This is a genomic window from Emticicia aquatilis (assembly GCF_014644295.1).
Classification (GTDB): domain Bacteria; phylum Bacteroidota; class Bacteroidia; order Cytophagales; family Spirosomataceae; genus Emticicia; species Emticicia aquatilis.
In genome coordinates, this window is the sequence record NZ_BMKK01000003.1 from 115,343 (window position 1) to 173,013 (window position 57,671).

Annotated in this window: 38 protein-coding genes (2 of these 38 running past the window's edge); 12 read left to right on the forward strand and 26 right to left on the reverse strand. The window is 38.5% G+C overall.

Translation table 11 applies throughout. The annotated features are described in order from the left end of the window. The 4 genes from IEX65_RS07860 to IEX65_RS07875 all read left to right on the forward strand — a co-directional run. Positions 1-1,140: the 3' portion of a hypothetical protein gene (locus tag IEX65_RS07860; RefSeq protein ID WP_188765494.1), read on the forward strand. The gene continues 483 nt to the left of window position 1, outside the view; the window shows 1,140 of its 1,623 coding nt (coding positions 484-1,623); the start codon falls outside the window, past its left edge; the stop codon is at positions 1,138-1,140. Between the two features lie 129 nt (positions 1,141-1,269). Further along, entirely contained in the window at positions 1,270-1,779 is a 510-nt protein-coding gene (locus IEX65_RS07865; protein WP_188765495.1) for an HNH endonuclease, read from the forward strand. A 314-nt stretch (positions 1,780-2,093) separates the two neighbouring features. Then, positions 2,094-4,592, forward strand: coding sequence for a cation-translocating P-type ATPase (locus IEX65_RS07870; RefSeq protein WP_188765496.1), 2,499 nt, complete (start codon positions 2,094-2,096; stop codon positions 4,590-4,592). 50 nt (positions 4,593-4,642) lie between these two features. After that, positions 4,643-6,115 carry a TlpA family protein disulfide reductase gene (locus tag IEX65_RS07875; RefSeq protein WP_188765497.1) on the forward strand — a complete coding sequence of 491 codons (1,473 nt, stop codon included), beginning with the start codon at positions 4,643-4,645 and terminating at the stop codon, positions 6,113-6,115. 124 nt (positions 6,116-6,239) lie between these two features. On the opposite strand, the gene IEX65_RS07880 is transcribed toward IEX65_RS07875, so the two are convergent. The 6 genes from IEX65_RS07880 to IEX65_RS07905 form a co-directional block, all read right to left on the reverse strand. After that, positions 6,240-7,070: a fumarylacetoacetate hydrolase family protein gene (locus IEX65_RS07880; protein WP_188765498.1), complete on the reverse strand. Its 831-nt coding sequence runs from the start codon at positions 7,068-7,070 to the stop codon at positions 6,240-6,242. 81 nt (positions 7,071-7,151) lie between these two features. After that, positions 7,152-8,381, reverse strand: coding sequence for a mandelate racemase/muconate lactonizing enzyme family protein (locus IEX65_RS07885; protein WP_188765942.1), 1,230 nt, complete (start codon positions 8,379-8,381; stop codon positions 7,152-7,154). A 104-nt stretch (positions 8,382-8,485) separates the two neighbouring features. Further along, the gene (locus IEX65_RS07890; RefSeq protein ID WP_188765499.1) at positions 8,486-9,433 is read right to left on the reverse strand and encodes an RraA family protein; all 948 of its coding nucleotides are present in this window, start codon (positions 9,431-9,433) and stop codon (positions 8,486-8,488) included. A gap of 47 nt (positions 9,434-9,480) precedes the next feature. Beyond that, positions 9,481-10,416, reverse strand: coding sequence for a bile acid:sodium symporter family protein (locus IEX65_RS07895; RefSeq protein WP_188765500.1), 936 nt, complete (start codon positions 10,414-10,416; stop codon positions 9,481-9,483). A gap of 83 nt (positions 10,417-10,499) precedes the next feature. Next, entirely contained in the window at positions 10,500-12,050 is a 1,551-nt protein-coding gene (locus tag IEX65_RS07900) for a SusD/RagB family nutrient-binding outer membrane lipoprotein (protein ID WP_188765501.1), read from the reverse strand. A 12-nt stretch (positions 12,051-12,062) separates the two neighbouring features. Further along, the gene (locus IEX65_RS07905) at positions 12,063-15,185 is read right to left on the reverse strand and encodes a SusC/RagA family TonB-linked outer membrane protein (protein ID WP_188765502.1); all 3,123 of its coding nucleotides are present in this window, start codon (positions 15,183-15,185) and stop codon (positions 12,063-12,065) included. A 217-nt stretch (positions 15,186-15,402) separates the two neighbouring features. Between IEX65_RS07905 and IEX65_RS07910 the strand changes: the two genes are divergently transcribed. Both IEX65_RS07910 and IEX65_RS07915 read left to right on the forward strand, forming a co-directional pair. Further along, positions 15,403-16,293 carry a helix-turn-helix domain-containing protein gene (locus IEX65_RS07910; protein WP_188765503.1) on the forward strand — a complete coding sequence of 297 codons (891 nt, stop codon included), beginning with the start codon at positions 15,403-15,405 and terminating at the stop codon, positions 16,291-16,293. A 53-nt stretch (positions 16,294-16,346) separates the two neighbouring features. Continuing rightward, entirely contained in the window at positions 16,347-17,867 is a 1,521-nt protein-coding gene (locus tag IEX65_RS07915) for a gluconokinase (RefSeq protein WP_188765504.1), read from the forward strand. A gap of 162 nt (positions 17,868-18,029) precedes the next feature. Here IEX65_RS07915 and IEX65_RS07920 read toward each other — a convergent pair whose 3' ends face one another. Next, a complete protein-coding gene (locus tag IEX65_RS07920) occupies positions 18,030-19,841 on the reverse strand; it encodes a RagB/SusD family nutrient uptake outer membrane protein (protein WP_188765505.1) in 1,812 nt (603 codons plus the stop codon). A gap of 14 nt (positions 19,842-19,855) precedes the next feature. After that, entirely contained in the window at positions 19,856-22,990 is a 3,135-nt protein-coding gene (locus IEX65_RS07925; protein ID WP_188765506.1) for a SusC/RagA family TonB-linked outer membrane protein, read from the reverse strand. 323 nt (positions 22,991-23,313) lie between these two features. Here IEX65_RS07925 and IEX65_RS07930 point away from each other — a divergent pair, with 323 nt between their 5' ends. Further along, complete coding sequence (locus IEX65_RS07930; RefSeq protein WP_188765507.1) at positions 23,314-24,477, forward strand: substrate-binding domain-containing protein; 1,164 nt, start codon at positions 23,314-23,316, stop codon at positions 24,475-24,477. A gap of 106 nt (positions 24,478-24,583) precedes the next feature. Continuing rightward, complete coding sequence (locus IEX65_RS07935) at positions 24,584-24,925, forward strand: YrdB family protein (protein WP_188765508.1); 342 nt, start codon at positions 24,584-24,586, stop codon at positions 24,923-24,925. 8 nt (positions 24,926-24,933) lie between these two features. On the opposite strand, the gene IEX65_RS07940 is transcribed toward IEX65_RS07935, so the two are convergent. From IEX65_RS07940 to araA, 5 genes are all read right to left on the reverse strand, one after another. After that, entirely contained in the window at positions 24,934-26,286 is a 1,353-nt protein-coding gene (locus IEX65_RS07940; protein ID WP_188765509.1) for a CotH kinase family protein, read from the reverse strand. A gap of 123 nt (positions 26,287-26,409) precedes the next feature. Beyond that, a complete protein-coding gene (gene fsa, locus IEX65_RS07945) occupies positions 26,410-27,066 on the reverse strand; it encodes a fructose-6-phosphate aldolase (protein ID WP_188765510.1) in 657 nt (218 codons plus the stop codon). Between the two features lie 39 nt (positions 27,067-27,105). After that, positions 27,106-27,804, reverse strand: coding sequence for an L-ribulose-5-phosphate 4-epimerase (locus IEX65_RS07950; RefSeq protein ID WP_188765511.1), 699 nt, complete (start codon positions 27,802-27,804; stop codon positions 27,106-27,108). Positions 27,805-27,863: 59 nt separating this feature from the next. After that, positions 27,864-28,328 (reverse strand): methylglyoxal synthase, encoded by a 465-nt coding sequence (locus IEX65_RS07955; protein ID WP_188765512.1) that lies wholly within the window; start codon positions 28,326-28,328, stop codon positions 27,864-27,866. A 67-nt stretch (positions 28,329-28,395) separates the two neighbouring features. Next, positions 28,396-29,886, reverse strand: coding sequence for an L-arabinose isomerase (gene araA, locus IEX65_RS07960; RefSeq protein ID WP_188765513.1), 1,491 nt, complete (start codon positions 29,884-29,886; stop codon positions 28,396-28,398). A gap of 40 nt (positions 29,887-29,926) precedes the next feature. On the opposite strand from araA, the gene IEX65_RS07965 reads away from it, so the two are divergent. Together IEX65_RS07965 and IEX65_RS07970 are read left to right on the forward strand one after the other, a co-directional pair. Next, a complete protein-coding gene (locus IEX65_RS07965; protein WP_188765514.1) occupies positions 29,927-30,265 on the forward strand; it encodes a DUF6934 family protein in 339 nt (112 codons plus the stop codon). Positions 30,266-30,369: 104 nt separating this feature from the next. After that, positions 30,370-30,519: a hypothetical protein gene (locus tag IEX65_RS07970; protein WP_188765515.1), complete on the forward strand. Its 150-nt coding sequence runs from the start codon at positions 30,370-30,372 to the stop codon at positions 30,517-30,519. 18 nt (positions 30,520-30,537) lie between these two features. Here IEX65_RS07970 and IEX65_RS07975 read toward each other — a convergent pair whose 3' ends face one another. From IEX65_RS07975 to IEX65_RS08035, 13 genes are all read right to left on the reverse strand, one after another. Further along, a complete protein-coding gene (locus IEX65_RS07975; protein WP_188765516.1) occupies positions 30,538-32,172 on the reverse strand; it encodes a ribulokinase in 1,635 nt (544 codons plus the stop codon). A gap of 67 nt (positions 32,173-32,239) precedes the next feature. Next, positions 32,240-32,938 (reverse strand): NUDIX hydrolase, encoded by a 699-nt coding sequence (locus IEX65_RS07980; protein WP_188765517.1) that lies wholly within the window; start codon positions 32,936-32,938, stop codon positions 32,240-32,242. Between the two features lie 258 nt (positions 32,939-33,196). Next, the gene (locus IEX65_RS07985; protein ID WP_188765518.1) at positions 33,197-34,738 is read right to left on the reverse strand and encodes an alpha-N-arabinofuranosidase; all 1,542 of its coding nucleotides are present in this window, start codon (positions 34,736-34,738) and stop codon (positions 33,197-33,199) included. A gap of 15 nt (positions 34,739-34,753) precedes the next feature. Next, a complete protein-coding gene (locus tag IEX65_RS07990; protein WP_188765519.1) occupies positions 34,754-36,037 on the reverse strand; it encodes a glycoside hydrolase in 1,284 nt (427 codons plus the stop codon). A 17-nt stretch (positions 36,038-36,054) separates the two neighbouring features. Further along, on the reverse strand, positions 36,055-38,286 hold the full coding sequence (locus tag IEX65_RS07995; protein WP_188765520.1) for a glycoside hydrolase family 127 protein: 2,232 nt from the start codon (positions 38,284-38,286) through the stop codon (positions 36,055-36,057). 247 nt (positions 38,287-38,533) lie between these two features. Further along, entirely contained in the window at positions 38,534-39,964 is a 1,431-nt protein-coding gene (locus IEX65_RS08000; protein ID WP_188765521.1) for a family 43 glycosylhydrolase, read from the reverse strand. A gap of 24 nt (positions 39,965-39,988) precedes the next feature. Next, positions 39,989-40,744, reverse strand: a complete 756-nt coding sequence (locus tag IEX65_RS08005) for an acetylxylan esterase (RefSeq protein ID WP_188765522.1) — start codon at positions 40,742-40,744, stop codon at positions 39,989-39,991. Between the two features lie 332 nt (positions 40,745-41,076). Next, entirely contained in the window at positions 41,077-43,002 is a 1,926-nt protein-coding gene (locus tag IEX65_RS08010) for an alpha/beta hydrolase-fold protein (protein WP_188765523.1), read from the reverse strand. 30 nt (positions 43,003-43,032) lie between these two features. Next, complete coding sequence (locus tag IEX65_RS08015) at positions 43,033-44,262, reverse strand: family 8 glycosyl hydrolase (RefSeq protein ID WP_188765524.1); 1,230 nt, start codon at positions 44,260-44,262, stop codon at positions 43,033-43,035. Between the two features lie 31 nt (positions 44,263-44,293). After that, the gene (locus tag IEX65_RS08020; protein WP_188765525.1) at positions 44,294-45,847 is read right to left on the reverse strand and encodes a glycoside hydrolase family 43 protein; all 1,554 of its coding nucleotides are present in this window, start codon (positions 45,845-45,847) and stop codon (positions 44,294-44,296) included. Between the two features lie 74 nt (positions 45,848-45,921). Beyond that, positions 45,922-47,592 (reverse strand): glycoside hydrolase family 43 protein, encoded by a 1,671-nt coding sequence (locus IEX65_RS08025; protein WP_188765526.1) that lies wholly within the window; start codon positions 47,590-47,592, stop codon positions 45,922-45,924. A gap of 25 nt (positions 47,593-47,617) precedes the next feature. Continuing rightward, entirely contained in the window at positions 47,618-50,074 is a 2,457-nt protein-coding gene (locus tag IEX65_RS08030) for a glycoside hydrolase family 95 protein (RefSeq protein WP_188765527.1), read from the reverse strand. 298 nt (positions 50,075-50,372) lie between these two features. Then, a complete protein-coding gene (locus IEX65_RS08035; RefSeq protein WP_188765528.1) occupies positions 50,373-53,684 on the reverse strand; it encodes a VCBS repeat-containing protein in 3,312 nt (1,103 codons plus the stop codon). A gap of 225 nt (positions 53,685-53,909) precedes the next feature. On the opposite strand from IEX65_RS08035, the gene IEX65_RS08040 reads away from it, so the two are divergent. Further along, entirely contained in the window at positions 53,910-57,017 is a 3,108-nt protein-coding gene (locus IEX65_RS08040) for a SusC/RagA family TonB-linked outer membrane protein (RefSeq protein ID WP_188765529.1), read from the forward strand. A 21-nt stretch (positions 57,018-57,038) separates the two neighbouring features. Next, positions 57,039-57,671: the 5' portion of a RagB/SusD family nutrient uptake outer membrane protein gene (locus tag IEX65_RS08045; RefSeq protein WP_188765530.1), read on the forward strand. 915 nt of this gene lie beyond the right edge of the window; 633 of the gene's 1,548 nt are visible here — the first part of the coding sequence; it begins with the start codon at positions 57,039-57,041; the stop codon falls past the right edge of the window.

Here is a 57,671-nt window from a genome sequence, read left to right on the forward strand (position 1 = left end):
GGAGCATTGCAAACATGGCTCGAACAAAACATAAAAGAGGCTACCGCTGAAAAGCAAACTTTTAAGCAAAGCCTCAAGAAATCAAGTATTTATAAAGACCGAGCTTCTTTGACTTTAGAAGAAAACGACGGTAAGAAAACTACTGAAACGCAAGCTGATTTTAGTTGGGGAGACCTCAATGAAGGTAGTGCCGAACTAAAAATTAGTGGCAAAGAAATTTATGTAGTTGCTAAGTCAAAAAATGATTACATAAAAACTACGAAGGGCTACAACGATGAAATAAAGATTTATGCCCAAACGCCAAGCGAGGGAAGTATATTACAAATGGCTATTCAGAAAATCATTCCTTTGGCTAAAAAAGAATTACAGACACGTTTGCCCAAATTAGCAACCAAAGAAGATGGTTTCAAGATTTTAAAAGACCGAACCAAAGATTTTAAAGTAAATGAGTCGGCCTATACCCAAAAGATAGCCACTACCTGCCTTACAACCTACGATTTGAAATCTAATAATAAAGGAAAAACCGTAGATGAATCATTCAAATTTAATTTTGGCGATTTATCTGATTACAAACTTTCGGTTTCAAAAGAAATAATCAAAATCACAGCTAAGGTAGCAGACAACAAGAAGTTTATTCAATATACCAAAGATGGTGCTTTACAAAATTACGATAACAGTGTAGATTTCATCGTGGGAGACCTCGAAGATGCTCGTTATTTAGCCGAAGCTCTCCCTGCTATTTCAAAAGGCTGTAAGACAAACATAACCGCAGGTGATTTTAGTAGTTTAGTGGCTAAATTGAAACTCACCGAAAATCCAAAACAAGACCTAACGCTGCAAGATGGCGATAAATGCAAATGGAAGTTGACAGCTACACTTTCGGAGTCCAAAAAATCAGTAGAGTCGGTTTCGGAATGGAATTTATATGACATCGACCCTAAGAAAATTGATATTGATGTTTCGGGTAAAACGGTTGGTATAACTGCCTACACGCTCAATAAAGAGAAGTTCGTCAAGCTCACTAAAGACAGTAAACCTGGGTTTTCGAGCGAAATAAATTTCGTAGTCAAAGACATCGAAGATGCTCAGAAATCGCTCGCTACAATCAAGGCTTTGGTAGAAGGTTGTAAGAAACCGTAATCGCTTGATATATATACGTTTACGAATCAGATTCTTTACAAATATTTTATATTAAAATTTGTGAAGAATCTGATTTTTTTCAATTAAATTGCCCTACAAATATATAACCGCTAATCTTCAAATGTTTTTATGAGCAGGAAAGTGTTAGTTTTAAATGCCGATTATAGTGCATTGAGTATTTGTACAGTACCAAAGGCCTTTTTATTGGTTTATCTCGATAAGGCCGAGTTAGTCTCCGATTCCCCAAAAGGTATGCTTCGCACCGTTGATAAAAGCTATCCACTCCCCTCAGTCATTAGGCTCAATCATTACGTCAGTTTGCCATTCAAAGGCGTGATGCTCAGTAGGCAGAATGTATTTAGGCGTGACGGCAACAAATGTGTTTATTGCGGAAGCCACGAAGACCTCACACTCGACCACGTAGTACCTAAATCAAGAGGCGGAAAAACCAACTGGGATAACCTCGTAACCGCCTGCCGCCGCTGCAACTCTCGCAAAGGCGACCTCACCCCCGAAGAAGTCGGATTTACTCTCCCCCGAAAACCTTACAAACCATCTTTTATTATGTTTCTACGAGACTTCGCAGGCTCTATCGAAGAGAACTGGCTGCCTTTTCTCGGTACGAAAGAGCGGGCGTAGCGTTTTTATTTAATCATAAAATATTAAAAAATTAAACCTGCAAGGTCAGAAAAGACCTTACAGGTTTTTCTACATTACATACTATTGAGTATATTGATAGCAATCGTTAGAAAAGTATATGTTTCGGCTTAAAGTCGGAAAATATAAAAAGATATTCTGTTATTCTCTTAGGCAGCGTGGATGCGACCCTTCGCTTGATTAGCCGAATGGATATTTTCGTGAAAATTAAAGGTACGTATATACTGCTTTTCCTATAAAACTACTTACTTTTGGAAAAAGCAAGGCTATCTCATGCCCACATAATATTAAGTACTATGCCTAAAAATAACTTTGACATCAGCGGCCTTTCTCAACAACAAGTTTTAGCAGCCAGAGAAAAATTTGGTAGTAATAGCCTCGACTACAAAAAAGAAAATGGTTTTCTGGAAGCCGTAAAAAGTTTGGTCAAAGAGCCGATGGTTATTTTGCTACTCGTTGCTTCTACAATCTATTTCATCAGTGGCGATATTGGCGATGGTATTTTCTTGGCTTCGGCCATTGTTTTGGTGGCTACGATTTCACTTTATCAAGATTCTCGTAGCCGAGATGCCCTCGAAAAACTCAAAAACTTTACGCAACCCACCTGCAAGGTCATTCGAGATGGTGAAATCATAGAAATTTCGAGTGAAGAATTGGTACTTGGCGATAGCCTCGTGATTGAAGAAGGCACACTCGTGGCAGCCGACGGAACGATTGTGCGTTCAAATGATTTTTCGGTCAATGAATCAATTCTTACGGGCGAATCTTTGTCGGTCGAAAAAGATGCCAACAAAGAAGATAATCAGGTTTTTAGAGGAACAACCGTTGCCAGTGGTTTGGCGATAGCCACCGTAACGGCCATCGGCAATGAAACCAAATTGGGTAAAATAGGTAAAAGCCTCGAAAGTATTGAAGAAGAAGAGACCCCGTTGGAGCTTCAGATAAGCAATTTTGTCAAGAAAATGGTCATTGCGGGAGCAATCGTTTTTCTGATTGTCTGGGGAATCAATTTCTTCAAATCGCACGATGTTTTGGATAGTTTGCTCAAAGCTCTTACGCTGGCAATGAGTATTCTGCCCGAAGAAATTCCAGTGGCTTTCACGACCTTCATGGCATTGGGGGCGTGGCGTTTGATGAAAATGGGAATCGTGGTGAAACAAATGAAGACCGTAGAAACGCTGGGAAGTGCGACCGTTATTTGTACGGACAAAACAGGAACGATTACCGAAAATAAAATGTCGCTGGCAAAGGTTTTTGTATTAGGTTCGGATAAAATTTCTGAGCCAAAAGATACATTGACTGATGCCGAGAAAAACCTAATAGAAATAGCCATGTGGGCAAGCGAACCGATTCCATTCGACCCCATGGAAATTGCTTTGCACGATACTTACGCAAAAATAGTTTCGCAAGACGAACGCCCCAATTTTGAGTTGGTTCACGAATATCCGTTGGGTGGAAAGCCGCCAATGATGACGCACATTTTTGCAAATAAAGCAGGAAAACGCTTCATAGCAACCAAAGGTGCAGCCGAAGCCATTATGAACGTGAGCGTTTTGACCGAAACCGAAAAGCAAAAAATCAACGAAGTAATAGAAACATTGGCCAAAGATGGTTACAGGGTTTTGGCAGTAGGAGAGGCTCAACTCGATGGAAATAATTACCCCACAACTCAACAAGAATTTAAGTTTGGTTTCAAAGGTTTGGTAGCGTTTTACGACCCACCTAAGAAGAATATTCAAGCGGTTTTGAATAGTTTTTACCGAGCAGGAATCGACGTGAAAATCATCACAGGCGATAATGCCGCCACCACAACGGCCATTGCCAAACAAATTGGTTTTAAAGGTCACGAACGCAGCCTTACGGGTGACGAATTGATGCAATTATCGGAAACCGAACTACAACAACGAGTAAAAGATACCAATCTTTTTACCCGAATGTTTCCCGAAGCGAAACTACGGATTATCAATGCCCTAAAAGCCCAAAACGAGGTTGTGGCTATGACTGGCGATGGCGTAAATGATGGCCCAGCTCTCAAAGCAGCACACATTGGTATTGCGATGGGCAAAAAAGGCACAGAAATTGCCAAACAAGCCGCTTCATTGATTTTGGCAGAAGATGATTTATCGAAAATGGTCGATGCTGTGGCAATGGGACGAAAGATTTATACAAATCTCAAAAAAGCCATTCAGTATATTATTTCGATTCATATTCCAATCGTCTTGACGGTCTTTATTCCATTGGCTTTGGGTTGGTTGTTTCCTAATATTTTTTCGCCCGTTCATATCATCTTTTTGGAGTTGATAATGGGGCCAACCTGCTCAATTATCTACGAAAATGAGCCAATGGAAAAAAACACGATGAGTCAGCAACCACGTCCAGCCACCAATACTTTTTTTAGTTGGAAAGAACTGACTATCAGTATCATTCAAGGCTTGATGATTACGGTAGGAACGCTGGCAATTTATCAGTATAGTGTGCATGAAGGCTATAATGAATCGCTTACTCGTACGTTGGTTTTTGCTACGCTCATCATTGCCAATATTTTCTTGACTTTGGTCAATCGCTCGTTTTATTATTCCATATTCACGACTTTGATGTATAAAAATAATCTTGTATCCTTGATTATTTCTATCACCCTTATTTTGCTTTGGTTATTGATTTTCGTGAAGCCACTGGCCAATTTCTTTGCCTTCACACCACTGACTATCGAACAACTCGGTATTTGTCTTGGAGTTGGTTTTATTTCGGTGATTTGGTTTGAAGTGGTGAAATGGTGGAAGAGGAGGAAATCATAATTTCGTAAATTTTAAACAATATAAATTATACTTAAAAATTTCATACAACTATGAAACGTTCATTTGCTGTTTTACTATTCAGTCTAATTTTTAACATTGCTTTTGCTCAAACGACAATTATTTCAGGAAAAGTACCTTCTATGAAAAAAGGTAAAATTACTGTTTTTCGACCATCAAAATGGCTGATTGATAGTGATATAAATGGAGTTTCGTTGAAAAAGCAAATTGCACAAAATGGCTCGTTTACTCTCGATTTAAAAGCTATCGACAAAGAAATTATACTATTCACCGTTTGGGATAGTTTACAAACAAAAAAACTTTACGAACAGTATTTGTATATTTCTAAGGGCGATAAAATCACGTTAAATGAGAAATCTGATGGCAAAGTTGTGATTACAGATGCTGGAACAAATCACAGTAAATTAGTGGGAGTCAGTACATACTATGATGTTGGCGAGGCTTATGGCGACCCTCTACCCGATAGAGTATATGAAAGAATCAATAACTTTTATCAGGCAGATAAATTATTGATAGAGGCTTACTTGGCTAAATATAAGTCATCCAAAGAAGTTGCCGATGCTTGGAATTATCACCTAAAATATACTCGTTTAGCAGCTTTCTATTCGATTTACACAAATAGTCCAGTAAGAAGAAATAATCCAAAGTGGGCGGCAGTATTTAATCAATTACAAGATGAGGTTGCTATTTCTGAAGATAAAGCCCTTATTTCTCCTTCCTATCAAAATTATTTAGGACAGTTTTTATTTGCTAAACACGCAGGTTCGAGAGAAGATTTTGACAAAAAGCCAGCAAAATTTTACGATGAGTGGTTTGGTGGAGATAGCTTAAAAGCAAAAGCCGTCATGGAAATTGACTATACCAATCAGCTTAAACAAAAAATCATTGAGCGATATTTTACGGGGAAGGTAAAAGAGCAAATGTATGGGCGTGTGTTTTATAACCTGATTCATGAGCAGCATTTTTTTAATGCTAAATCTGTTTTCAACGACTTTGAACATCAATATCCCAATAGCCAATACATCAAATATTTCAAAAAGCCTATTCAAGAAGCTGCGGTTCGCTTGGAAAATACAATTCCTAAAAAGGCTATATTCTTAGAAGGTAATACCACCGCAAAATGGGATAATATTTTAGAGCATTTTAGAGGTAAAACTGTATTTTTGGATATGTGGGGAACATGGTGCAGCCCGTGCCGAGAAGAAATCGAAAAGAACGCTGCCACTCTCAAAAAGCATTTTGAGGGAAAAGGCGTAGAATTTTTGTACGTAACAAACTATGATAAAAGCGAAACCAAATGGAAGCAGCTTATTGCTTTTTATAATTTAGAAGGAAGTCACGTTTTTGCCAATGAAGCTCTGACTAACGAAATCATGGAGAAAATCAAAGGCTCAAGTTTTCCAAGCTATGCCATTATTGATAAAAATGGCAAAATTGCTAAAGTCGAATACCCAATTGACCGAGAAATATTAATTCAGCAAATTGAGAATACTTTAAAAAATTGATATACACAGAAGATAAATCGGTAGGATTGATAGATGGTGGTGCTGTAGCCGTCGATTTAAATCGACGGTTACAACATTGATGAGTTTATCGAAGGTTGCCTTGTGTATTTCCCAAATAGAAATTTCACTCAACAGTATTACTTAATTTTCCGATTCCTTCGATGCTTATATGCACTGTATCTGCTTTAACGAGAGAAAAACTATCGGGTGGGACGATTCCAGTTCCTGTCATTAGAAAACAACCAAATTTGAATGTACAATCAAAGGTTAGATACTTAACTAATTCAGGAAATTCCCTTTTCATTTGTGTAAGACGTGTTGATTGCGAAAAGATAATTTCTCCTGCACGCTCAATTTCGAGCAAGATTTCGGTTTCTCTTGAAATCGGTTCTTTCAAAACCAAAATTCCAGGCCCGATTGCGGCACTTTTATCATACGACTTTGCTTGTGGAAGATATAGCGGGTTTTCTCCTTCAATATCACGAGAACTTACATCATTTCCGATGGTATATCCCGCTATTTCGCCCGATGAATTTACAAAAAGAGTGAGTTCTGGTTCGGGAACATTCCATTTTGAATCTCTTCTAATTTTAATATTCTCTTTATGTCCAACAGTGCGTGCAGCGGTAGCTTTAAAGAAAATTTCCGGGCGTTCGGCCGAATAAACCCTGTCATAGAAGTCGCCGCCTCCAGCATCTTTTGATTCTTCCATACGAGCGGTTTTACTTCTAAGATAAGTCACTCCCGAAGCCCAAATTTCCTGCGAAACAATGGGAGGGAGGAGGTGGGCTTCTAATTCAAAGTTTTCGGCAGGTGTCAATTCCGAAATCATTGTTTCGAGGAAATCATAAAGACTGGGCTGATTGACTAAAGTATCAAAATCATAGTTTTTTACTGTAAAATAATTACCATTGTGTTCGATACAAGGACCGAGAGCAGTGTTGAAAATTTTCATTGGGTAAAATGTAATTATATAAATTGCTTGAAAGAAAAAAAGCTCGGCGATTCGTCGAGCCTTTTGAATTAAAAAATTGTATTATTCAAAAAATGGCACTCCTGGAGTAGCGTACTTTTTCATACCTTCTTCGTTTATTTCAACTCCTATACCAGGCACATCTCTTACTCTAATAAAACCGTTTTTCTCTACCATATCTCCTTGATAAGTAACGATTTCTTTAAACATTGGGTCCTTGTGGAAATAAATTTGCCATTCCATAATCATGAAATTTGGTACCGACGCACATACGTGAGCACAGGCCATTGCTCCCAAATACGAGGCGACCATGTGCGGAGCAAACGGAACGTAGTATAAGTTTGCCAAGTTAGCAATTCGCTGGCCTTCGCCCAAACCACCGCATTTTTGAAGGTCAGGCATGATAATATCTACTGCACCACTTTCGAGCAATGGTCTGAAACCATAAGCCAAGTAGTGGTTTTCGCCTGCACAAATGGGTGTAGAAGTAGAAGCTGTGATTTTCTTGTAGGCATCGGCATTTTCGGCTGGTATTGGTTCCTCCAACCACATTAGATTAAGTGGTTCTAAAATCTTTGCGGCTTTTTCGCCAGTTACAGCATCATAACGCCCGTGCATATCGGCACAAATATCAATGTTTGGTCCAACTTCTTTGCGAGCTGCGGCCATTTGGTCATACATCCGTTGTAATTCGGCTGGGCTGGCTGTCCAGTTGAAACGGTCATATTTATTGGGGTCATTGGCTTGGTCTAAATCAAACTTTACGGCATTGAAGCCCATATCAACTGCCTCACGGGCAGCTTTGGCAAAATCTTCTGGTTTAGGTAATTGATTTTGATAAAGAGCGGTGTCCATATACACTCTGATTGTATCACGGAACTTTCCTCCTAAGAGTTGATAAACAGGCACACCCAAGGCTTTTCCTGCAATATCCCAAAGGGCTGTTTCGATGGCAGTAAGTACAGAAACAAACATACCTGCTTGAGCTCCTTCAAAAAAACCAGATTTTCTGACTTGCTCAAATAAACGATTGACATTTAGTGGGTTTTGTCCTTTTATGCGGTTTCCTATATTTTTTACTAAATGATAAGTACCTGGGGTAGCATCGACTCCCTCACCATGCCCGACAATATCTTGATTGGTATAGATTTTTACGAATAAACTATGACCGCCACGAATGTATCCAGCCTTTATATCGGTAATTTTTAGATTTGATGGAGCCGAACTTTTTGGTGCTTTATAAATAGCTTTTTCGTATTCGCTACCAAAACTTGCTAATGGACTCACAGCCATGGCCGAACCGATTGCTGCTTTTTGGAAAAAATTTCTTCTATTCACTTTGATATTTTTTATTGAGGGTTTATGCTCATTTGAATGATTTCATTTATTACATAATCTTACCAAGTTCTTTCCTTCAAAATCTCTTGGATTTGCTCGGCTGCAACAGGTAATTCATTAATATGGTCTTTGAGCCACTGCGAAAAGTCTTTTTCGATATCTGCCGACCAACGGGTGTCTATCTGACCGGTGGTATATTTGCCTTCTTTGAGTCGTTGATGACTGAATTTATCTCTTAAACGCACTACTTCCGATGATTTTACCACATCTTCAGCTAAGTGAGGAGGAATAAAAATTACTCCACCATCACGCCCAAGTACCACATCTCCAGGCATACATGTAGCATTACCGATTTTGGTTGGTTGATTGATACCAACCAAAGTTGTGTTTAATCCACCTGGTTGAGTAGCCGTATTCAGATGGTGGCTTGGGTGATAACTTCTGAAAAATGAGGTGAAACCTCCAATTTCACGCAAACCACTTATATCTCTGACCGCACCTTCGTACACGATACCGTTGCCGGTTCGGTTATAAATGGCATTGCCGAGGTTATCGCCAATCGTCGGACCGTCTTCGTAGGCATTAAATTGGTCAACTACATATACATCTCTCTTGACGAGTGTTTCAATCACCCAAGTATTTTGGGCTTTCAAGCGGCCATCTTGTTTGGTGCCTTTATCATCAATGGCGGTTTGAATATCAGGTCGGCCTGGCATAAAAATGGCCGTTACGGCTCTGCCTACCAAAACACTATCTGGGTTGATAGTTTGCCAGTTACCTTCGTACTGATGGCGATAATTTTTGTTTCGTAGCACCGCCCAAGCTTCTTCATGCGTAACTTTTTTCATGCGATTCAGAATAGCATCGGGCACTTTTGGACGGCCGTCGGGGAATCGTTCGCCTTTCCATTCTCTGGTCAGTTGTAATAAATAATCCTTGGATATTTGTTGAGCGTACAAACTGGGCGATAGTAAAAGTATTACTGCCCAAAGCAAGATTTTCTTCATAGAATTGTTGTTTGATAGTCTAAATGTGAGGGTAATTTGTTTTATGGCTATATTTCTTTTGGGGCTTCTCGTTTACTCCAATAATTGGCTAATAATGAGCCTGTTACGTTCATAGTTGGGCCAAAAATTGCCGAAGCGACACCAACGGTGGCGAGTTTTCCCATTTCGTTGGCTAATGCCGAAGCCAAGCCTGCGTTTTGCATACCAACTTCTAATGCCACTGCTCTCGAATCGGCCTCATTGAGTTTCAATAATTTTGCGGAGAAATAACCCAACAAATAGCCCAATACGTTGTGAGCAACTACAACTAAGATTAAAACCGCCCCAACAGATTGCAGCGAAGCCGCACCGCTGGCAGTTACAATCAGAATAATGTAGGCAATGCCAAGCATCGAAAATACTGGGAGCAAAGCAATGATTTTTTTGATAAACGCTGGAGCGATTTTATTGATAACCAAGCCAACTACAATCGGAATAATGACTAATTGAGCCATGTCCCAAAGCATTTTCCAAAAATCAACTTCAATTAAACTTCCGCCCAGCATTTTCATTAAAAATGGAGTAAGTACTGGTGCAAGTAAAGTAGCCGTTGTGGTGATGGTTATCGAAAGAGCGACATTGGCTTTGGCCATAAGTGCCATTACATTTGATGCCAATCCACTCGGACTACTGCCAATAAGAATGATACCCGCTGCAACCTCGATTGGAAAATCGAATACTCGAGAAAGAAAAAAGCCTAAAAAAGGCATGATTGTAAATTGGCAAAGAAGCCCAATAACAACCTTACGTGGCGATTTGAAAATCTCAACAAAATCGTTGAGGGTCATGGTTGCACCCATGCCCAACATGATTACTTGTAAGACTGGTTTTATGAAGGTATTTAGCTTAACGCCCGCAATGCTATTGAACGTATCGGGGAAATTATACCCGAGAATTACCAGAAAAATTATACTTATTGTGTACCAATAGTCTTTGATTTTCATTCTAAGAAGGGTTTTTCGGATAGAAATAGAGGACTGCCACAAAGACAGCCTCTATTTTCTAAAAATTTGTAAGTGTAGTTAAATTACTTATCCCAAAATATGCGAGTACTGAGGTTATCGGCACCTCCTAAACTCGTTACAGCCTCCTGATAATTAGCATTATTTCTGGCCGACTCTTCGTTCGGATAGGCCATTCTGCGAGTAAAGCCGTTTTGTAGGTTGTTATTATATTTGTTTGGGTTTAAAGTCGGAAAACCACTTCGACGGAAATTAGCAAACGATTCTGCACCGTTTCCGAGTGATGCAATCCAATATTGTGTATTGATTAATTCGAGAGCTTTTGCCGCATTATAGGCAACATTTGTGCGTGAGATATAACTATTTTGTAATGTTGCCGAAATCACAGGGTTGGTTGGATAAAGGGCATATTCATCAAAAGATGCCTTGATGCCAGCTTCGTAATACTCCTTAGGAGTTAAAGCACCTGACACACCACTGAGCCATCCTCTGAAGGCTGCTTCGGCCAAAAGTAATTTGGTTTGAGCATTGGTGATGTAGAATATTGGAGCAACGGCACTTCCAAAAACCGTATAATTTAGTTGTGAATAATTCTGTCCAGTTCCTTTAGTTCCTTTATAATCAGGGTATTTCAAGACACTTGTTTGGTCATAACCAACAGGGAAACCAAATTGAATAGCAGCTGTTGTATCAGGTGTTAGAGCCAACACTTGGTTTGGGTCAGCGTACTTTCCACATACATACTTCATGCGTGGGTCAGCCGTTGTTTTTAACTGGTTCACAAACGGCTCTGCTAAATAATAGAAATATGGATTTGTGGCACGTGGGCCATTGTTTAGTGGGTTATTATAAATTGAATTATAGACCAAATAAACATTGTCGGCATTTGTTTGAATCAAACCTCCATTGTAAGCCTCTTGAACAATGTTTTTTGCTTTAGTTTCATCAATTTTTGAATAACGCATTCCTAAACGAAGCATCAACGAATATCCCAATTTCTTCCATTTTGCTACTTGCTCGGTGGTGTTTGCAGCTTTACCAAAGAACATATCTTCTTTCACAAAATCCTTTGAGGCATCTAAGGCAGCCGTTGCGGCTTTTATTTCGTTGTATAAGCTTTCATAGATAACTTCATCTTTATCATATTTTGGATAAAAAATTGCTTCAAGATAGGCTTTTCCTGCTTGGCTATATGGCACATCTCCGTAAGTATCTACAAGTGTCATGAAAATAAACGACTTCCAAATTCTTGCTTGATTATACAAATTGGCCTTAGTTGGGTCTGCTTTCGTAAGCTGAATTATTTGTTCAAGTAGTTTTACTGGGCCATTGTAAGAATCATTCCAACGAGGTACATTAAAGTTATTATTATCTTCATTGAAATTAAAACCCGCCGTAGCTCCAGTGTTATACGCATTTACAAATTGCTGCACGATTGTTTGCTCTCCTTCCCACGAACCTGCATGTGTGAGGCGTTGTGCATTTGAAAATAAAAGCCCTGCATTGACATTTGTCAGAGCATAAGGATTTGTGTTGACAACCGCAAAGTCTTTATCGCAACTCGACATCAAGGCAAATATCGAGCAAATGAATATATATTTATAGAATCTTTTCATATCTCTAAAATTTTAAAATTTAGCATTTAGGTTAAACCCATACGTACGAGTGGTAGGAAGCGAAGTTTGTTCGTAACCAACTCTGAAATCACCCGAAGAAGCATTGGCTTCTGGGTCGAGGTCTGGCAAATACTTTTTGATAATCAATACGTTTCTACAAGAAGCCGAAAGTGTCAAGCCTTTTACAAATTTTGCTTTTGAGCCAATTAAGCGAGTCATATCATACGAAAGCGTGATGTTTCTTAGCTTAATAAAGTCAGATTTGAAAAGAAAAGGATCGGCGATTTGTAGATTTCGGTAGTCAGTATAAAATAATTGAGGGTCAACAGCAACAGTGTTTTTTTGTCCATCGGCTAATACACCAGGAAAAACCACGCCACCTTCACGACCAACTAAAGAAGCTTCGGTGTGTCCTTGGCGTAATCCATTTAGAGCAGTAGAAGATAATACTTTTCCACCCGCTTTGTAATCAAAGTGTACCAACAAACTGAGTGTTTTGTAGCTAAAAGTATTATTCCAACCACCAGTAAACTTCGGTAAAGCACTACCCAACAGCACATCAGGGCCTGTGCTTGCCAAAAGGCGGCCATTATTCTGTAAAACAATGTCTCCATTGGCATTTCTTAAATATGTTTTTGCGGCAAGTTGATTCAATGGTTGCCCAACCTCATAAACCAACGACCCAAGAAACTCATTTCCACCAAACGAACTAACAATCAGACGGTTGGTATTTGGAGCTAATGATAATACTTTGGTAGTATTGATTGCAGTATTGAATGAGCTTCTCCAAGTGAAGTTTGAATTCTTAACAGGAACTACTTCCAACATAAATTCCATCCCTCTATTTTGTAACGAACCTAAATTGAGCGGTGTACCAGTGTAACCCGAAGCGTTCGAAATTTCAACCGTTAGGATTTGGTCTCTTGTTTGTTTGTCGTAGGCAGCAATATCTACATTTACTCGGCTATTAAACATTTTGAGTTCAACACCTATTTCTTTTTCGCTCACACTAAATGGTCTGAGTAAAGGGTTCGGACTTGTACCATTATTGATTGTTCCTAAAGAATATCCATTAAACGGATTTTGAAGAATTCCGTAGTTGAGCAATCCTGTAAAAGCCCCGATACCATTTACACTACCAACGTCAGCAAATGAGCCACGAAGTTTTCCATAATTTAGCCAAGATACATTTCTAAGTACTTCTGAGAAAATAAAACTACCACTTACTGATGGGTAAAACGAGCTGTTATTTTGTGGATTTAGTACCGAAAACCAGTCATTACGGCCCGTAAGGTTTAAGAAAAACATATCTTTATAACCCAATTCGGCAAAGCCATATAGCGAGTTTACTTTTTCTTTGTAGATACCAAAGGTTTGAGATTTTGTAATACCATTTTCGATAGAATAAAGGTCTTTAACAGTAAAATCCGTAACACTTTGGTCGAAGGTGCGATTCGCATTATCGAAGGCATTTCCGCCTAAGCTCACATCAACTGAGAAGTTCTTGAAATTATGGCTACCACCTAACAAGAAATCAATGTTCATTTGACGGCCTGTATTGGTGTTTACACCGTAAGTGCCATTAAAACCTGTTCCTGCACCATTGAGTAATGTAGAAGTTCCTACTCCTGTTGGAAGATTTTGCTCCAAAAACGACACCCCGTAGTCCATGTTTACACGTCCTTGCACATATAACCACTTCAAAATATCGTACCTAACGGTAGCAGTTCCCAGAAATCTATCTCTTTTATTTTTGATAAATTGCCTATCCATAATAAAGTATGGATTGATGAGTGTTGACTGAAAACCCGATGTTTGGCGTTCGGTGCCATTATCGGCAACAGCTTTTTCTCTTAAAGCATCAAGGCTAATAGAATTGGCTAATCTGTATAAGAAATTGGGAGAACCTACACCCTGAACACCTACTTGTGGAGGATTATTATTGATTTCGTTGGTGTAATTCACGTTTACTTGCACCGAAAGCTTATCATTGATTTTTTGATTAACCCCCAAATTGAATATCTTTTTATGATAGTTATTATTCGGAGATATACCCAAAGCGTCTTGGTTAGAGTATGATGCACGGAAACTACCCTTAGCATTGCCACCCGATAAAGCTATTGTATTAGTAAATGATTGACCATTTCGAAAGAAGTCTTTGATTCGATTAGGGTTTGGCGAGTACGGACGAAGCACGCCGTCAAATTGCACGGTTGGTACACCATCGTATTTTTCACCCCAACCAAACTGGCCAGTCGTGACAGCATTTCCTTGATTTTGAGGTCTTTTGCCCGCTTGTCCTTGGCCATATTCTTGCTGAAAGTGTGTAAAGTCTAACACTTCATCGGAAGCAAAATTCGACGTAAATTCAACACCAATACCTGAGTTTTTACTGCCATTTTTGGTTGTGATAATAATGGCTCCATTGGCTGCACGAGAACCATAAATTGCGGCGGCAGTAGCTCCTTTCAATACGGTCATACTTTCAACATCATCAGGATTAAACTGTTGCATATTATCTCCTAAGTCAATTGAGTTATTACCGTTGGCTCCACGAGCACCTTGGTCCATCGGAAGGCCATTAATTACAATCAACGGTGAGTTATTGGCCCCAGCAAAAGCCGATTGTCCACGTAAACGCACTTTAGTACTCGAACCTGCTCCCGAAGAGGGTGGACTAATATCAAGCCCCGCAACTTTGCCTTCCATCGAAGTCATGATGTTGGTAGTACGGTTCTTTTGAATCTCATCAACTTTCACTGTTTCGGCCGAATACCCTAATTTCTTGGCTTCTTTCTTGATACCTAAAGCCGTAACAATTACTTCGTTGAGGCTGGTAGCATCTTCTTCTAACGATACATTAATTGTCGTTTGATTTTCTGCATTTACCTCCAAACTACGGTATCCGATAAAACTAAATACCAAAACTGAACTTGGCGAAGCATTAATGGTGTAACTTCCAGTGGCATCAGTGATAGTTCCATTGGTGGTACCCTTTACTTGCACCGATACACCGAGGAGGTTAATTCCTTCGTTTTTTGAGGTTACTTTCCCCGTAATCTTTTGGGCCATTAAGGCACTTGATAGTAACCAAAAGCACAGGAAAATAAGTTTAAAACGTATTTTTGTTTTCATAATAAAACAGGTTTGGTTGTTAAAATTCGATATATTTAAATTAGTAGGGTTAATATTTTATTATTTAGTGTTAAATTGACACATTTTTAATGTTCACAAAGCTACAACGTGGCCAAAGCGAAAACTTCCAAATTTTAACGGCGGTGAGATTTAGAAGTTTTTCTATTTTAAATTGGATTATTTTTACATTAGACAAAGGTTATATCGTACAAAAAAATTGAGATTCTTCGCATTAAATAAAGATAAATCAGATGAATTGAGGGCTTTTCATCATGTTTTTGAGTTTTCAAGGAAGAAAGTTCAATCAGTACAAACCAATTGGGCAGATTGTAAAAAGAATCCTGGATTAAGGTTTATTTTTATTCAAGAAGGTAATTTTGAATGGGTAATTGATAATAAAACGATTACGGTTTTCCCGAACGATTTGGTGATTATCTACCCAAATCAAGTATTGCAAAGCAAAATGGAAGCTTTTGATAACGGCACCTATTATTCTATTACGATTTTGCCCAAACTATTTAATGAAGAAAAATTAGTGTTTGGCGATTGGAGTAGTATTCCTGCAACCGAACAACTTCTGATTGGAAAACTATTTTTACTGAATAGAAAATCGGTTTTTCAGAACTTCAAAATTGCTGGCGAGATTCTAAAAAAGATAGAACTCGAAATATTTGCCACAGAAATAGGCTTCAAAGCCATCGTCAATCACTTGATAGATGAGTTGGTGGTATATTCTACTCGCCAATTGAGCAGAGAAGAAAATCAGCGAAAGCATTTCCCCCAAACTTTTCATAAATTTGACCAAATTTTAAGAGAAAATCTTTCGCATCCGTGGACAGTCGAAGAAATGGCTGCGATTTTGGGTTTAGGCACAACTACATTAAACGAAAAAATAAGGGCATACTCAGGTTTTTCGCCTTTAAACTATCTAATAAATCTCCGCATTTCGGAGTCAATCCGACTTTTAAAAAACACCGACATCAGCATAACGGATATAGCCTTTGAGATGGGTTTTTATTCTTCTCAACATTTTTCGTCAACATTCAAGAAAATGACAGGGTATTCTCCGAGGTATTTTAGAAAAACTCCTGAGTCAAAAGAGGAGTGATATAACATAATGTAAATAAGGAAGGTAGGTTTTATATATTTTGAAGAAGCAAAATGGAATTATTAATCACAATTGATATAGGTACAACGGCCGTTAGAATTGTTGCATTCGATTTTAAAGGTGAAAAGAAAGCGTATAAGAAAGGCTCGTATCCGACCTTTCACCCGCAACCTGATTTTAGTGAGCAAGACCCCGAGCAGGTTTTTATTACGGTTTTGTTTATTCTGAAAAGTTTGCTCAATGAGCTATTTGAGGATAAAAAGAATAAAATAAAAGGCATTGTTTTTAGTTCTTCGATGCACAGCGTGTTGCCGATTGATAAAAATGGAACACCACTCGGAAATGCCCTGATTTGGGCAGATAACCGTGCAAAAAAAGAAGCTGAGAAAATAAAAAACTCGGCTTTAGGTAAAATTATTTATGAGGCCACGGGTACGCCAATTCATGCCATGTCGCCGTTGGCAAAAATTGCTTGGATTCGTGAAAACGATGCCGAACGATTCCAAAAAACTTACAAATTCATTTCTTTGAAAGAATATGTTGTTCACCAGTTCACGAACGAATATATAATTGATTACAGTTTGGCGTCGGCAACGGGTTTATTTAATATCCGAACTCTAAAATGGGAACAAAATTCTTTGGATATATCGGGTATTAACGAAAATTATCTATCCGAAACTTGTCCGATTTACAATTCAGAAGCTAAACTTAAACCTAATTTAGCTAAATCTTTGCGATTATCGGCCAATACAAAAATCATTCTTGGTAGTACTGATGGCTGTATGGCCACCATTGGAACAGGTGTTTTTGCCGAAGGCCAAGCCACAATTTCAATCAATTCGAGTGGTGCAGTACGAGTATTTGGGGAAGAAGTACTGAATGATTCAAATCAGCGGTTATTCAATTATGTGCTTGATAAAAATCAGTACATTTCTGGTGGGCCAACCAATAATGCAGGGGTTGTTTTGGATTGGTTTGTGAGTCAATTTGGAAGTTTTCAGCACGGTAAAGATTTTGAAGAAACCATGCTAAATTCGCTCAATGAAGCACTGCATGTTTCGCCAGGGGCAGAAGGATTGATTTTCTTGCCTTATCTTTTGGGAGAAAGAGCACCAATCTGGAACTCAAATGCCCGTGGTGCATATTTCGGTATTAATATTAAACATGAGCCACGCCATTTCGTTAGAGCCACTATCGAAGGAATAATTTTTGAACTTTTTAGTATCGGTAAAGTTATCGAAACCTATCGAAATATCAATGAAATATCGTTGACAGGAACGGTCGTGACTTTGCCGTTTTGGTCAAATTTAGTGGCTGATATTTTTGGCAAAAAGGTAAATATGAACCATTCGGTTAATAGTATCAATTTAGGCTCGGCGTTGGTTGGCCTAACCGAGATGGGAGTTTATGCTAATATCGAAGAGGCGGTGAAAAGCATAGTAAAACCCGATAGAATCATTGAACCCAAGGTTCATCACCATGAATTATATACCAAGTATTACCGTATTTTTAGTCAATTAACTCAAAAATTCAAGGAAGAATTCGATTTAATTGCCGAATTACAGGCTGGATAATGCGTAAAATAAAAAATCTAACGTCCGTAAAGTACAGACGTTAGATTAGCTTTGTATGAAACAAATTTACTTAAATAAATTTAAAGTATGTAAATATTCCTGTTGATGGTTTATTATCACTTTAAAAATATTTCCCATTTTTAACCTAATCATAATTCAATATCAATACCCAGGATTTTGAGTAAATGGCGGACCTTCAACCGTACGGTCAATTTCAGATTGTGGTATTGGTCTTAAAACATGAAAGTCTTTTACGTAAGGGCCAGCCTCATTATTCCAAAGTTTTACTCTTCTTACCAATGATTTAGTACGTACCAAATCTTGGTATCGCATCCACTCACCAAATAACTCACGACTTCTTTCATCTAAGATAAAATCAATCGTTACGTCTGTATCTTTGATTAGCATCGCCGTCGCTGCTGCTGCATTTTGTGCCGCCGTATTCGTTTTACGATAAGCTGCTCTTTGACGAATCACATTCAAAAGTTCAGCAGCTTTTGCCTTATTGCCTGATTGCAGATACGCCTCGGCTCCAACTAAATAAACCTCTGAAAAACGAGTAAGTACAACTGGACGAGTAGAAGGGTCATTAAAGTTGCTACCACGGCTTGGGTCCATGTGTTTCTTCACTGCTGGGTAAACATCTGATTTCCAAAGACTTGGCGGAACAATGATACCCTTAAATGGCTTGGTGCCGTTGAATTGTGGTGCTCCTACAACTTCATAATCTGGTAACCAAACAGCTGTATCGACTCCAACTTGTGTTGTGTATCCAATTCCGCGTTTGTTATTGGTAGCAGTTGCTGAATTTGTTATCGACTGGTTAGCGATGTAAACTGTGTAAAAAGTATTAGCAAAACGAGAATCAATATCTCTCTTTACAAATGCTTGGTCAAGGAAATAGTTCTTACCTGCAACCTCGCCCGAAGTTTGCTTGACACTATTTGGACGCAAACGTTGATACGGACGGCCATAGTATGAATCACGAACCATTAACGATGTACCTGAATTAGCTAAAACGCCACTTGCATTCACAAATGAGTTTACACCGCTGTTATTTGGATAATTCCAGTTAGTAAACCAAGGAGTTAAGTTTTGTCCTGCTCCACCACTTGCACCACCACCAACTGTATAGTATCCGAATTTAGCATCAGATGAATGGTCGCTAACAAACATTGTTTCCTTTCCATAATCATTGGCAGGTACAAACGCATCACCAAAGTCTTGCCATAAATCCAAGCCATAAGTTGCCTTATTGGTTATAATATCATTCGATATTTTTGCAGCTTCAGCAAAATCAGCTTGCGAATTTGTTAACCATCCACGCGTGAGATATGCTTTTGCTAAAAAGAAAAGAGCCACTGGTTTTGTAGCAGGTTTGCCTAAGAAAGGAGCCGTTGGCTTATCTGGTAATTCTGCTGAAGCTTCCGTCAAATCTTTAATGATTAGTTTATAAACTTCCGAAGCTGGGTCTCTTTTGGCTGCTTGCGACGGAACCGTGATAAATTCTGTGTGCAATGGCACATCACCCCAAGTCTGAACTAAATAGAAATACCAAAATGCTCTCAAAAACTTCGCCTGTGCTAAATATTGTTTTTTAGTTGCTTCTGGTAAATCAATGTTTTGCCCAAATTTTAAAACACCATTGAGGGTATTTATACAGGTAAAAGATGTTCCCCATGCCGAACCAAAGTTAGTACTATTTAGGCCATTAAAAGTGTGAACAGGACCACCACCACTACTTGCACCTTGAATAAACTCATCAGTACCTGCTTGCATTTCGGTTGAAAAACCCTCCGTACCCCATTGGTTACGAATTTCGTTATAAACCCCAGCAATACCACCAAATACCCCCGCAGGGCTATTAAAAAACGAAGGCACAATCTGAGATTGCGGATGCTCTTCAAGAATTTTTTCACACCCTAAACTCAAAAACAAAGAACAGGCGAGTATTGAAATTTTTATTTTTTTCATGTTATTTTCTACAATTAAAATTTAAGATTTACACCTAAAGTAAACTGACGCACAGGTGGGTTATTAAGGTTTACGCTGATAACACGGTTGAAGTTACCTCCTTGAATGGTGTTTCCGTATCCATTACCTTCTGGGTCTATGGCAAGTTTAGCTTTAACTAATGGTGAGTAAATAATAAAAGGATTGGTTGCGTTGAGATAAATACGAGCCGACGAAATACCTATTTTGCTAAGTCCTTTAGTTGGAACCGTATAACCTAAGTTGATACTTCTCATTTTAATGAATGACCCATCTTGGTATTGAGTAGTCGAAGTAAAATCTCTTACGCCGCCACCTGCATTCGGTTTAGGGAACGCATTAGTCGGATTAGTTTCTGTCCAGTAATCCATAACCAATTGGTTTGAACGACCTTGGTTCAAAAATCCAAATCCAGAGCCACCACCCGAAGTACCTGATAAATAAGGAACCAACACTTTCATACCCATACGAGCGTAGGTAACGATAGATAAATCAAAACCTTTGAAACTGAATCGATTAGTCAATCCACCTTCCCACTTAGGTTGGAAATTTCCGATAATTTTACGGTCAGCGGCATCAATTTTTCCGTTTCCATCAACATCTTCAACTCTGATTTCGCCTGGTACTTGTACAGGAGAAGTTTGTTTGCCCAACGTTCCATTTTCTTTATCTGATAATTGCCAGATACCGATTTTATTATAATCATAGATTACAGTAAGAGGCTGACCAACAAACCAGAAATTACCTTTGTTGTCTAATTCGCTTGGAGTTGTAAGTTGCGTAATTTTTTCACGATTGAAGAAATAGGTTACATCAGCACTCCAATTGAAGCCACCTTTGTTTCTAAGGATATCAAAAGTTAAAGTCGATTCAAAACCTTTACCCTGAGTTTTTCCTAAGTTTTTCAGAGTTGAACCAGCACCATTACTTTGAGGAAGATTTACCGAAAGCAAAATATCTTTTGTATTTTGTTTGTAAACATCAAATGAACCCGTGATTCGGTTATTGAATAAACCAATCTCCAAACCAAAATCTGATTGCGAAGTCGATTGCCACCCTAAATTACTGGCAGGTAAGCTTGTTACGGTATAGGCCAGTGCTTGTCCAGCAGCGGTTGGACCAAAGTTATAGTATCCAGACGAAAGTGCTCCTAAAGTAGCATAAGCACCTACGTTACGGTTTCCTGAAATACCCCAGCCACCTCTAAGTTTTAAGTTTGATAAAAAGCTTAGGTCTTTCATAAATGGTTCGTCGATGATATTCCAACTCAAACCAATTGCTGGGTAGTTAAAATACTGATTACCAGGCGATAAAGTTGAAGAACCATCTCTACGGAACGTTGCCGTAAGGGTATATCTACTGTTGAATGTATAATTTAGGCGTGCCATATATGACAATAAACCAGTTTCGCCAAAACTACCGCTACCTGTTGGTTGGCCTGATGCCAACGAAAAGTTGGCTGTTTGAATATAATCAGCAGGTACGCCTTTTACATTAAAGCTACTTCCCAAGTTATGGTTTTTAGTAACTTCATAGAGAGCTGTAAAACCTATTTTATGCTTTTCGGCAAATACTTTATCATAGTACAATAAATGCTGGAAATTGACATCCCAATATTCAGTATTTCTAACATCAGCATTTGATACGTTTTGTTCTGTTCCTGAATTTACAAAGGTATTTGGTGGGCCATAACCATTGAATGAAACCTGACTAAAGTTAAGACCTGCATTGAAACGATATTTTAGACCATCTAAAATGTTTACCTCCGCATACAAACTATTGAAAGTTCTAATCGAACGCTCATTTGAAAGAATGTCATCTCCACGTGAGATTAAAGTAAGTGGGCTTACTGCCTGAGCTTCGATTGTTCCTTTCTTAGGGTTTAAATTTACACTGCCATCTGCATTATATGCTGGTACTAATGGCGATAAACGCACTAATTCGGTTGGAATACCGCCACCCGCTGGGTCATTTCTACGGGTCATGGTGTTAATTGTATTTAAACCAACTTTTACACGTTTGCCAATCTTTTGGTCAAGCGTTGCACGGATGTTCATACGGTCAAAATTCTGATTCGGCATAATACCTGTTTCGTTGAAATAACCGATTCCCATACCATACTGAGTGTTTTCAACCCCACCCTGCAAACCAAGCTGGTGACTTGTATTGAACCCTTGCTTGTAGAGTAAATCTTGCCAATCAGTTGAAACCCCTGCGGCTAAATTTGCTCTTTCCTCTTCAGTTAATGGATAAGCAGTAGTTCCAGCTCCTTGTGTGTTATAAGCAGCCGAAAGCTCTTTGAATTTTGCATATTGTTCGCCATTCATCACGTTATATTTGCCCATGATGCTTGTTACGCCATGATACCCATCATAAGTAAGAACAGGCTTACCAACTTTTCCTCTTTTAGTTGTGATTAGAATCACACCACCCGCACCTCTTGAACCAAAAATGGCCGTTGCAGAAGCATCTTTCAAGATTTCGATGTTTGAAATATCATCTGGATTAATATCATTCAAACCGCCGTAAGGAATTCCATCAACAACCACAAGTGGGCCGTCAAGTCCATCTCCATTACCAGTTGTTAATGAGCGGTTTCCACGAATACGAATCGAAGCTTGGCTACCTGGAGTAGAACCATTACTAACGATTGAAACCCCTGCCGCTCTACCTTTTAAAGTATTTAAAATGTTTGGAGCTGGAACTTCTTTTAAGGTCGCTTCCGAAACCGAAACAACCGAACCAGTAATATCTCTTTTCTTCTGAGTACCATAACCCACAACTACTACCTCGTTTAACTCTTTTCCAGTACCGACATTTAAAGCGACATCAATATTGGTACGGCTACCCACCAAAACTTCTTGGGTTTCGTAACCAATAAAGCTAAACACTAAAGTTTCGCTTGCGGATGCTTCAATTTTATAATTACCCGAAGCATCTGCAATTGAGCCTCTACTTGAACCCTTCACAGTAACACTTACACTTGGCAGAAATTCATTGTTAGAAGCATCTCTAACTTTCCCGCTGATAAGTTTTGCTTGGGCAAGGAGTGATAGGGGGCTAAGTAATAGCAATAGGGCTGCTATACTCCACCTCATCGTTTTTTGTTTCGTTCTGTAGTTTTTTGTCATTTTACAGGAGATTTCGTTTATTTGAATAATACAATTTATTGTAGCTGAAATGATAGTTTTGCTTAATTGAGCCTTTAAACCCTTTCAAATACATTGAATCGAATGTATATGTAGGAATTTGGTTTTTCAAAAAAAGAGTGTCAAATTGACACTAAATAAAAAACGAAAACTATCGGAAACGATTTCGGAATCGTTTCCGATAGTTTCTTAAAATTCCTTAATTATAATTTACTCTAAATAAGTTTTATAAATTTGTATTCGACTTATGGTTAAAATAACCAAAAGGGTGTGACACATAATCTAAGAAAAATACAATTCATGCCATGCAAAAATGTATAAAATGTGGGAAAGTTGATGGAATTATTAGAGCTGGTTTCTTGAGAGGTCAACAGCGGTATCATTGCAAGCTGTGTAGTCATTTTTTCGTGCTAAAATCAAATCAACCACAGCCAACCAAAAGCAATAATCCAATAACCATAGTTGATGTAGCTAATTTTTTGGGAGTTTCTATATCTACGGTATCACGAGCCTTAAACAATAAATCTGATATAAATCAGAAAACCAAAGATGCCATCATTCAAGCAGCTATTGATTTAGACTACAAACCTAATTTCTTAGCACAAAGTCTTAACAAAGGAAGCACCCATACGATTGGTGTGATAGTTCCTGACGTAGGACACCCATTTTTTGCGTCGGTTTTGGCAGGAATTCAGCAAGTTGCCAATAATACTGGATATAGAATTATTGTTTGCCATTCAAACGAATCTTACCGAATAGAGGTGTTGAATACTGAAACGCTCATGGCATGTAGGGTTGATGGTATTCTGATTAGTCATTCTAAAGAAACGACCGAATTTGACCACATAAAAAAAATAACAGAAAAGGGCATTCCTGTAGTTCAGTATGATAGGGTCAACTCTGAGTTAAATACATCAAATATTATTCATCAGGATTTTAAAGGTGCTTTCAATTTAGTAGAACATTTAATTTCGCAGGGATGTAGGCGAATCGGAGTAATGTCTGGTCCAAAAGAAATGCAAATCTGCAAAACACGCATTGAAGGCTATAAGGCCGCTCTTCAAAAACATGGTATTGAAATTAACAACGATTATATCGTACATTCAAATATTTCATACGGTGAAGGAGAGCAGATATTGAATTATTTTATAGGATTAGAAAATCCACCTGATGGGATATTTGCGATAGTTAATAGAAATGCAATTGAAATGATGAAAGCTGCCAAAGAAAAGGGCATTAAAATTCCTGATGAACTGGCATTTGCGGGTTTTGGCGACGATATTCTTGCACAATATTTTGAGCCTCCACTTACTGTTTATAATCACTTTCCAACGAGAATAGGGGAGATAGCCATTAGAATGCTGATTGAAAATATTAATAATAAAAGCAATTTTAATCCTTATAGTAAAATCGTGGAAGGGGAGCTGATTATTAGAAAATCCTCTTTAAAAAAAGGTAGTTGTTTATAATGAGTTGAAACCAGTATTACTTAGGTATAGTCATAAAATCTTGTCTTATTTTTTCTGTATTTTGCATTATAAAATCAACGTTTATAACTATTAAAGTTCAACCAAAATGTCACAAATTATTTTAAGTGCAAATGCAGCACTGGCTTTTATTTTGGAATTGATAATGTTTTATTCAGTAGGAAGTTATGGTTTTTCTATCGGTAAAACTTCGATTACGAAATGGCTTTTTGCCATTGGTTTCGCTTTGATTGCTATTGCCCTTTGGGCTATTTGGGCTGCTCCAAAATCCGAACACCGCCTAAGTTCGCCAGCCCGATATATTTTTGAGTGGCTCATGTTTATGGCTGGTTCGTTTTGCTTTTTCAAGCTAAACCATATTAATTGGGCGGTCGGTACTGCCATTCTTGCCACGATAAGTGTGTTCATTGCCTATAGTTCGGAGCAATAAAAATAGATTTAATCTTTGGCAAATGCCGAAATAGCTACATAACGCTCATTAATATATTTTTCCAAGTCTGAAACGGCTTGGTCGAAACTTTGTGGGTTTTGCAGGTAACTGTACGGTGGTTTTTCAATTTCGGAAGCCGTGAAACTTGGTGCCAAAATGGCCTTATGCTTTTTAATGTATTCATTCATAGCCGTTGGCGTAAAATATTTAGTGATAAAATCCTTTACGGCAGATTTATAAAAAGCATAATACTCAGGGTCGTCGATGATGTATCTTATCAAAGGCCATTGCGAGCCAACTTCTTTCATATCCATCGTAAGAGCCGTACGATTTAGCCCACCTTTCATCTGAAACGAAAGATTCAAATCGTAAGGAATCCAACGTAAAACACCATTGGTATTGGCCAGAAAATAGTTGTGCATTACTTGTCCGTAGGTATCCCAATTACCTACTGTGTTATTTACTGCCAGATATTTCAGAAAGCCTTTTACATCAAATATTGCCTCCAGTTCTTTTTTCCAAAGTGGTCGGTCATTGACCCTTGTTGGGCTATTAATTGCTGTTATTAAAGCCTTTACATCGCTGTAATCGTTGAGGTCTTTGTTGTTTTGTTTTTCGATTTGAGCGGTAATAAACGTTTGAAGATTTGATTCGGGTTTATACACATTCCCTACCTTAATTCCACTTTGGTTTTCAACCATGTGTTCTTCAACCGTTTCGATAGCTTGATAAACTCCGCAATATTTTTGTCCTTGACCAAAATCAATATAAACCTTATAATAGCCAACTTTACAGGCCATAACTCCAGCTTTTCTGAATAAATCGGTCAGGAGTTTTTCTTTCATAAAAGTATTGTCACCGTAGCTTGGAGCAAATGACAGTTCTTTGAAACCATAAAATCTTTGATTTTTGGTTTCAGCATATTTATCTTCAAACTCATCAAATTGTATTTTGAAAGGTAATTTATAAACCCCACTTCGCCAAGTGGCATTCAGCGAAGCATTTCCTTTCAATCTAAATCCCACTTTTTGCCATTTATTACTGCCTTGCGAAACATCCGCTTCTACATAAATAGGGTCGCCTGGCACTGCATCAAGGCTACCATTTCCTGCTGGCGGAACAGCCCCCGGAATAGTAGTAGCACTACCGAATTTTCGGGTAGTACGATACTCCATATCTCGCTGAATTTTATCCCAGTTTGTTTGACCTAATTGAATAACCATACTTCTCATTTCGGCTTCGGGAAACACCCAATCATAATCGGGTATTTTGCCAAATGCTTTTGAAACACTTGGGTCGGTATTTTTTTCGCAAGCCAAAGCGAAAAGCAGAAAAACAACAAAAATGGTAGCAAGACGCATATAGATAAGAGTAGAGATACCTACATAAAATGGAACAAATGACACTAAACAATTTACCCCCCAAATATTGATAAAATAATTGGAGGGTAAAACTTTTTTGGAATAAACTAATGGGCTTTTATACTATCCATTTACTTTCTTATAATCAGCCAAGAATTTCTCTAAGCCACTATCAGTAAGCGGATGTTTGAGTAATGCTAAAATGGCACTTAAAGGACCTGTCATTACATCAGAACCGATTTCGGCACACTTAATGATATGAATTGGATGACGAACCGAAGCTGCTAATATTTGTGTTTCAAATCCATAATTATCAAAAATCAAGCGGATTTGCTCAATTAAATCTAATCCATCAAACGAAATATCGTCTAATCGACCGATAAATGGCGATACATAGGTAGCCCCAGCTTTGGCCGCCAAAAGAGCTTGACCCGCTGAAAACACCAAAGTACAATTTGTTTTGATACCTTTTTGTGTAAAATATTTAATTGCCTTGATACCGTCTTTAATCATCGGAACCTTTACAACGATGTTGGGGTGTAAATCGGCCAAGGCTTCGCCTTCTTTAATCATTCCTTCAAAATCTGTAGAAATTACCTCTGCTGAAATCGGGCCATCTACAATTTCGCAAATGGCTCTGTAGTGGTTTAGGATATTTTCTTGACCTGAAATGCCTTCTTTAGCCATTAACGATGGGTTGGTGGTTACACCGTCTAAAACACCCAAATCGTTTGCTTCTTTAATTTCAGCCAAATTGGCTGTGTCGATAAAAAATTTCATGTTTTAAATATTGTTTTGTAATAAATTTCAATGTTACACTTAACAACCTTGCCCATAATAAGCGTTTTTTCCGTGTTTACGCTCGTAATGTTTCATACGTAAGGTATCTTTTATTCTTGGCGTGTTGGGGTTAATTTGCAGCGTTAGCATCGCCATTTTGGCTACTTCTTCCAACACTGCGGCATTATATACCGATTTTTCGGCATTTTTTCCCCACGTAAAAGGCCCGTGATTTTGTAGTAAAACCATTTCGACTTCTTTATGCGAAAGTTTTTTTTCAGTAAAACAATCAAAGATTTGATTACCCGTTTCAAACTCGTAATCTCCTTCAATCATCTCATCGGTAAGGACTTTTGCACACGGAATATCTTGGTGAGTATGGTCGGCGTGAGTTGTACCAAAAATCGGAATATCCATACCTGCCTGAGCCCATGCTACCGCATACGTACTGTGCGTGTGCGTGATTCCACCAATATCTTCCCAATTTTTGTATAATTGAGCATGAGTTTTGGTATCGGAAGATGGTCGCATGTTTCCTTCAACAACTTTGGCATCATAGTCCATAATTACAATGTCAGTCGGTTTCAGAAACTCATAAGGCACACCGCTTGGCTTGATAGCAAAAACGCCTTTTTCTCGGTCAACTGCACTGACATTCCCGAAAGTAAATAAGACCAAACCCAACTTTGGAAGCATCATGTTAGCCTCAAAGCATTCTTCTTTTAATGATTGATACATATCATTTTCTATATTTTCATTGAGTAAAACAGCTTCTTAGAAGCAATTCGCCCAAAGTTTTATCCGATTCTTCTTTTTAAATAATTTTTATAGTCAGGCACAGCTGTTTCGTATTCTGTGTGCATAAGAGCCGACGTGACGATGTAGTCGGCAGTGGCACGGTCGCAAGCCATCGGGATATTCCAAACCACACACAAACGCAAAAGTGCTTTAATGTCGGGGTCGTGCGGTTGTGCTTCCATGGGGTCCCAAAAGAAAAACAGCATATCAATTTTGCCTTCAGCAATCAAAGCTCCAATTTGTTGGTCGCCACCCAAAGGCCCACTCAACAGTTTTACGACCGAAATGTCAAGGGCCTCTTCGAGTAGTTTTCCTGTTGTTCCAGTAGCAAATAATTGATGCTTCGATAAAACTGCTTTATTATAAATTGCCCAGTCAATCAAATCATCTTTTTTGTTGTCATGAGCCACTAAAGCGATTCGTTTGCGTGCCGAAACAGTTTTTGTCTTGAATAAATCTGTCATATTTTGAAAGGATTTTCTACCCGTAAGTGTTTATGTTAGTTCATACAAACTTACGTATTTTCCATTTCTATTTGTAGGCAACATCATTAAATCTAAGCTCATTTTTTAGTCCACGAATGGTGGTATCTTTATCAATAACCACCAGTTCAACATCGAGTATTTCGGCCAAATCTTCCATGTATTCGGTCGTAAGGTTCTGACTATAAACTGTGTGGTGAGCTCCTCCCGCTAAAAGCCATGCTTGTAGCCCGACTTCCATATTCGGCTGAGGTTTCCATAAAGCACGTGCCGTTGGCAGTTTTGGGAACGCTTCCGTTACTTCAATAGCTTCTACTTCATTGACTATCAGGCGGAAACGATTACCCAAGTCAACCAACGAAACATTTAAAGCAGGCCCAGCAGCAGCATTGAAAACCAAACGAACAGGGTCTTCTTTGCCACCAATTCCGAGTGGATGTATTTCACATTTTACTTCATTAGCTGCAATCGTAGGGCAAATTTCGAGCATGTGCGAACCCAAAACCATTGGATTTGCGGGGTCAAAATGGTACGTATAATCTTCCATAAATGAATTTCCACCTTTCATGCCGCTGGCCATTACTTTTAGGATATGCACCATAGCCGAAGTCTTCCAGTCTCCTTCGCCGCCATATCCATAACCTGCTGCCATCATTCGCTGCGAACCAATACCAGGAAGTTGACGCATTCCGTGTAGGTCTTCAAATGTATTTGTGTAGGCCGAAAAACCACCATCTTCTAAGAATGCTTTCAATCCCAGTTCTATACGAGCAGCTTCGTATAAAGAGCTTCTTTTTTCTCCGTTTTTAGTAAGAGAAGGCATCAAAGCATAAGTATCTTCGTATTCTTGAATCAATCTGCCAATTTCTGCATCTGAAATTTGATTGATTATTTGTACTAAATCTCCCACGGCAAACGTATTGACCGAAAACCCAAATTTCATTTCGGCCGCAACTTTATCACCATCAGTAACCGCTACTTGACGCATATTATCGCCAAAACGAGCAACTTTCATGGTTTGCATCTTATATTTTGCTACCGCAACACGAGTCCAAGTATTGATTTTTTCGTGAACCGATGCTGCTTGCCAATGCCCAACCACTACTTTGCGGTTCATTCGCATCTTCGATAGTATATGCCCAAATTCACGGTCGCCATGAGCCGACTGATTAAGGTTCATGAAATCCATGTCAATGTCAGCATACGGAATATCACGATTGAACTGGGTATGCAGATGCAAAAGCGGTATTTGTAGGGCATTTAGGCCTCTAATCCACATTTTTGCGGGCGAAAACGTGTGCATCCAAGTAATTATTCCCACGCAGTTTGGCGTAACGTTGGCTTCTTTGCAAATCGTCAGGATTTCTTCGGGAGTTTTTACTACGGGTTTAAAAACAACTCTTACAGGAATTGTCGAAGAATTATTAAATGAGTCGGTGATAATTTTGGAATGCTCATCAACCTGACGGAGCGTTTCTTCACCGTATAAATGTTGGCTTCCAGTTACGAACCAAACTTCATAAGATTTTAAATCAAGCATTGTTTTCTATAAATTTTGTATATTTTTAGTATTTTTGAAGATGGACAAACCTATCTATAACATTGAAACTTCACCCGATGGACTGTATCATATTTTTGAAAGCGTTGGCGTACAAAAAAATACCCGAAAAATGGTTGTTTATGTACCCGATGACAACAAAGCAGATTTGTTTCATTTAATTTTTGGTGACATTACTGATGATAATAATCTCGATGTGTTTGCAATTAGTAACAATCAAGATATGAAAATGATATTATCTTCGGTTATACAAACTTTGTATGCTTTTTTTGAAATCAATCCGACTAAAAAAGTTTTTTTTACCGGAAGTACGGATGCTCGAACTCGACTTTACAGAGCAACTATTTCAAAATTATTGTAAAAAACAGAACTTTTTTACAATATTTATGGTCTTTTGGACGATGATTCAACGGAACCATTCAATAAATCAACTTATTACAAAGGATATTTTATCGAAAAAAAGCAATGAAAAAAGAACTTAATATCTTAGGTATTGATGAATCAAAAGTTAAAATCAATCCTAATATTCCTAAGATTAACTTAGAAACCCCTGAAATAAAGAGTCATTTGAGTAAAGTGAGTAATCTTTTGAAAAATGTAAAAATTCCGTTTTGAGATTACTCGCTCTGCATTTTATTGTTTCTCAATAAAATGCCCCAAACTTTGATATTTAAGATATAGTTTCTGATAAATTTCTACGTACTCAGCTCGTGGTTCGTAATGAGCATCAAAGCCCGAACCCATTGCTTTTTGTGCTGCTTGGAGGGTCGGATAAACGCCCGCAGCTACTGAAGCATTCATGGCGGCACCTAATGCACAAGCTTGGTCTGAACTTGCTACCTTGATGGGCATATTTAGCACATCCGAAAGGGTTTGCATCACAAACGGCGACTTTTTGGCCACTCCGCCAATGGCAATCACTTGTTTGATTGGCACACCTTCGTTGATAAATCTATCTACAATCGCTTTCGAGCCGAAGGCCGTCGCTTCAACAATCATTTTAAAAAGTTTCACGGCATCTGTTCCTAAATTCAGACCCATCAGTGAGGCTTTTAGCTCATGATTGGCATCAGGCGTACGACGTCCGTTAATCCAATCGGTGGCAACTGGGTCATTTTCGGAAACGGGTAGGAGAGAAGCCTTTTCTGATAAATACGGAATCAGTTTTTGAGCTAATTCATCGGCCGCTTTTTCGCCCAAAAGTTCACGTACTGGCTCGGTAATAACTCGCTGAAACCAAGCATAATAATCGCCGTAGGCAGATTGCCCTGCTTCCATTCCGAGCATATTTGGAATGATAGAGCCATCGACTTGACCACAAATGCCTTTGATTAGTAAATGTCCGATTTCTTCGTTGGGTGCAATGAGCATATCGCAGGTAGAAGTTCCCATTACTCGCACGAAATCATAAGGCTCGATTTCGGCTCCAACTGCTCCCATGTGGCAGTCAAACGCCCCAACTCCGATGATTACGTTTGTAGAAAGCCCGAGTTTTGTTGCCCATTCTTCCGAAATCTGACCCATTGATTGGTCAGATGTAAAAGTATTTCGGAAAAGACGTCCTCGTAAACCAGTTAGAAGTGGGTCGAGTTTTGTGAGAAATTCTTCCGATGGCAAGCCTTCAAATTCTTCGTGCCACATGGCTTTGTGACCCGCTGCACAGCGAGAACGCTTCAGGGTCAGTGGGTTTGTATTTCCAGTCAAAACTGCCGAAATCCAATCGCAATGCTCTACCCACGAAAAGGCTTTTTCACGAATACTTTCATCAACTCTGAGTGTGCGGAGAATCTTTGCCCAAAACCACTCTGATGAATAAATTCCACCTACATATTTGGTAAAATCTACCTCCCAACCGTGAGCCAAATGATTGATTTCTTCGGCTTCGGCATTGGCGGTGTGGTCTTTCCAGAGAATAAACATTCCGTTTGGATTGTCCGCAAAATCGGGCAATAATGCCAAAGGCGTGCCATTTTCATCAACAGCTACTGGGGTTGAGCCAGTAGTATCGACCGAAATACCAACAATGTTTTTCTTGATTTCCTCCGAAACACCATCTAATGCTCCTTTGATAGCACCTTCGAGCCCTTCGAGATAGTCGAGCGGGTGTTGTCTGAACTGTGAAATGGAAGGATTGCAGAATAAACCCTGTTTCCATCGTTCATAATAATGTACGGCCGTACCGATATTTTCGCCAGTTTGGTTATTTACTACCAATGCTCGCACCGAATCAGTTCCGTAGTCGATTCCTATTGTGAATGTTGTTTTCATAATATTTGTGTCAAATTAACACATTATATTTTAATCCTTAATTATTTCAGCTAAATTTATTTTTATTTTATCTCATCGAGTCAGAAATAAAATAGTGGAAGGCATTAAATTTATTTTGGTATTTCTCTTTATCAAGACGATAAAGTATTGCTTTTTTTGTGGCTGATTGCTGATTTTTTTCACCAGTATCTATCAGTAGATTTGTTGAAAGAATTTTACGGCTAAAGTTTCTTCTATCAAGGGGTATCTGATAAATAGCTTCGTAAAGTTTTTGTAGTTGTGGAATCGTGAATTTTTCTGGCAAAAGTTCAAAACCAATTGGGTGTAAAGCCGCTTTGTATCTGAGTCTTTCGAGAGCTACATTTACCATTTCATTATGGTCAAAAATAAGATTTGGCTTATTTTCGATGTTTATCCAAAACGCATTTTGTGCTTTTACGGCATCTTGGTCATGAGCATGAATATTAATCAAAGCAAAGAAACAAACAGAAAGTGTGCGTTCAACTGGGTCACGATTTACTTTTCCAAAAGTCTGAATTTCTTCAAAATAAATATCTTTCAGGCCTGTTAAATCGTAAAGAATTCGATTTGTTGCCACTTCAAGGTCTTCATTTTCTTCTAAAAAGCCACCCATCAATGACCACTTTCCTTTTTCGGGTTCGAAGTTTCGTTTTACCAACAAAAGTTTTAGGGCTTCTCCATCAAAACCAAAAACGATACAATCAAGTGCAACAAGTATTCGGGTTGAATGGTGGTACTTTTCCATCAAGTCTCTGTAAATAATTAGGTTCTGATTTGTTAATTTTCAATTCGTAAAATAACAAATACCGTGCGATTTTAGACATTGACTTTGCATGAGTTACGAATTAATTTAGTATGCAAAGACTGACAATAACATGACTAAATTGTGTAAAAGTAGTATATATTTTGTTTTTGGACAATAATATTTGCTCAATATTTGAAAAACATACTTTCCGACTTGAAAAGTATGTTTTCCTCAAAATATTAAAAATATGGTTGTTGATTATTTTGTTACTTTCAAAACAATAACAGAATAGGCAGGAATTGAAAGTTTTAAAACCCCTTTTTCAAGCTTTGCACCAGCGAAATCTTTGACTGCTACTTTGTTGGGTTGCTCAAAAGTATTGTGGTCGCTGATGTTTGATGCTGACAAAATCTGACCCGATACTTTGCTGAAATCATCTCCTCTGAGGTTTATTGACACTTCGTGAGCTTTACTATAATCAATGTTTGTCAACGAAATATTCAATGCTCCCGCAGCGTCTTTTGAAGCAGATGCTGAAACTGCAGTAAGTTTTTTGCCATTGAATTCATACTTGGGCGACTCGATGCTCATCGGAACGAGGGTGGCATCTTGGTGAACGTTATACATTTTCATCACATGAAAAGTAGGCGTTAGCAACATTTTTTCTTCATTGGTCAGAATCACGGCCTGCAAGACATTTACGATTTGAGCCAAATTTGCTCCACGCACACGCTCAGCGTGATTATTGAAAATGTTGAGAGTCAATCCTGCAATCATGGCATCACGCATGGTGTTTTGTTGATATAAAGCACCTTTGCCTTCGGCATCGGTTTCGTACCAGCCACCCCATTCGTCAACGATTAAGTCGATTTTCTTTTCTGGGTCATATTTATCCATGATTGTGCTGTGTTTTGTCACAAACTCTTCCATCTTCCAAGCTTCTTCCATCGTTTTGAAGTAAGTTGCTTCGTTAAATCCAACCGATGGACCTTTTGTATCTCGCCAGCTTAACACCGAATAATGATGAAGAGCCAAGGCCGACATCATATTGTGTGGGATGTTTTTCATTAAAGTTTCTGTCCACGCAAAATCGTCGCTACTTGCACCAGATGCTACTTTATAAAGTTTTGACTCAGGTGTAATATCTTTCATGAAAGTAGCATACTGGCGATAAATATTGGCGTAATATTCGGCTGTCATATTTCCACCACAACCCCAAGCTTCGTTGCCAACTCCCCAAATTTTTACATTCCAAGGTTGTTTACGACCGTTTTGAATACGAAGGTCAGACATCGGGCTTCCTGTTGGTTGATTAACGTAGCTTACCCAGTCAGCTAAATCTTTTACCGAGCCACTTCCTACATTACCTGCCAAATACGGTTCGGCACCGATACGTTCGCACAAATCAAGGAAATCGTGTGTTCCAAAACTGTTGTCTTCGGTAACACCGCCCCACCAAACATTCACCATTTTAGGGCGACTGGCTTTCGGGCCGATGCCATCTTTCCATTGGTAAGCATCAGCGAAACATCCACCTGGCCAACGTAGGTTTGGTACTTTTAGGTCTTTGAGAGCTGCAATAACGTCGTTTCTCACGCCAGCGGTATTAGGGATTTTAGTGTTTCCTTCGCCAACGTACATTCCACCGTAGATACAGCGGCCGAGGTGTTCGGCAAAGTGCCCATAAATGTGTTTACTGATTTTTGTTTTGGCCAAATCAGTATTAAGGGTGATTTTGGTTTGAGCTGTAGCCGATAGCATAGCACAACCAGCAATAAAAGATAAAATTGTTTTTTTCATTAATCAGGTGTTTAATTATAGATTTATCACAATGGTCGAAACGCTCTTGGCTGGCATATCGAAAGTTACGTTTTTATCGATGATATTTAATGTTTTCTTCTCAACATTTACGGTCAAACTTGTGGTGTAAGAAGTTATGTTTTTGGCAGATAACGCCTGTAATTGAATATTTTTGACATCAAACGCATCAGGATTGATTATGACCATTACAATTTGATTGTCTTTTTTGTAGGCAGTTGTTTTTAAGAAAAAACTTGAACTTGATTTGGTGTCTATTCTTACAAATCCAGGCCTAACAAATTTTGAAAAATGTGAATAAGCGTATCCTCTTTTTAGAATTTCTCCAAAAGTCGTTCCTTCTTCTCCGTCGCCAATAAATGAGTAATATCTTTGTAAATACCACCAAATATAAGCATTCCAATTTACATTCATGGCATCATGAATTCCCGTAAGCATTTTTATGGTTTCGTCCCACTTAGCTGACTCAGAGTACGTATTCCATTTTGCTGCACCTGCATTTCCTGTGTTTAGATTTAGGAGGTATTCTGTCATCCAAATTTCCTTTTTCTTTTGCTCTGCTATAGGGAATTTCGCAGTACCCGCACCATAAGTATGACCTGCTACAATATCAATTTTTTTAGCAGCCTCTTCATCATTTAAAATGGCGTTGGTCATGGCTTGATTAAAATTAAGCGACTCAGGTGCAGCGAGTTTTGCTCCTTTAATTTCACCTGGGGCTTTCAAAAAATTTATCATTTCTTGTGCTGTCCAGTCGCATGACTCGTAGGTCGGTTTCCAATCTGGCTCATTTTGTATAGAAACTACGTCTATTTTGGCACCGTTTTTTTCTACAAAAACCAAAAACTCATTGATATAGTTTTTGAAAGCTGTATAGTTTTCAGGTAATAAAATACCTCGAATATCACTGTTATTATCTTTTAATGCAGGTGGTGGCGACCACGGACTTGCAAGCACTTGCACTCCTTTTTTATTGGCTTCTTTTACTGCCTCAACTATTATAGGCCATTCACTTTTATTTGAAGATAACCTGACTCTAAACATACTCATTCCTAACTCATTCTCACCGAGTCCGAAGGCTTTTTGGGCTTCGGCAGGTTTTAAAGACATGGTTCCCCACATTCTGTTGGCTCCTCCAAAACCAGTTATCGTTTGATAGGTAACTGTCGGTATTATTTCTAAACTCACTGTTGGGGTATTTGTGTTTACTGGAACGTCTTCAGATTTAGTACAAGAAATTAATATCCATAAAAAAACAAAATAAAGGTTAGTTTTTTTCATAAGTAATAAGGTGGTTCTTACTTTTCAATTTGTTGCTTTAATAGTCGAATTTGATGAAAACGTGGTGTTGGTGCTTTAGTTTTTGCAGATAATTTCAATAATAAATTATCAGATGTTGGCAATTTTATTCTAATGTTTTTATCATCTGTAGAGAAAATTTCTGCTGCATTTCCATTGATAGAAATCTCCAAATTCTCAGCTTTAAAATCATCTAAAATACTAATTTCGAGATATTTGCCTGCATTATTTTTGTTTTGTAATTGATAGGAAATATAGGAACGAGTATTTCTCCAAAACTTCTCGTCATCATAGCCTGAATTACTTTGCTCACCTTTGTATTGGTGGTCAACTTCCGGTTGTTGTTCACCGCAGTTTATTTTGTCGATAGTTTGAGCTTCTAAAGCGAGTAAGGCATCTTCTTGTTGCTTTTGAAGGGCTTTTTGATTTTCAAACTCTGATGTTTTCAAAGTCTGAAAATACATTTGATAGCGAGCATCATGCAATTCAAAAAATGGTTGAAGATGTAATGAATCTAATGTAAAGTTCAGATTATCAATCTGTTTTAATTTTGATAAATAATTTTTAGACTCATCTACCAAAGCAAAAGCCTTATTGATAGGAAAAAGCTTGCCCTTTGTTTCGTGACCCATGCGGCTATCATCAGCAAAAAGACCTTTTAGGTCTTCGGTTGAGGTTTTGGCGGCCAAGACAATCGGGCCATGCACAAATGCAGCCCAATTAGAGCCATCGGGCAAGTACTCGAGATGCGTTTTCATTTCAAATTCAATCGAAACCTTGTCTCCATTTTTCCAATTTCTACTAAGGCTCATGTATGCTGATGGTTTGGCGTTTATAGTTTGGTCTTTGCCATTCACCATTACTTTTACACTTTCAGCCCATTTCGGGTAGCGAATGTTGAGTGAAAATGTTTGAGGTTTTGCCAGTTTCAACACTAATTCTGAATTGTTTTTGTAAGGAAAATCTGTGTTTTGGCTTAATTGAATGCCTTTTTCTTGCCAATTCAAAGTTGAAGGAATAAACAAATTGACGAAAATGTCTGTATCAGAATGACTGTAAATCAACTCGCCGTATTTGGTATGGTTTTCTATTCCAGAACCCACGCAGCACCACATACTCGTATTAGGTTGAGAATAAACTCGATAATGATTGGGACGAATAGGGGTAAAATAAACAAAACCACCTTTTTCGGGGTGCTGGCTTGATAAAATGTGATTGTAGAGCGTTCGTTCATAGAAATCGAGATAGCTGACGTCATTTTTATCCAGAAACAAAGCCATACTCAACCGAAGCATATTGAAGCTATTGCAGGTTTCGGGGCCTTGATTGCTTTCCAGCATTTTCTTGAAGTCGTTGGTAGGATTGAAATGCTCACGCACACTATTACCACCAAATGCCACACTTCGGGTTTGAGAAACATTTTTCCAGAAATACTGAGCTGCATCTGACCACTCGGCGTTGTTGGTCAATTTAGCAATTTTCTCAAAGCCAATAACTTTTGGAATTTGGGTGTTAGCGTGTAGGCCAGTAAGTTTATCTTGTTTGGCAAGTAACGGGTTTAGTAGGTTTCGATGAGAGATTTTTTGAGCGATGTCTAAATATTTTTTATCTTTTGTGATGATAAATAAATCAGCAAAAACCTCATTCATTCCTCCATGTTCGGTGCGTAATACTTGCTGAATTTGCTCATCGCTCAGTGGTTTTATTAGTTCGGCGAACCAATCTCCCAAACCAATCAAAACTTGTTTTGCTTGTTGATTATCAGCAAATTGATAAGCGTCTCTCAAACCGGCAAAAAGTTTATGAATGTTATAAAGTGGAACCCAAGTGTTGTTCAAACCAAAACTACTTCCATCAATATCCCCATTGTGAATTCGCTCCCAGAATACCTTACCATTGGGTATTCCGCCCACATAACCATTGCCGTTTTTTGCTTGACAACTGGCCAGTTCACCGACCATATACTGCAAGCGAGTTTTCATTTCGGTATTGCCTGTGCTGGCATACATCATGGCCAAAGCAGATAAATAATGGCCACCAATGTGACCATCTAAACCCGAACTTTCCCAGTTTCCATAACGCTCGGCTTTTAATGGCAATCCTGCATCAATCAAATAGGGAGCCAGTAATTTATCAGGATTTAAAGACAAAATATACTTTAAATCCACTTCTTGAGCATTTTTGAAAATGCCTTTTGACAACTTTACCTCTTGCAAGGCAAAGGGTTGCATTTGTGCAAAGGAGTAATAAATGCAAAAAGATAACAGAATACTAAATGAGTATTTCAAAACTTCAATTATTTTAAATAAAACAATGGTAAAAATATTTATGATTTACTTCAAATATGCCGTTTGTTGTTTCACGGCTGCTTTTCCAGCTACAATCAATTGGATTTTGGGTAAATGCCACGACGCTGAAAATTTATAACAATAAAGAAAAAAGCTTTTCAATTTTGACTATTCGCTCTACAAATCACAATTAATGCACTTTGAAATTCCATTTAGAATTATCGCTATCAAAGTCAAATTCGGCAAGTGTTGGTGTGCTATCTCCTGCTGAAACCAATGCTAATTTTTTGCTTGAATTTGGTACTACCTTGGGCATTATTCTGTAAGTGCCGTCAGTCAATTGGTCGATTCGCCATAGTTGTTCTGGGCTACCTGTAAAGGCAGGAACAGTTATCACCTGAGCATCGGCGGTTGCGGCTAATGCTCGTTCGGTACCTGTTAATACAATTTTATAATACGGACCGCCTAAATAACCCGTAGAATCAGGGGCATCTGTAATAGTCCATTTTTGGTGCGGTCGATACATATAATCACCAATGCGTACATTAATATTACCTGTTGGCCAACTTTTGATTACATCGGCTAATTCCTGAGCAGGTACTGGTTTAATAGGCTCGTTATTTGTTTGGCCAAAGCCACGTTGAGCACCAGCCATTCTACTAAAATCTACTGCGAGTTCTAAACCATATCCTCTTCTAACCGATTCTATTTCATAAGTTCCTTCTTTAAATTTTTCACCAGCTACTGGCCAGCCATCTTTCCAAATTATAGGAAGGATACCCAATACACTGCGGCCACTTTGGTCTAAATCTGCCTCATAATGAATTGACATTTTTTCAATACCTTTTTCAAGAATTATTCGTCCAAAATGGCCAGGACCTATTTGTCTCCCACGTGTAGCCACCACCATTTTACCACCTCCTTCCATCATGCTTCTACCTACATTATCAATGTAAGGACCTGTTACTTTCCTCGAACGACCCACTACCACATTATAAGTTGAGTTTGCACCATCGCAACAACTACCGTGAGTAGCAAGCAAATAATACCAGCCATCTCGGTATATCAAATCGGCGGCCTCACACACTATTGCCACATCTACGGGTTTATTTCCAGCTTTAAGTTTACCTGACTTTGGGTCTAACTCTATAATGCGAGTGAATCCATAATAAGTGCCGTAGGCTAACCAGAGGCGACCGGTTGTAGGGTCTAACATTATACCTGGGTCTATGGCATCGTTTTCTTCATAGCCATCAGAAGTAGCCACGATAATTGGTTCAGAATATTTAAAGTCGGGCGATTTTGGGTCGAGCGTTTTATTCCACATAGTATATATGATACCTTTGTGCGAAGGACTCCCACCTGTTGCTCCATAAACCACTAAATAGCGGTCGCCAATTTTTATGGCATCAGGAGCGGCACCCCCACCTGGTCTTACACCGCCACCAAACCATGACCAACCATCTTCCGATATTAATCCTCCGCCACCTGTTCCGAAGGTGTAGAATTTTCCTTCACATTCTACAATGGTTGATGGGTCATGGATAAAAGGTTTGCCAATTTGGGCTATTACTTGATTGGTGAGTATTACTGATAAAAAAGCAATTAGTTTAAATTTCATCTTTGTAAAAATTAGGATTGGACTTTAATCTTTGCTGATATTGATATTTTTAACAGGCTTGCCCTTTTCATCAATAAAACGAAGGCAAAAATTGGCCATGCCAGGGCCATTAATTACAGCCCCACGGATAATATTTTTCCCCTTTTTTAAGGTTATTAATGGTGAGGCCACGTTGTCAACAATCATATCTCTATCACCAGAAAGCATGAGTGCTTCTTGACCATTGAGCCAAAACATCCCTCCCGAATTACATCCGGCAGTCATTCTTATATTCTGTATTTCTTCTGCACAGTCAATTACCGTAACCAACCAAAAAAGTAAACCATACTTTGGTTTGTTGATGTCATAAGAAAAATTGAACAGATTAAAATTAAAGGTTTTACTGTCGAGAGCATACCAGTTGAGGTCTTGATTACCCACCTTTACTGTTTCACCAGCCTTTGGTATCACTAAATAATCTTCCGAAAAATTATTGTTTTTGAACTCATTACGTAAATAATTGTCCGTGAAAATATTATTTCTTGCTATGTCCTTCTTGATTGGTTCTAATACTAACCACCTATGTATAAAACCATTGTCATAAGGAGGTATTTCAGTGTTGGTAGCGAATTTAAAGTGCCTCGTTAATGTATGTGAGGTATCACCTTTTATCGGGATAGAGGGAAGGGGTGCTCTTTGCTGACCAGGCGGCTGGGCAATGGCTTTGTTAATAAGAATTTGTACACTCAGAAACAAAATAAATGACAAAGTAGTAACCAATGATTTACGTATTTTTTTCATCGTTTGAGTTCTTTAAAAATAACTTTTCTTGAATTTTAGATACATTTTAAATTTTTGACATCAATACAAATTAGTTTGTTCATCATTTTTAATCATATCCTCTAATTTTTGAACAGAAATATCAAGTTTTCTGTGGTCAACCAATGCTTTTACCCATGATGAAACTGGGCGTGCTTTTAAATTATTTGAACTCCTCTACAAATCTTGCTGAGTCACTTAAAGGTGACACAGCAAGATTCCTTAATAAATATGATGTGGCAATGCTAATAAGTGGAGAATTTTTAATAAACTTTCGACAATGTTCGTCATCGCTATTGATAATACTTTGTCTTTTATTTGAATAATAACTGCGAAAATTCATAAATATCATGACGCCAAACTGGCCAAGTATGTCCGCCAGCATATTCGCTGTATTTGTATTTGATGCCCATTTCATCAAATTTCTTCATCATAATTTGGCAATTAGCGTGGGCTATATCTTCTTTGCCGCCTTGCGAAATCCAAAACTCTTTGATATTGGCATTGATTTTATCTTTATTGGTCTTCATGAATTCGTATTGTGGGTCTGAAAGTTTGGTATTATTTGCCCACCAGCCCGAACTGAAAACGCCGAGATAATTGAATACATCGGAGTTGCGAACACCAGCATGTAAAGTTTGTAAACCACCCATCGAAAGGCCTGCTAAAGCACGATTTTTAGCCTCGCTCGAAACTTTAAAATTGGCTTCTACAAATGGAATTACTGCATTTTTGAGTTCGTTTTCAAACTGATTGAGTTGCTGAATACCAAATCCTGCAGGGCCACCGCCTCCTTGAAAATTACCATCCATCATAACAATTACCATTGGTTTGGCTTTCTTTTCGGCAATGAGGTTATCTAAAATCAAATCGGTTCTACCTTGAGTAGCCCAACCACGTTGGTCTTCGCCACCACCGTGAAGTAGGTAAACGGCTGGATATTTTTCGGTAGCATTATCGTAGCCTGGCGGCGTATAAACATACATTTCTCGCCAAGAGTTAGTGGCTTTTGAAAAATATTTTTTGATACGAATATCACCATGTGGAACATCTTTTAAGGCATAAAAACCACCATCTTTGTATGGTATTTCAATGCCACTGGCTTGGCGGCCCATGCCGTAGAAAGTTTCACTTGCTGGGTCAACCACAGCTACGCCATCAATAATTAAAGAATAGTAGTGAAAACCTCGGCTGATGACATCGGTTGTTACATTCCAAAATCCGCTGGTGTCTTTTACCATATCATATTTTTTGCCCAAATCAATTTGCACTTTTTGTGCTTCAGGTGCTTTTACTTTGAAAATCACTCTGTTATCAGGCAAAATTTGAGGGTATTTAGCATTACGTACATTGGTAGTGGCAGGTGTTCCCAAAACCGAATATTGCTCCAATGAAGAATTATCAACGGGTTTGAACAAGAACTGCGAGAACATATACAAACCATTTTTCCAAACTTTAAAATCATGACCACCCGCTTCTAAGTAATAGATGTGCGGAACGTCGTTTTGGTACAAATAATCATGCGTACGTTTGCTAAAGCCAATGAGTCCATCGGCATCTCCACACGAAATGAAAAGTAATTTTAATTTCTGTTTCGCAATTTCTGGATTTGGCACTAAGTCTTGTGGTAATTTAGTATTTGGTGCTGAAGAAAATCCTCCCACCCACGAAAATTTATCTAAATTTCCTAAGCCAAAATTTAATGACTGACCACCACCCATTGAAAGACCAGCGATAGCACGATTGTCTTTGTCGGTTAATGTTGGATACGTTTTTTCGATAAAAGGTATGAGGTCATCTAATAGGTCTTTTTCAAAAGTGGCAAACGCCTGTACTTTGTCAGGAGCCATGATATTACCTACTGAGCGGTCGTCTTTCATGGCACGTCCGTTTGGCATAACCACTATCATTGGTTGGATTTTTCCTTCGGCATAAAGATTATCCAAAATGTTTTGTGGACTCGCTCCCTTGAACCATTCCAAATGGTCGCCACCAATGCCATGAAGCAAATAGAAAACAGGATATTTCTTCTTTTTGTCGAACCCCGGTGGTGTATAAACCAAAGTCTTACGTTTATTTCCTACGGTTTTTGAATCGTATAAAACCGTGTCTATTTTTCCTTTAGCAATGCCCGTTTTTTCTTGCTCATAGCCTTTCGGCATTTCTTTTTCCATTTTTTGTGCGAAAACCGTACTTCCACACAAAAGAAGACCAGCTAATACTGATAGTAGTTTTTTCATAGTTTTTAGATAAAAGAGGTTAAATAAATTTTATTTGGCGGGTTCAATGATTTTATAATTACCACTTAGGTGCATCAGACTGAATAAATACATCAACCCATCGAAATAGGGGTCAAAGTAGCCATCTTCATAAGGTTCGAGTTTGGCATTCCAGATAGCTTTCACAAAATCATTACTTTCTTTTCCTTTATTAATGAGTGCGGTAGTGGCCGCCGTTGAAACCAAACCTATCGAATGACGAAGTTTTTTGACTGGCCCAGCTTGTAAAATGAATTCTGGCTTTGAACCATCGAGATTAAACTGGTCGTCGTAAGTATCTAAGCCTTTTGACCGCAAGAAATTTTGGAATCTTTTAGCGTAATCTAATTGCCACTTTTTGTCTTTGCCGTACCAAGTATAATCCATCGCAATGTTCATCGGAACACGCCACGAGTCATATCTGAAACCTGGGGGCATCCAACGAGTTGGGTGCGGGGCTCCACTAAATTCGGTATAATCAGAATTTAAAGCCGTAACTGGATGACAAGCTCGGTGTAAAAATGCCCTTGAAGTATCAGCACAAGCTTTGTAAAATTCTTCGTGACCATCTTTGGCGTATTTTGCCCAAACTTCCATAAAAGCAGGTAAGTGGTAAGATGGGTCAGTCCATTTATAATTGGCACCTTCTGGCACAAAACTTATTTGCTTGGCATCGGTGTTGATGACATTATAGATATTTCCTGTACCGTCTTTTTTCCACATGTTATCTAAAATTCGGCGGGCTTCTTGGTAGTAATTGATTCCAGTTTCGTTACCCCATCGGTTGGAAGCAAACAAAAGACTTGTTACAAAATAAAGTTCTCCGTCAGAAGCCGAACCCTGTGAGTTTTTTTTCTTAGTTTGAGGGTTGATGCTCCACGCAAAATATGCTTCTCTTGGCCCACTTTGGTGCTGAGAATACTTAACCGCCCAACGCCAGATTTTATCAAAAACTTCCTTTTTGTTTAATTGAACCGCCACCATCATGCCGTAAGACATTCCTTCTGAGCGGGCATCTTTGTTTTTTACGTCCGAAACGTAAGCCAAAGAATCTTCTTCCTCAAAATAAACTTTGTTTGGCCCCTCAAAAACATCATAATATGCTTTTTTGAGTTTGGCATCTATGTCTTTTTGGCTGTATCCCATTTCTTTAAACACATTACGATAGCGAACTTTTTGTGCTAAACTCACTTCGGAGATGAGTAGAAGAAGAAATAATAATACACAATTGAATATTTTCATTTTGTTTCATTAAAAGTTAAGGTGAAATATTTTATTTAATCCTAAACCAATCGAAGTCAGCAAAACCGCCAATATTCTTGGTGGCGTAATTGAAAAGCCCAAAACGATAACCCATAAAATGGGGGAGTGTATAAGGCATTTTCAGCGGTTCGCCAATTTTCACCCATGATTTTCCATCTAAACTGTAAAAGAAATGAGCAATATCGGCTCGGTCTTTAAAATTACATTCGGCTTTGAAGTAAACGGTGCTTTGTGAAACTGGGACTTTCTCAATTTCAACAGCTTTACCACCTTTGGTATTAACCATTAGGATAGATTTTGTGCCATTCTCTATTTTTACACCTACAACACCATAATTCTTTTGGAGTAAACCCAAGCCCGCAAAATCACCTTCTTTCATATTTGAGACATCTAATGAAATAGCCCCTGTGCTTTCGGGGCCAATCGTGCGTTGGGTAAGTGTGTTTTTTGCTGAAACAAAGGAAGTGTCAATTCTGCCCGTTTTGAGGCGAAGAAAACCTTTACGCTCGGTAAGCGACCAAAGTGAATTATCAGGATTGTGATTCCATTGCCAAACTAATGGCAAAGCTGGTTCACCTTTTTTTCGAGTAAATTCATCAGAATTTACCAAATTTGGAATCAGACTTTTATTGGCAGGAAGGTTTAGACTCATGGGTACTTTACCGTTTTCACCTAAAATTGGCCAGCCATCTTTCCATTCGACAGGCACATAATAGGGAATACGCCCCACACCACCATAATCACGGAAAAGGTAAGAAAACCAACGTCCATCAGGTGTATCAATTAAGCCACCTTGAGCTACGCCCAAATCTTGTAAACCAATTTTCCCTTCCCACGGCCCAGTGATTTTGTCGGCACGGTGAATAAGCACCGTTCGCATTCCGCCACGTGGCCAAACGATATTGAAAAGGTAATATTTGCCATTGTGTTTGAAAAGCTGCGAACCTTCGGCTTGTAACATAATTGGGGCATTGGCAGCAGCAGAGGCATTTTCAATCAAAACTTTTTCTTCTGTACCTTCCATTTTTCCACTCAAATCTGGCTTTAATTCTATGATTTTGAGTTTTCCTGCACCGTAAATGAGATAGGTTTTCCCATCATCATCAAAAAAGATGCTGTGGTCGTGGTAAGCAGGGGCAAAGGATTTTTCTTTCCAAGGACCTTTGATATTTTTTGAGGTATAAATATGTGTTTTGCCCGAAGTAGCCGCAAAAGTGCTGACCATAAATTCGCCATTATGATAACGAATACAACTTGCCCAAGAGCCTTTACCATAGGTATTTTGCCCATTGGTAAGGTTCATGGCATCGTTTTCTACCAATCTATCATAGCAATAGCTTTCGAGTTTCCAGTTTACTAAGTCTTTTGAACTCATAATTGGCAAACCTGGACTCATGTGCATCGTAGTGCTACTCATGTAATAAGTATCACCCACCTGAATCATCGAAAGGTCAGGAACATCGGCATGAATGATAGGGTTGTGAGCCACCTGTTCTTGGGCAAAATTTTCTTTACCCAAAAACAGACAGATTGATATGATGATACCCAAAAATTTCAATTTCATTTTTTTATTCTTTTCAGATATGGTCGAAATCACCATTAGTTATTTAAAAAGACTCTTAATTTGCCCTTAGCAGATTATTTCAAAACGGCATCATCACCGCTGTATTTCAAATACTTAAATGTGGCGTTATTATCTGATTTTTCGCCATTTGAAGTTGCATACAGAGCAAAAACATTCCCTATAAAGCCACCTGAAACTCTGGTTGATAGATGCTTTCCATCTTGGTTTTCAGCCAAAGTCTTAAAGTCTTTGCCGTTTTCAGAAATGGCAAAATGGCATTTATCTGCATTATTGGTGATGCGTAGCACTAATTTCCCATTGCCAACGGGTAGCGTATTAATTAACTCCACGTCTTTTTTGCGGTGAACACTCTTGTATAATTCTACCTGAGTTTTACCATCTTTGATTGATTTTGCCAAGAAATAATAATGACTTTCGTCTTGATAAATCACTAAGCCAGCTTTCTCTTTTTCAGATTTTGGCGAAAAAACAAGCTCTGTTTCGGCAGTGCTACTCATGTGCTGCTGGCGTTTGGCAACAAAAGATGGATTGCCGAGTTCTGAAATAGTCTCTGGTTTGAGTTTTAATGTCAATCCATTTTTAGAAGTTTTGAACGAACTACTATCTACTGTTCGCAAGTGCATCATCGAAAGGTCAAGGCCTTTATCGAACTTCATGGTATAAGAAAAATTGCCATTTTGTGGCAAAGCACCTTTTTGTTTTACTTCTTTGATATTGGTTTTGTATTTGTATTCAATGGCTTTTTCTCCGTGTTCAATCATTGGCCAGTCGTTTACCCAAGTAAGCGGAGCAATAAACATTTCTCGACCAGTATTGTAATAATCGCCTTCGTAAGGGCGAACGGCCAAGAAAATCGAGTACCAATTTCCATCTGGACCTTCAATAAACTGGGCGTGTCCTGCCGAAGTAATTGGATTTGGGCGGTCGGCTGGTAAACCTCTTTGTGTCAATACTGGGTTTCCTTCATAAGGTACGTATGGTCCCCAAATATCTTTACTACGCAATGCCACTTGTGAGTGATTAACCGATGTTCCACCCTCGGCACAGTATAAAATATACCAATCGTTACGTTTCAAAATGTGTGGCCCTTCTATCCAAACTGGCTTTTTAGTAATATCTACTCCACCGTTTATCAATTGCTTTTTCTCACCAATAGTTTTCAAGTTTTTGTAATCAAACTCATACATTTGCACAGTGCGGTGGCCGGGGTAAAGTGGCTTATTATCAGGAGCATCACTGTTGTAAACCACATAGGCTTTATCGGTTGCTTCGTCGAAATAAATAGATGGGTCGATGCCACGAACTTGGGGTATTTTTACGGGGTTGCTCCATGGGCCTGCTGGGTTTGTGGCCGTAACCACAAAGTTTCCATCGTGGTCAATATCAGTACACGTAACATAGTAAATGCCTTTGTAATAAGTAATTGCAGGAGCAAAAAGACCACGGCTCATACGCTCGCCCATGAAATCCATCTGTGATGGACGGCTGATTACATTGCCAATTTGTTTCCAGTTTTTCAAATCACGGCTGTGCATGATGGGTAAACCTGGGAAATACGAGAAAGTAGAGTGTACGGAATAATAATCTGCACCCACTTTTACGATACTTGGGTCGGGGTAGAAGCCCGTTAATATCGGGTTGGTAAGGGTTACTTGTGCTGACGCTATTTTTACACAACAAACCAGTACGATAATGCTACAAATTTTTGATACTGTTTTTAACATTGCAATCTTTGTTTATTCGTTAATTTTAAAGTGATAAGGTAATGATTTGTCCTTTTTGAGTGGCAATATCATACAATTTAGTTGCTGCCAAAGTTGGTGCTTTTATGCTGGCTTTTTCGGAAATGATTGGTTTGGCAGTTTCGTTAAGAAAATAAAACGGATTTGAATTCTCGCCTTTTGCCTCTTTTAAAGTTGCTCCATTGGCAAGTTTTAAATCATTAGGTAAACGAAGCCTTAAATTTCCACCAAGCGAAGACTTTACAACCAATTTTATGAGCTTTGAATCTTTCCAGACCATTTCCATTATCTCAAAACCACCTCTGGCTTTTAAGCCACTGATGCTTCCCGAAGGCCACACATCGGGTAGTGCGGGTAATAAATGAATCGCTCCGTCGTCGCTTTGCATGAGCATTTCGGTAATGCCCGAAGTACAACCAAAGTTGCCGTCAATCTGAAATGGTGGGTGAGCATCGAAAAGGTTATTGTAAGTTCCGCCCGCACCACGCTCATTGCCGATTGGTGTAAGCTGATTTTGAATCAATTTATAAGCGTGGTTTCCGTCTTGTAGCTTTGCCCACCAGTTTACTTTCCAGCCCATGCTCCAACCAGTCGAAACATCACCTCGATAAATCAAAGAGTTTTTAGAAGCTTCAAAAAGTTCGGGCGTACGATAAGCCGATATTTGATTAGAAGGATAAAGGCCATACAGATGCGAAATATGGCGGTGCTTGTCATTCGGGTCGTCAATATCGTCGAGCCATTCTTGTAATTGATTATGCTGCCCGATGTGCATGGGTGGAAGCTTGGCTTTCATGATTCTTAAAGTGTCAATAAAAGAAGCATCTTTTTTAAGAATCTGAGCCGCACGAATGGCCGTATTGAATACATCGAATACAATTTGATTATCCATCGTAACGCCCGCATCGAGCGAAGAACCATCATGGGCTGCAGGAGCATTTTCGGGCGAATTGCCAGGGTTTACTACCAACCAATTATTCTTATTTGGGTGAGGAATGAGGAAATCGACATAAAATTGTGCCGCACCTTTTAAGGCGGGATAGGCAGAAGCTAAAAATGCTTTGTCGCCTGTGTAAAGATAATGCTCCCAAAGGTGCTGACTCACCCAACCACCACCTGCCGTCCACATTCCCCAAAAAGCACCGTCAATAGCACCCGTAGCACGCCAAATATCGGTATTGTGGTGGGCCATCCAGCCTCTTGCACCGTACATATCTTTGGCAGTTTGTTGGCCAGTTATCGACAAATCTTTCACCATCTGCAAAAACGGCTCGTGCAATTCCGAAAGGTTTGTTTTTTCGGCTGGCCAGTAGTTCATTTCGGCGTTGATGTTGATGGTATATTTGCTATCCCAAGGTGGACTTAGACGATTGTTCCAGATACCTTGCAAATTGGCGGCTTGTCCACCTGGCTGAGAAGACGATATTAATAGATAACGCCCAAATTGGTAATATAAGGCTACCATTTGAGGGTCGTTGGTATTTCTAAAATTATTTAGACGTTCATCAGTTGGTAATTTAGTTGCATCTGTTGTGCCTAAATCTAATTTTACTCGGTTGAAATATTTTTGATATCCTTTGATGTGTTCGGCTTTCAGATTTGCAAAGGTTTTGCCAAATGCTTTATTCATATAATCTTCGGCACGTTTTTCTTCGTCTCCACTGATATCGTGGTAATTATTAAAGTTTGAAGCAATCGAAATAAAAATTGTAGCGGCAGTTGTTTCACTGATGCTCAATGAAGTATCGGTTTTAGCTATTTTTCCACCTTCTAATTTGATTCGAGTGATACCCTTAAACTCAACCATACCTTTTACCCCATCTTGGTCGCTGGTAGTACCATTGATTTGTAAGTCGAGATTTTTGACCGAAAACTTCTTTATTTTATGTGGAGAACTATAATTTGTTGTGAATGCGAGTGAACCTGCTTTGCTTGCTGTTAATCTCACAACAATTACTCTATCGGCAAACGAAGCGAAAGCTTCACGAGAATAGGTTATACCATTTACAACATAAGAAGTTGTCGAAATGGCTTTTTCAATATCTAATTCACGGTAATAATCGGTGTAGTTTTGGTGTCCTTCAAAACTGAGGTTCAGGTTACCAACTGGCTGAAACATTTGTCCGTGCGATTTTTTGGTGATAATCGCCTTATTGGCCAGTTTTTCGGCTTCTTTATGATTTCCCTCAAAAATCATTTTTCTGATTTCGGGCAGAGCAGCCAAGGCTTCGGGGTTATCATTTCGGTTTGGGCTTCCACTCCAAACTGTATGTTCGTTGAGCTGAATTATTTCTTTTTCAACATTCCCATAAATCATAGCCGCTTGGCGGCCATTACCAATGGGTAGGGCATTTTCCCATTTTGTACCCGATGGCTGTTTGTACCAAAGTTTGAGATTTTGGCTACTTTGGGAATAGCCAAATTGAGTTAATAGTAATAAACAAAAGCTAAATACATGCTTCATAAAAGTAATTGGGTAGGATTGGCGTAATTTTTTATAAATTTAATCAAGTTGAGTAGATGATTCTAAAATTGGTCATATTTTATATTTGAATGATATAATGTGTCAATTTAACACAAATATAAATGGATTTATTTATAAATTTTATACAAAAAAACATAAATTTTGTAGGGCAGATAAAATCTGGACCTTGTTACGAGAAAGTTTTTCAAGAATTTATCATGGTTTTGTCTTTGTAGTCAATTACATCTTTCCAAAAAGCATTGTGTAAGTATATCACAATGCTTTAGAAATAGATATTTTATTTCTTGAAAACTTCTGCACTTGAACTCAGTTTATAAATTTGGCTTTTCCCCGAATTGGCCAACACAAGCAAAGTTTTGGATTTATTTATAAAAATAGCATTCCTTACGTCACTAATCAGATTTAGGCCACTCGTTTCGTAGTTCACTACACTAAATCCTCCCTTGCCATCACCGAGCAAGATAGTGCCTCTTGAAGCATCTTGTCGGCCTTGGTGGGCTTCGTTCGCAAAAAAGTTTCCGCCTAACAACAAATCAATGTTGCCATCGTGGTTGAAATCTTCGGTAATTATCGAAAAGATGGGCGATTGTTGGGCTTGCCACGGAAGTTTAGCTAAATTAAAGTCTCCTTTACCGTTATTGATAGCTATTGATGAAGTTAATTCATAAGCTTCCTTTCTGATAACTCCATCTTTTTCAGTTTCGGAGAATAAATCATCAAAAATCACAGAAGAATAATCTTTATAAGTAGTATATTTTTTTCGGAATGAGTTGATTTGTAGGTTCAGATTCTCTCTTGGATGAATCGGATATAATTTCCCTTTAATGTATTGTCCCATGATTGGGTCAATTCTGCCATTGCTATCGAAATCTTTGGCCAGTAGCGTTACTGGTTCTTGTGCGTTTGCTTGATAAAATGAGTTTTTCCCTTCGTTTCCTAAAACCAAATCAAGTAGGCCATCATTATTTATATCGGCGGCTTGTACTTTATTCCACCATCCTTCGGTGTGTTCTTTTTGCTGAAGCGAAAATTTGCCTCGATTATTTTTTAAGATTGTCAATGGCATCCATTCACCCACAAGCACTAATTCTTTAAAGTTATCCTTGTCAATATCAATCACAACGGCATCGCAAACCATGCCAAGATTTTGCAAAAATGGAGCAACTTGTTGCGTAATATCGGTGAATTTTCCTTTATCGTTTCTAAGTATATAGCTCTTCGGATTTGTAGGATATTGATTGGGAATAATTCTTCCGCCGATAAAAATATCAAGGTCGGCATCATTATCAAAGTCGAAAGTTTCAACGACATGGCTGCTTACATTCAGCTTTGGTAAATCATTGGCGAGAGTAAATTTACCTTTACCGTCGTTTTTCCAAAGCTGGGGTTGAAATGCCTCTGCTGTCTCCATTGGGCGTTCGCATCCACCACCTGCCAAAATCAAATCTTTGTCGCCATCTTGGTCGGCATCAAAAAAGTGAATGGCACCAACTTCAATATACTTACTGGTCGGTATCTCCATTATTTTCTCAAATTTACCTTGCTTGGTTTGGGTATAAATTTGGGTTTCGTTGCCCATGTAAGCCCCACCAATGGCAATGTCTTCCAAACTATCGCCATTAACATCGGCTTTCGTTACGGCTGGACCAAATCTCGAAAGCATCTTGTGCAAAGTGGCCAACTCATTGAAATCATTGAAGTTTGATTCTTTGTGTTCGTAATCAAAAACATTCTCAACAAGCTGAAAAATAGGATTTGTCTTGAAATGCTGCTTTACACGTTCTTTAGCATCAGCATAATTCAAGGTTAGCGTTTTAATTGAATTATCAATATTTACTTTTTTCTGAACCTTGCCGTCGGGCCAAGTCACAATCAAAGAATCAATTCTTTTAGCATTTCCTTTACCAATCACTATGTTTTTTGACATCGAAGAAAGATAACCTCTGACTGGAAAATGCTCGAAATATAGTTGCTCACCATTTATCCAAGCCGAAACCTTCGCACCAATGCCATTGATATTGCTCTTTTGCCCAATGAATTGAATTTTTAGGCTTTGATTTTGGGTTTGTTTTTCAGTATTATTCCTAAAAATCGAAGCTTCACTATCAATATTATTTACAATCAAATCGAGGTCACCGTCGTTATCGAGGTCTGCAACGGCCGAGCCGTTGGCATACGAGAGCTCGTCTAAGCCCCAAGTGTCTGATACATTCTCAAAATCAAGGTTGTTTTTATTTCGATAAGCATAGTTTTTAAGCTGAATTTCGGGTACTTTTTCAAGTAATTTCAAGCGATTTTCCTCCCTTGCTTCATTAGAACCAAACATACCTTGGCTTCTGTAATAGCTGATAAAATCGAGGTCAGTCACATTTTTTCTGTAACCATTGGAAATAAAAATATCTTTTAATCTATCGTTATCGAGGTCACAGAGGAGGGTACTCCAACTCCAGTCAGTTTTGGCGACCCCTGCCAAAAGCCCATTTTCACTAAACTGTGGAATCCCGCCTCGATTTCCCAAATTAACTTGCAGCATATTACGCATATATTGTAGCTGAAAGTTATAAGGAGGCTTTATGCTCATTTCTTTTTTGTCATAATCATGCTTACCGAGCATCTGCTTTTGTCTTTCGTTTTCTTCGGGGAGCATATCAAGCTGAAAAATATCCACTTTCCCATCTTGATTAATATCGGCAGCATCAACACCCATACCCGACATGGCAGTGTGAGGCATGGCTTCTTTCAAAACATTTGTAAAAGTGCCATTGCCGTTATTTTGGTAAAGTACATCGGAGCTTAAAAAATCATTCGAGCAATAAATATCTGGTAAGTTGTCATTATTATAATCAGACACCACAACTCCCAGCCCGAGGCCTTCATAAAGTATGCCTGCTTCTTTTGAAACATCTTTAAAAACGGGATGGCCATCAACAAGACCGTTGTTTTGAAAAAGTTTGCTGGTTGATGGGTGCGAACCATCATCAACCCGTGGTCTTAGATAACTTGGATTTTGGGTATCAGGCGATGTACTCAATAAAAAAACATCGAGGTCTCCGTCGGTATCATAATCAAGAAAAGCGGCTTGGGTAGTATAGCCAGCATCGTCAAGTCCATAAGCAGCGGCTTGTTCTTTAAATGTCGGATTTTTAGTTTTTTGATTGATGAAAAGTAGATTTCGAGTTTCGCTCATAGTCGGATGATATGCTACCGAAATGTATAAATCGTCCCAACCATCATTGTTTATATCTACCACCGAAACCCCATTGCACCATCTATTGGTTGTCAGACCAGCCGTTTTTGTGACTTTCTCAAATTTGAAATTTCCCTTATTTAGATACAATTCACAACTGGCCTGATTTCCTGTAAAAAACACATCTTCGAGACCATCATTGTTGAAATCGCCAATGCCAACACCCCCTCCATTATAGAAATTTGTGAATGTAAAAGCATTCAATTTTTCATTGGCTTTTAGAGAGTTTATGAAATCAATATTTGTGGCTGAACTCGACACTTTTTCAAACAGTTTGTCAGACTTATGGCCACAGCCAGACAAAAACGCAATCAGAATCGAGATGGTTAAAAGGAATTTCATTGTTATATAAATTGAAATAGATTGTGATTTAAATTAATTATTTCAAGAAAAAGTTCGCCTAATGTCAAAATAGTATTATTTAATAAAAAAAAAGTAACATTTTCTTTTTTTGAAAACTATTATGTGTACATTTGACACGTATTTATTTGTGTTACAATGACACAATATAAAATAAAAGAACTTTATGTTACAAATTCTATAATTTAAATTTCAACTTTTTTCAAAATGAAAAACAACAATTACAATTCAATCCATTATCAAGATGACTCTCTAAGGTTGAGAAGTCTATTACTGGTTTTAGCATTGTCTCTGTTTTCTTTTGGAACATTAATGGCACAAGTCAGAGGTGTAGTCAAGAACGAAAATGGAGAAGCATTTCAAGGTGTGAACGTAGCGGTCAAGGGGGCAAACAAAGGTACCATAACAGATGCCTCTGGTCGATACGAATTATCAGTATCGCAAGAGAATGTTTTAGTATTTAGCTTTTTAGGTTATAAGCCTATTGAAAAAAAAGTTGGAAATCAGAAAGAAATAAACGTTTCGTTAGAACTTGATGAAGGCCTCATGGACGAAGTTATAGTTGTGGGTTATGGTACACAAAAGAAAACTTCTTTAACAGGTGCGATATCTTCAATTACTAATAAAGATTTGGTAACGCAACCTGTTATCAGTGCTACACAAGCCATGCAGGGTCGTGTTGCAGGGGTACAGGTTGTAAACAGCAGTAGCCCAGGAACAGAACCAACAGTTCGTATCAGAGGTATTGGCTCAATCAGTATCAGCTCGAATCCATTATATGTAATAGATGGAGTACCTGGTGGTGGTTTGAATACGATTGCACCAAACGATATTGAATCTATTGAAGTATTGAAAGATGCAAGTGCATCGGCCATTTATGGTTCAAGAGCTGCAAATGGTGTTGTGTTGATTACAACTAAAAAAGGAAAAGCTGGAAAACTTAACATTACGGTCGATTCGTACATCGGTACACAACAAGTATGGAAAACGCTTGATTTATTGAATAGTGCCGAATACATTAAATACGGTACTGCCTTATTGACGGCTTCTGGACAGGCTGTTCCAGGACGCTTTTCAAACATGAACACACCTATTTACCCAGGTGCAACCACTACTTTTGCACAAACCGAAACCGATTGGCAAGATGTAATGTTTAGAAATGGCCCAATTCATAACAACCAAATTGGTATTTCGGGTGGTACTGATAAATCGAAATTCTATTTGTCAATTGGTAATTTCAAGCAAAATGGTGTGCTTCCGTTTACTGAATATGGTCGTAGAAGTATCCGTTTGAACACAGACCACAGCATTGGTAAATATATTTCGATTGGCCAAACAATGATGGTGTCGAACGATACTCGTATCGGTGAAGGAAGTGCTGGTGGTAGAAGTTTGGTGATGAATATCATGCGTATGACTCCATACTGGCCAGTAAATGACCCAACTAAAATTGGTGGTTTCAGTACAACAGCACAGGGTTTGGATGCAACTGACCCAGAAAACCCAATGCGTATCGTAAATCAAGAGCAAAAAGACAACATCAACCGCTCTTACAAAGTATTAGGAACATTATATGCTGAAATCAAATTTACCAATTGGTTGAAATATAAATTTACAATGGGTGGAGACTATGCCAGCAATATCAACAGCACTTTTTCTCCAATTTATGATGATGGAAACCGTAGCCGTCCGACTGCTTCTCTTGGCCAAAGCAGAGGTCAATACTTCTCTTCTGTATTTACTAATCAATTAAGTTTCGATAAATCATTTGGAAGACATTCGATTAGTGCAACAGCAGTTGCTGAAAAACAAGATGCCCAATTCAAGTCGATTAGTATTTCTGGACAACGTCCTGATAACAATATCAAGGAAGTGCAAGGTGCATCAAATATATCAGGAACAACTTCTACCACCGAAAGCTCACTTATTTCTTACATCGGTCGTGTAAATTATGAATTTGCAAGCAGATATTTATTGAGTGGTTCGATTCGCCGTGATGGTTCTTCAAAATTTGCACCTGGCAAGAAATGGGGTACATTTCCTTCGGTTTCGGCTGGTTGGAGAATTAGCGAAGAATCTTTCATGAAAGATTTACAAGCAATTTCTGAATTGAAACTGAGAGCCAGCTACGGTGTAACAGGAAATAACTCGATTGGTGATTATGACTGGCAACCATTGATTTCTGCAAATAATACTAATTACTCGTTTGGTAATGCTTCTCAATTAGGTTCATATTTCAATGGTCTTGGTAATACAGGATTGAGCTGGGAAGAAACAATCATGAAAAACATCGGATTAGACCTTTCATTGTTCAATAATAAAATTACCTTAACTACTGAAGTTTACGAACGTAAAACTGATGGTCTATTGCTTTCTGTGCCGCTTCCTCAATCATTGGGTTATTCAAGCAGCCCATTGGCTAACGTTGGAAGTATGCAAAACAGAGGATTTGAGTTATCGCTTGGTTATCGTTTGGATAAAAATGATTTGAAATCTACTATCACTGGTACATTCGATTTAGTTAGAAATAAAGTATTGAGTTTGGCTACACCAAACGCTACAATCAATGCTGGTGCTGGTGCTGACTTCGGTGGATTTGACATCGTTCGTACAGAAGCAGGACAACCTTTCCGTTCATTCTACGGCTGGAAAGTAGCGGGTATCTTCCAAAGTGAAGCTGAGATTTCGGCAGCCAATGCAATTGATGGTGACCCTAAATCACTTTACCAAACATCTAACACAAGACCTGGTGATATTAAGTTTGTAGATTTGAATGGAGACGGAAAAATTGACGCAAATGATAGAACTTATTTGGGTAGTTATCTTCCAAAATTCTCTTATGGATTAAATTATGCAGGTACTTATAAAAACTTTGACTTTGCAGTATTTTTCCAAGGTGTTTATGGCAATAAAATTTATAATGGAACAAAAGTTATCGGACAAGGTATGTTGAGATTATTCAATGCTACAACTGATGTATTGAATGCTTGGACTCCAACCAACACAAATACTGATGTACCTCGTGCAGTAAGTGGTGACCCGAGCCAAAATACCAGAACTTCTGACAGATTCCTTGATAATGGTTCATATTTAAGATTGAAAAACTTGACGATTGGTTACACATTACCTTCAAATAAATTGTCGAAAATTACTAATAATGTATTAACAAAAGCAAGAATTTATGTGACAAGCCAAAACTTGCTTACCATAACTAAGTATTCGGGTTATGACCCTGAAATTAATGGAGGAATTGATACTGGAACCTACCCACAAGCTCGTACAATGACTATTGGCTTAAACCTTGGCTTGAATTAATAACCTTAATAACGATTAAAAATGAAAAAAATATTATTACTCACAGGAATAATCGGACTCTCAACTATTCTGAGCTGCGACGATTCAGATTTAGATAAAGTAAATCCAAATGGTGTAACGTTTGATACCTACTTCACAAACGATGGTGAACTGACTGCTGGTATTAACTCTGCTTATGCTTTATTACAAGGTTTTGGTCTTGGTGCCAGAGAGTGGTTTTTTGTGCATGATTTAAGAGGTGATGAAATGGCTACTGGTGGTGGCCAGCTCGAAGCTCCTCGTAATCAATTACTTATTGGTGCTAATGATGCGGGTAATTCTGTTTCAAATGATTGTTACACTGGTTGGTTTAGAGTGGTTCACCGCTCAAACGTGGTGATTGAAAGTGCGGCTAAAACAACCGCTTCTTTTACAGCAACTACAAAAAACCGCATTGTGGGAGAAGCAAAATTCTTGCGTGCATTGGCTTATTACGAATTAGGCACTGTATGGGGTGGTGTGCCTTTATACACTGAATACGTAAAATCTGTTGACGGTGCAAAACCAAGAGCAACTCAGCAAGAAGTTTATAAACAAGTACTTGACGATTTAAAGGCGGCTGAAGGTGCTTTGCCAGATTCTTATCCAGCAAGCGAAGCAGGTAGAGCAACAAAA

Bases quoted from the DNA above. Each gene is read 5' to 3' on its own strand.
- IEX65_RS07865 (WP_188765495.1), top strand. From the start codon at position 1,270: ATGAGCAGGAAAGTGTTAGTTTTAAATGCCGATTATAGTGCATTGAGT.
- IEX65_RS07870 (WP_188765496.1), top strand. From the start codon at position 2,094: ATGCCTAAAAATAACTTTGACATCAGCGGCCTTTCTCAACAACAAGTT.
- IEX65_RS07875 (WP_188765497.1), top strand. From the start codon at position 4,643: ATGAAACGTTCATTTGCTGTTTTACTATTCAGTCTAATTTTTAACATT.
- IEX65_RS07880 (WP_188765498.1), bottom strand. From the start codon at position 7,070: ATGAAAATTTTCAACACTGCTCTCGGTCCTTGTATCGAACACAATGGT.
- IEX65_RS07885 (WP_188765942.1), bottom strand. From the start codon at position 8,381: ATGGCTGTGAGTCCATTAGCAAGTTTTGGTAGCGAATACGAAAAAGCT.
- IEX65_RS07890 (WP_188765499.1), bottom strand. From the start codon at position 9,433: ATGAAGAAAATCTTGCTTTGGGCAGTAATACTTTTACTATCGCCCAGT.
- IEX65_RS07895 (WP_188765500.1), bottom strand. From the start codon at position 10,416: ATGAAAATCAAAGACTATTGGTACACAATAAGTATAATTTTTCTGGTA.
- IEX65_RS07900 (WP_188765501.1), bottom strand. From the start codon at position 12,050: ATGAAAAGATTCTATAAATATATATTCATTTGCTCGATATTTGCCTTG.
- IEX65_RS07905 (WP_188765502.1), bottom strand. From the start codon at position 15,185: ATGAAAACAAAAATACGTTTTAAACTTATTTTCCTGTGCTTTTGGTTA.
- IEX65_RS07915 (WP_188765504.1), top strand. From the start codon at position 16,347: ATGGAATTATTAATCACAATTGATATAGGTACAACGGCCGTTAGAATT.
- IEX65_RS07920 (WP_188765505.1), bottom strand. From the start codon at position 19,841: ATGAAAAAAATAAAAATTTCAATACTCGCCTGTTCTTTGTTTTTGAGT.
- IEX65_RS07925 (WP_188765506.1), bottom strand. From the start codon at position 22,990: ATGACAAAAAACTACAGAACGAAACAAAAAACGATGAGGTGGAGTATA.
- IEX65_RS07930 (WP_188765507.1), top strand. From the start codon at position 23,314: ATGCAAAAATGTATAAAATGTGGGAAAGTTGATGGAATTATTAGAGCT.
- IEX65_RS07935 (WP_188765508.1), top strand. From the start codon at position 24,584: ATGTCACAAATTATTTTAAGTGCAAATGCAGCACTGGCTTTTATTTTG.
- IEX65_RS07940 (WP_188765509.1), bottom strand. From the start codon at position 26,286: ATGCGTCTTGCTACCATTTTTGTTGTTTTTCTGCTTTTCGCTTTGGCT.
- fsa (WP_188765510.1), bottom strand. From the start codon at position 27,066: ATGAAATTTTTTATCGACACAGCCAATTTGGCTGAAATTAAAGAAGCA.
- IEX65_RS07950 (WP_188765511.1), bottom strand. From the start codon at position 27,804: ATGTATCAATCATTAAAAGAAGAATGCTTTGAGGCTAACATGATGCTT.
- IEX65_RS07955 (WP_188765512.1), bottom strand. From the start codon at position 28,328: ATGACAGATTTATTCAAGACAAAAACTGTTTCGGCACGCAAACGAATC.
- araA (WP_188765513.1), bottom strand. From the start codon at position 29,886: ATGCTTGATTTAAAATCTTATGAAGTTTGGTTCGTAACTGGAAGCCAA.
- IEX65_RS07965 (WP_188765514.1), top strand. From the start codon at position 29,927: ATGGACAAACCTATCTATAACATTGAAACTTCACCCGATGGACTGTAT.
- IEX65_RS07970 (WP_188765515.1), top strand. From the start codon at position 30,370: ATGAAAAAAGAACTTAATATCTTAGGTATTGATGAATCAAAAGTTAAA.
- IEX65_RS07975 (WP_188765516.1), bottom strand. From the start codon at position 32,172: ATGAAAACAACATTCACAATAGGAATCGACTACGGAACTGATTCGGTG.
- IEX65_RS07980 (WP_188765517.1), bottom strand. From the start codon at position 32,938: ATGGAAAAGTACCACCATTCAACCCGAATACTTGTTGCACTTGATTGT.
- IEX65_RS07985 (WP_188765518.1), bottom strand. From the start codon at position 34,738: ATGAAAAAAACAATTTTATCTTTTATTGCTGGTTGTGCTATGCTATCG.
- IEX65_RS07990 (WP_188765519.1), bottom strand. From the start codon at position 36,037: ATGAAAAAAACTAACCTTTATTTTGTTTTTTTATGGATATTAATTTCT.
- IEX65_RS07995 (WP_188765520.1), bottom strand. From the start codon at position 38,286: ATGCAACCCTTTGCCTTGCAAGAGGTAAAGTTGTCAAAAGGCATTTTC.
- IEX65_RS08000 (WP_188765521.1), bottom strand. From the start codon at position 39,964: ATGAAATTTAAACTAATTGCTTTTTTATCAGTAATACTCACCAATCAA.
- IEX65_RS08005 (WP_188765522.1), bottom strand. From the start codon at position 40,744: ATGAAAAAAATACGTAAATCATTGGTTACTACTTTGTCATTTATTTTG.
- IEX65_RS08010 (WP_188765523.1), bottom strand. From the start codon at position 43,002: ATGAAAAAACTACTATCAGTATTAGCTGGTCTTCTTTTGTGTGGAAGT.
- IEX65_RS08015 (WP_188765524.1), bottom strand. From the start codon at position 44,262: ATGAAAATATTCAATTGTGTATTATTATTTCTTCTTCTACTCATCTCC.
- IEX65_RS08020 (WP_188765525.1), bottom strand. From the start codon at position 45,847: ATGAAATTGAAATTTTTGGGTATCATCATATCAATCTGTCTGTTTTTG.
- IEX65_RS08025 (WP_188765526.1), bottom strand. From the start codon at position 47,592: ATGTTAAAAACAGTATCAAAAATTTGTAGCATTATCGTACTGGTTTGT.
- IEX65_RS08030 (WP_188765527.1), bottom strand. From the start codon at position 50,074: ATGAAGCATGTATTTAGCTTTTGTTTATTACTATTAACTCAATTTGGC.
- IEX65_RS08035 (WP_188765528.1), bottom strand. From the start codon at position 53,684: ATGAAATTCCTTTTAACCATCTCGATTCTGATTGCGTTTTTGTCTGGC.
- IEX65_RS08040 (WP_188765529.1), top strand. From the start codon at position 53,910: ATGAAAAACAACAATTACAATTCAATCCATTATCAAGATGACTCTCTA.